Source organism: Mucilaginibacter panaciglaebae (assembly GCF_039539265.1).
Lineage (GTDB): Bacteria > Bacteroidota > Bacteroidia > Sphingobacteriales > Sphingobacteriaceae > Mucilaginibacter > Mucilaginibacter panaciglaebae.
The window spans coordinates 1-57,671 of sequence record NZ_BAABCV010000008.1 but is presented as its reverse complement, the minus strand read 5'-3'; the positions used below and the strand labels follow the sequence as shown (position 1 = coordinate 57,671).

The 57,671-nt window shown below is 42.4% G+C and carries 47 protein-coding genes, 1 tRNA gene and 2 pseudogenes (1 of these 50 running past the window's edge); 20 read left to right on the top strand and 30 right to left on the bottom strand.

Translation table 11 applies throughout. From position 1 onward, the window contains the following. Window positions 1-439, bottom strand: the start of a protein-coding gene (gene xylA, locus ABD772_RS11915; RefSeq protein WP_345104507.1) for a xylose isomerase. 890 nt of this gene lie to the left of the window's left edge; the window shows 439 of its 1,329 coding nt (coding positions 1-439); its start codon is at window positions 437-439; its stop codon lies beyond the left edge, outside the window. A gap of 195 nt (window positions 440-634) precedes the next feature. On the opposite strand from xylA, the gene ABD772_RS11910 reads away from it, so the two are divergent. Continuing rightward, on the top strand, window positions 635-1,669 hold the full coding sequence (locus ABD772_RS11910; protein ID WP_345104504.1) for a LacI family DNA-binding transcriptional regulator: 1,035 nt from the start codon (window positions 635-637) through the stop codon (window positions 1,667-1,669). A 58-nt stretch (window positions 1,670-1,727) separates the two neighbouring features. Here ABD772_RS11910 and ABD772_RS11905 read toward each other — a convergent pair whose 3' ends face one another. Together ABD772_RS11905 and ABD772_RS11900 are read right to left on the bottom strand one after the other, a co-directional pair. Then, window positions 1,728-2,798: an endo-1,4-beta-xylanase gene (locus ABD772_RS11905; protein ID WP_345104502.1), complete on the bottom strand. Its 1,071-nt coding sequence runs from the start codon at window positions 2,796-2,798 to the stop codon at window positions 1,728-1,730. Beyond that, window positions 2,795-3,802 carry a zinc-binding alcohol dehydrogenase family protein gene (locus tag ABD772_RS11900; RefSeq protein WP_345104500.1) on the bottom strand — a complete coding sequence of 336 codons (1,008 nt, stop codon included), beginning with the start codon at window positions 3,800-3,802 and terminating at the stop codon, window positions 2,795-2,797. The genes ABD772_RS11905 and ABD772_RS11900 overlap by 4 nt, the downstream gene beginning before the upstream one ends. 159 nt (window positions 3,803-3,961) lie before the next feature. On the opposite strand from ABD772_RS11900, the gene ABD772_RS11895 reads away from it, so the two are divergent. Together ABD772_RS11895 and ABD772_RS11890 are read left to right on the top strand one after the other, a co-directional pair. Further along, complete coding sequence (locus tag ABD772_RS11895) at window positions 3,962-5,329, top strand: aspartate kinase (RefSeq protein WP_345104498.1); 1,368 nt, start codon at window positions 3,962-3,964, stop codon at window positions 5,327-5,329. Window positions 5,330-6,468: 1,139 nt separating this feature from the next. After that, window positions 6,469-6,909 (top strand): toll/interleukin-1 receptor domain-containing protein, encoded by a 441-nt coding sequence (locus tag ABD772_RS11890; protein WP_345104495.1) that lies wholly within the window; start codon window positions 6,469-6,471, stop codon window positions 6,907-6,909. A gap of 558 nt (window positions 6,910-7,467) precedes the next feature. On the opposite strand, the pseudogene ABD772_RS17580 reads toward ABD772_RS11890, so the two are convergent. Both ABD772_RS17580 and ABD772_RS11885 read right to left on the bottom strand, forming a co-directional pair. Beyond that, window positions 7,468-7,602: pseudogene (locus ABD772_RS17580) on the bottom strand (phage integrase SAM-like domain-containing protein); the annotation flags it as partial. Between the two features lie 17 nt (window positions 7,603-7,619). After that, window positions 7,620-8,024, bottom strand: coding sequence for an Arm DNA-binding domain-containing protein (locus tag ABD772_RS11885; RefSeq protein WP_345104492.1), 405 nt, complete (start codon window positions 8,022-8,024; stop codon window positions 7,620-7,622). A gap of 224 nt (window positions 8,025-8,248) precedes the next feature. On the opposite strand from ABD772_RS11885, the gene ABD772_RS11880 reads away from it, so the two are divergent. Next, window positions 8,249-8,322: transfer RNA gene (locus tag ABD772_RS11880), tRNA-Ala, on the top strand. Between the two features lie 166 nt (window positions 8,323-8,488). Here ABD772_RS11880 and ABD772_RS11875 read toward each other — a convergent pair. After that, window positions 8,489-9,985, bottom strand: a complete 1,497-nt coding sequence (locus ABD772_RS11875; protein WP_345104489.1) for a PAS domain-containing sensor histidine kinase — start codon at window positions 9,983-9,985, stop codon at window positions 8,489-8,491. 296 nt (window positions 9,986-10,281) lie between these two features. Further along, window positions 10,282-10,743, bottom strand: a complete 462-nt coding sequence (locus ABD772_RS11870; protein ID WP_345104486.1) for an Lrp/AsnC family transcriptional regulator — start codon at window positions 10,741-10,743, stop codon at window positions 10,282-10,284. 152 nt (window positions 10,744-10,895) lie between these two features. Between ABD772_RS11870 and metE the strand changes: the two genes are divergently transcribed. Together metE and ABD772_RS11860 are read left to right on the top strand one after the other, a co-directional pair. Then, window positions 10,896-13,199 (top strand): 5-methyltetrahydropteroyltriglutamate--homocysteine S-methyltransferase, encoded by a 2,304-nt coding sequence (metE, locus tag ABD772_RS11865; RefSeq protein WP_345104483.1) that lies wholly within the window; start codon window positions 10,896-10,898, stop codon window positions 13,197-13,199. A gap of 110 nt (window positions 13,200-13,309) precedes the next feature. Further along, window positions 13,310-14,266 (top strand): methylenetetrahydrofolate reductase, encoded by a 957-nt coding sequence (locus tag ABD772_RS11860; RefSeq protein ID WP_345104480.1) that lies wholly within the window; start codon window positions 13,310-13,312, stop codon window positions 14,264-14,266. 141 nt (window positions 14,267-14,407) lie between these two features. Here ABD772_RS11860 and ABD772_RS11855 read toward each other — a convergent pair whose 3' ends face one another. After that, a complete protein-coding gene (locus ABD772_RS11855) occupies window positions 14,408-15,649 on the bottom strand; it encodes a sugar MFS transporter (RefSeq protein WP_345104477.1) in 1,242 nt (413 codons plus the stop codon). Between the two features lie 229 nt (window positions 15,650-15,878). Between ABD772_RS11855 and ABD772_RS11850 the strand changes: the two genes are divergently transcribed. The 4 genes and pseudogenes from ABD772_RS11850 to ABD772_RS11840 all read left to right on the top strand — a co-directional run bounded on the left by ABD772_RS11850 (window position 15,879) and on the right by ABD772_RS11840 (window position 20,878). Then, complete coding sequence (locus ABD772_RS11850; protein ID WP_345104474.1) at window positions 15,879-17,783, top strand: GxGYxYP domain-containing protein; 1,905 nt, start codon at window positions 15,879-15,881, stop codon at window positions 17,781-17,783. A gap of 4 nt (window positions 17,784-17,787) precedes the next feature. Then, window positions 17,788-19,800 (top strand): annotated as a pseudogene (locus tag ABD772_RS11845) (glycoside hydrolase family 95 protein); the annotation flags it as partial. Between the two features lie 6 nt (window positions 19,801-19,806). Then, entirely contained in the window at window positions 19,807-20,106 is a 300-nt protein-coding gene (locus ABD772_RS17575) for a glycoside hydrolase family 95-like protein (RefSeq protein WP_425562830.1), read from the top strand. 337 nt (window positions 20,107-20,443) lie between these two features. Next, window positions 20,444-20,878 (top strand): SRPBCC family protein, encoded by a 435-nt coding sequence (locus ABD772_RS11840; RefSeq protein ID WP_345104467.1) that lies wholly within the window; start codon window positions 20,444-20,446, stop codon window positions 20,876-20,878. A 281-nt stretch (window positions 20,879-21,159) separates the two neighbouring features. On the opposite strand, the gene ABD772_RS11835 is transcribed toward ABD772_RS11840, so the two are convergent. From ABD772_RS11835 to ABD772_RS11820, 4 genes are all read right to left on the bottom strand, one after another. Next, window positions 21,160-22,299, bottom strand: a complete 1,140-nt coding sequence (locus ABD772_RS11835; RefSeq protein ID WP_345104464.1) for a putative sensor domain DACNV-containing protein — start codon at window positions 22,297-22,299, stop codon at window positions 21,160-21,162. A 138-nt stretch (window positions 22,300-22,437) separates the two neighbouring features. Then, the gene (locus tag ABD772_RS11830) at window positions 22,438-23,565 is read right to left on the bottom strand and encodes a carboxypeptidase-like regulatory domain-containing protein (RefSeq protein WP_345104461.1); all 1,128 of its coding nucleotides are present in this window, start codon (window positions 23,563-23,565) and stop codon (window positions 22,438-22,440) included. A 16-nt stretch (window positions 23,566-23,581) separates the two neighbouring features. Next, entirely contained in the window at window positions 23,582-24,691 is a 1,110-nt protein-coding gene (locus tag ABD772_RS11825) for a carboxypeptidase-like regulatory domain-containing protein (protein WP_345104459.1), read from the bottom strand. Next, complete coding sequence (locus ABD772_RS11820) at window positions 24,688-25,821, bottom strand: carboxypeptidase-like regulatory domain-containing protein (protein WP_345104457.1); 1,134 nt, start codon at window positions 25,819-25,821, stop codon at window positions 24,688-24,690. The genes ABD772_RS11825 and ABD772_RS11820 overlap by 4 nt, the downstream gene beginning before the upstream one ends. Before the next feature lie 269 nt (window positions 25,822-26,090). Here ABD772_RS11820 and ABD772_RS11815 point away from each other — a divergent pair, with 269 nt between their 5' ends. Beyond that, entirely contained in the window at window positions 26,091-27,956 is a 1,866-nt protein-coding gene (locus ABD772_RS11815; protein WP_345104454.1) for a chloride channel protein, read from the top strand. Between the two features lie 37 nt (window positions 27,957-27,993). Here ABD772_RS11815 and ABD772_RS11810 read toward each other — a convergent pair whose 3' ends face one another. The 6 genes from ABD772_RS11810 to ABD772_RS11785 form a co-directional block, all read right to left on the bottom strand. Then, window positions 27,994-28,764 (bottom strand): GLPGLI family protein, encoded by a 771-nt coding sequence (locus ABD772_RS11810; RefSeq protein WP_345104451.1) that lies wholly within the window; start codon window positions 28,762-28,764, stop codon window positions 27,994-27,996. A gap of 4 nt (window positions 28,765-28,768) precedes the next feature. Then, window positions 28,769-31,555, bottom strand: coding sequence for an outer membrane beta-barrel protein (locus ABD772_RS11805; protein ID WP_345104449.1), 2,787 nt, complete (start codon window positions 31,553-31,555; stop codon window positions 28,769-28,771). 202 nt (window positions 31,556-31,757) lie between these two features. Further along, the gene (locus ABD772_RS11800) at window positions 31,758-32,438 is read right to left on the bottom strand and encodes a GIN domain-containing protein (RefSeq protein WP_345104447.1); all 681 of its coding nucleotides are present in this window, start codon (window positions 32,436-32,438) and stop codon (window positions 31,758-31,760) included. After that, on the bottom strand, window positions 32,422-32,811 hold the full coding sequence (locus tag ABD772_RS11795) for a GntR family transcriptional regulator (protein WP_345104445.1): 390 nt from the start codon (window positions 32,809-32,811) through the stop codon (window positions 32,422-32,424). Before ABD772_RS11795 ends, ABD772_RS11800 begins: the two co-directional genes overlap by 17 nt. Before the next feature lie 3 nt (window positions 32,812-32,814). Next, window positions 32,815-33,591: a hypothetical protein gene (locus ABD772_RS11790; protein WP_345104442.1), complete on the bottom strand. Its 777-nt coding sequence runs from the start codon at window positions 33,589-33,591 to the stop codon at window positions 32,815-32,817. Further along, a complete protein-coding gene (locus tag ABD772_RS11785) occupies window positions 33,575-34,423 on the bottom strand; it encodes an ABC transporter ATP-binding protein (RefSeq protein WP_345104440.1) in 849 nt (282 codons plus the stop codon). Before ABD772_RS11785 ends, ABD772_RS11790 begins: the two co-directional genes overlap by 17 nt. 217 nt (window positions 34,424-34,640) lie before the next feature. On the opposite strand from ABD772_RS11785, the gene ftcD reads away from it, so the two are divergent. The 4 genes from ftcD to ABD772_RS11765 all read left to right on the top strand — a co-directional run bounded on the left by ftcD (window position 34,641) and on the right by ABD772_RS11765 (window position 39,108). Then, entirely contained in the window at window positions 34,641-35,651 is a 1,011-nt protein-coding gene (ftcD, locus tag ABD772_RS11780; protein WP_345104438.1) for a glutamate formimidoyltransferase, read from the top strand. A 123-nt stretch (window positions 35,652-35,774) separates the two neighbouring features. After that, window positions 35,775-36,398, top strand: coding sequence for a hypothetical protein (locus tag ABD772_RS11775; RefSeq protein ID WP_345104435.1), 624 nt, complete (start codon window positions 35,775-35,777; stop codon window positions 36,396-36,398). A 185-nt stretch (window positions 36,399-36,583) separates the two neighbouring features. Then, window positions 36,584-38,467, top strand: a complete 1,884-nt coding sequence (locus ABD772_RS11770) for a DNA topoisomerase IV subunit B (protein ID WP_345104433.1) — start codon at window positions 36,584-36,586, stop codon at window positions 38,465-38,467. 155 nt (window positions 38,468-38,622) lie between these two features. After that, the gene (locus ABD772_RS11765; protein WP_345104430.1) at window positions 38,623-39,108 is read left to right on the top strand and encodes a cytidine deaminase; all 486 of its coding nucleotides are present in this window, start codon (window positions 38,623-38,625) and stop codon (window positions 39,106-39,108) included. Window positions 39,109-39,171: 63 nt separating this feature from the next. Here ABD772_RS11765 and ABD772_RS11760 read toward each other — a convergent pair whose 3' ends face one another. After that, window positions 39,172-39,594, bottom strand: coding sequence for a hypothetical protein (locus ABD772_RS11760; RefSeq protein WP_345104427.1), 423 nt, complete (start codon window positions 39,592-39,594; stop codon window positions 39,172-39,174). 136 nt (window positions 39,595-39,730) lie between these two features. Here ABD772_RS11760 and ABD772_RS11755 point away from each other — a divergent pair, with 136 nt between their 5' ends. Both ABD772_RS11755 and ABD772_RS11750 read left to right on the top strand, forming a co-directional pair. Continuing rightward, complete coding sequence (locus tag ABD772_RS11755) at window positions 39,731-40,261, top strand: YdeI/OmpD-associated family protein (protein WP_345104424.1); 531 nt, start codon at window positions 39,731-39,733, stop codon at window positions 40,259-40,261. A 159-nt stretch (window positions 40,262-40,420) separates the two neighbouring features. After that, window positions 40,421-43,225, top strand: a complete 2,805-nt coding sequence (locus ABD772_RS11750; protein WP_345104421.1) for a DNA gyrase/topoisomerase IV subunit A — start codon at window positions 40,421-40,423, stop codon at window positions 43,223-43,225. Between the two features lie 121 nt (window positions 43,226-43,346). Here the strand turns inward: ABD772_RS11750 and ABD772_RS11745 are convergent, their stop codons facing one another. The 4 genes from ABD772_RS11745 to msrA all read right to left on the bottom strand — a co-directional run bounded on the left by ABD772_RS11745 (window position 43,347) and on the right by msrA (window position 48,240). Then, a complete protein-coding gene (locus ABD772_RS11745) occupies window positions 43,347-44,213 on the bottom strand; it encodes an aldose 1-epimerase family protein (RefSeq protein ID WP_345104419.1) in 867 nt (288 codons plus the stop codon). A 154-nt stretch (window positions 44,214-44,367) separates the two neighbouring features. Further along, window positions 44,368-46,809 carry a beta-propeller fold lactonase family protein gene (locus ABD772_RS11740; protein WP_345104417.1) on the bottom strand — a complete coding sequence of 814 codons (2,442 nt, stop codon included), beginning with the start codon at window positions 46,807-46,809 and terminating at the stop codon, window positions 44,368-44,370. A gap of 90 nt (window positions 46,810-46,899) precedes the next feature. Then, the gene (locus tag ABD772_RS11735; protein WP_345104414.1) at window positions 46,900-47,688 is read right to left on the bottom strand and encodes a 5'-nucleotidase, lipoprotein e(P4) family; all 789 of its coding nucleotides are present in this window, start codon (window positions 47,686-47,688) and stop codon (window positions 46,900-46,902) included. After that, entirely contained in the window at window positions 47,689-48,240 is a 552-nt protein-coding gene (msrA, locus tag ABD772_RS11730; RefSeq protein ID WP_345104411.1) for a peptide-methionine (S)-S-oxide reductase MsrA, read from the bottom strand. A 227-nt stretch (window positions 48,241-48,467) separates the two neighbouring features. Between msrA and ABD772_RS11725 the strand changes: the two genes are divergently transcribed. Beyond that, window positions 48,468-48,866, top strand: a complete 399-nt coding sequence (locus ABD772_RS11725) for a DoxX family membrane protein (protein WP_345104408.1) — start codon at window positions 48,468-48,470, stop codon at window positions 48,864-48,866. 30 nt (window positions 48,867-48,896) lie between these two features. Here the strand turns inward: ABD772_RS11725 and ABD772_RS11720 are convergent, their stop codons facing one another. From ABD772_RS11720 to kbl, 6 genes are all read right to left on the bottom strand, one after another. Next, window positions 48,897-49,148, bottom strand: a complete 252-nt coding sequence (locus ABD772_RS11720; RefSeq protein ID WP_345104406.1) for a helix-turn-helix domain-containing protein — start codon at window positions 49,146-49,148, stop codon at window positions 48,897-48,899. A 204-nt stretch (window positions 49,149-49,352) separates the two neighbouring features. Continuing rightward, window positions 49,353-50,126 (bottom strand): hypothetical protein, encoded by a 774-nt coding sequence (locus tag ABD772_RS11715; protein WP_345104404.1) that lies wholly within the window; start codon window positions 50,124-50,126, stop codon window positions 49,353-49,355. A gap of 102 nt (window positions 50,127-50,228) precedes the next feature. Next, the gene (locus ABD772_RS11710) at window positions 50,229-50,810 is read right to left on the bottom strand and encodes a TetR/AcrR family transcriptional regulator (protein ID WP_345104401.1); all 582 of its coding nucleotides are present in this window, start codon (window positions 50,808-50,810) and stop codon (window positions 50,229-50,231) included. Window positions 50,811-50,815: 5 nt separating this feature from the next. Next, a complete protein-coding gene (locus ABD772_RS11705) occupies window positions 50,816-51,232 on the bottom strand; it encodes a Rieske (2Fe-2S) protein (protein ID WP_345104398.1) in 417 nt (138 codons plus the stop codon). A 3-nt stretch (window positions 51,233-51,235) separates the two neighbouring features. Further along, window positions 51,236-52,270 (bottom strand): phenylalanine--tRNA ligase subunit alpha, encoded by a 1,035-nt coding sequence (pheS, locus tag ABD772_RS11700; RefSeq protein WP_345104396.1) that lies wholly within the window; start codon window positions 52,268-52,270, stop codon window positions 51,236-51,238. A 154-nt stretch (window positions 52,271-52,424) separates the two neighbouring features. Further along, on the bottom strand, window positions 52,425-53,615 hold the full coding sequence (gene kbl, locus ABD772_RS11695; protein ID WP_345104393.1) for a glycine C-acetyltransferase: 1,191 nt from the start codon (window positions 53,613-53,615) through the stop codon (window positions 52,425-52,427). Window positions 53,616-53,739: 124 nt separating this feature from the next. On the opposite strand from kbl, the gene ABD772_RS11690 reads away from it, so the two are divergent. Then, entirely contained in the window at window positions 53,740-56,229 is a 2,490-nt protein-coding gene (locus ABD772_RS11690) for a DUF5686 and carboxypeptidase regulatory-like domain-containing protein (protein ID WP_345104390.1), read from the top strand. A 114-nt stretch (window positions 56,230-56,343) separates the two neighbouring features. Then, window positions 56,344-57,315, top strand: coding sequence for an oxygen-dependent tRNA uridine(34) hydroxylase TrhO (trhO, locus tag ABD772_RS11685; RefSeq protein ID WP_345104387.1), 972 nt, complete (start codon window positions 56,344-56,346; stop codon window positions 57,313-57,315). A gap of 13 nt (window positions 57,316-57,328) precedes the next feature. Here the strand turns inward: trhO and ABD772_RS11680 are convergent. Further along, on the bottom strand, window positions 57,329-57,671 hold a 343-nt coding region (locus ABD772_RS11680), incomplete at its 5' end, for an integrase core domain-containing protein (protein WP_345104385.1).

Sequence of the window (57,671 nt, the reverse complement as noted above, 5' to 3'; positions counted from 1 at the left end):
TGCCCCAAAGTAGCTTTACACCGCTTTCCGCTTGTTTTTGTTTGGCATAATCAACCAATGCAGCTAAACGGCGTTCGTTTTCAATAACATCATTGCCGTAGTCAACCACGTCTACATCGTGGAAGCAGTAAAACGGCAGGTTCATTTTAGTCAGAAACTCAAATGCGGCGTCCATTTTGTCTTTGGCCCGCTCAACGGGGTCCGATTTTTTGTTCCACTCAAAAATATGCGTTGGCTCGCCAAACGGATCGGCACCGTTACCTACAAATGAGTGCCAGTAAGCCCCTGCAAAACGCAAGTGATCTTTCATGGTTTTTCCTGCTATTACCCTGTCGGCATCATACCAACGGAAAGCCAATGGATTATCAGACTCTAAACCTTCGTATTTGATCTGGCCAATGCCTTTAAAAAATTCTGTTTCGCCTTGTATTACTTTCATAATTTAAGTTTGTGTTGTGATGATAAGCCGGGCACTATCCGATAAGAAACAGCCTGCTTCCAAATGATTTAATTATCAGGTTTAATATTTAGGTCCACCTAAGATAAGCTATTGGCCGAAATTAGATTTATTTTTTGATTTGCGCAATCGATTGCCAAATAAAATTGTAATTTTTTTAAGTATCATTACTTTAAAATGGACCTGAAGAAGAAAAGAGTAACGATTTATGATATTGCACGCGCGCTCAATTTAACCGCTTCGACAGTATCGCGTTCGCTTAATAACAACTCGCGCATTAACGAAGAAACCCGTAAACAGGTGATTGCCAAGGCGCGCGAGATGAATTATCGCGCTAATAGCCTGGCCTCAAACCTACGCAAAGGCAAATCGCAAACCATTGGTATTGTGGTGCCCCGGATAAATCAAAGCTTCTTTTCGAATGTGATTGCAGGCATAGAAAGTATCACCAACGAAAAAAATTACAACCTTATTATTTGTCAGTCTAATGAATCGCATGAAAAAGAGATCAAATGCGTCAATACGCTGATCAATCAGCATGTGGATTGCATTGTGATCTCTGTTTCTGCCGAAGGCGACGATTATACACATTTGCAAAATGTTATTGATCATCATATCCGGCTAATTCAGTTTGACCGAGTGGTTGAAGAGATCGAATCGTTGAAAGTAGTTAACAATAATGAACAAGCCTCCCGGGAGGCAGTAGAACACCTAATTAAGGCCGGATACAAAAGAATTGCTTTACTTGCCGGACCGCAGAATCTGGATATTTTCCGTGACAGAAAAGCGGGATACCTGAAGGCCTTACGAGCCAATAAAGTTCCAGTTGCTGATGAGCTCATATTGGATGCCGACAGTAACAACGAGCACGATGCTGAATTGATTCGCAGCCTCCTTACTTTACCCAACCCACCCGACGCTGTTTTCGCTTCGCGGGATGACTTTTTAGCCTTAGGGGTTTTGGAGGTCGCCAATGACCTCGGCATCAAAGTGCCTGAACAACTGGGTATCTGCGGCTACTCGAACGAGAACTTTACACGCATCACCACGCCTTCGCTTACTACTATCGACCAATATGGTGTTGATATGGGTAAAACCATCGCCCAAACTTATTTTGAGCTGGATGATAAGAATGACGAAACTGCTATCGAGATTAAAACTACCAGCATCAAACCTAAATTAATTGCAAGAGCATCATCGCAACGAAAATAATCCGGCAGATCCTTCAATATCGTTCATGACGACAATTGGTAATTACTTTAAAAGTTCCTCAAAAATTAATTACACCCTGATAAGCCTTTTTTGGTCGCAGATTTTGATCAAATAACAGCGGATAATTTTTACGCCCGCGAATGGGGAAATTATCGAGCCAGGAAGCCTTATCTGATACATTCCAGAAAGTGACGCCGCTTATGTATTGCTTGTATTCGCGAAAAACTTTAAAAGCCATCGCATACAGATCGGCTTGTTTCTGCTCGCGCTCTGGCGTAAAATCAGCATCGGTAATATCTCCATAAGGATTGGTATAAACTGATACATCCATTTCTGTAATCTGGATCTTAAGTCCTAATGAGCTGAATCTCTTAATACTGGCTATTAAAGCCTCTTGCGATGGATTATTGACCGACCAATGTGCCTGCAGGCCAACTGCATCAACCGGGATACCGGCATCAAGCATCCGCTTTAAAAGCTGGTAAACCCGCTCGCGTTTCACCGGACTTTCGGTACCGTATTCGTTATAAAACAACACAGCTTTGGGGTCGGCCTCATGAGCATATTGGAACGCTTTGAAGATATAATCTTCGCCACATATCTGGTACCATACTGAATTACGTAGCGGTTCATCACCACCATCGGCCACCGCCTCATTCACCACATCCCAGGCATAAATTTTTCCTTTGTATCGATTTACAACCGTGTAGATATGTTCTTTAAGCCGGCTTAATAAAACCTCTTTACTTACTAATTTTCCATCCTTGTCATGGATGATCCAGTCGGGCGTTTCTTTATACCAGCATAAATTGTGGCCGCGTACCCGCATGTGATGAGCCTGCGCAAAGTTCACAATAGCATCGGCATCTCTCCAGTTGTAGGTGGTCTCCTGCGGATGGATTGGCCGCATTTTCATTGCATTCTCGGGTGTTAAGCTATTGAATTGCTCTAAGATCATTTGTTGTTGCGCCGAATCTGTCAGGTTTCGTGGCGAAACTGCAACACCTATGGGGAAGTAAGCCTTGTAATAATCTTTAAGCCCTTTTTTAACCGGCGACTGTGCGTGCAGTTCCGCGTTAAAAAGCAGCAAAAAACAGGTTACAATTGTTATTGATTTTCTGATTATCATAATTCAACCATTGCTTTTACAACACCGTTAGCCGGGTCAATCCATTTGTGAAATTCTGTAGCCACGTCATCAAACTTTACACGATGCGTGATGTAATTAGCCGGATCCACCAGTTTGTTTTTCATCGCCCACAATACATGGTCAAAATCTTCTCGTGTTGCATTGCGGCTGCTCATCAAAGTCGCTTCACGTTTATGAAATTCAGGATGACTAAAGCTGATGTCGCCTTTTTGCAAACCTATCAACACATACCGTGCGCCGTGCGCCATATATTGAAATGCGTTGTTAATAGCTTTAAGGCTACCCGTGGCATCAATAACTACGGTGGGCATATCGCCACCAGTTATATCCTGCAGGCGCAACATAACATCTTCAGTCGAAGCATTTATCGCATAACTAACATTTAATCTGTCTTTGCAAAAAGCCAGTCGGCGGTCATTGATATCCAGCGCAATAACTTTAGCGCCGGCAATGCGGGCAAACTCCATGGTACCCAGCCCAATGGGGCCGGCACCAACAACCAATACAAATTCATTTTTTTGTACGGATGCACGCCTTATACCATGTGCGCCTATTGCCAGTGGCTCAACCAGCACCAGCTCATCCATGCTCAAGCCGTTTGCGGGCAGCAGTAGTCGGGTTGGCACTTCTAAATATTCGGCCATGCCACCATCAGTATGCACGCCAAGCACTTTGATGTTTGAGCAGCAATTAGGTTTGCCGTTACGGCAGGCCAGACAAGTTTGGCAATTAATATATGGGATGACGGTTACCAGGTCGCCTTTTTTAAAATCACCGTCAGATGTTACCACTTCGGCAGCCAGCTCATGCCCTAAAACGCGGGGGTAATTAAAGTAGGGTTGCGTCCCTTCAAAAGCATGCAGGTCGGTACCGCAAATGCCCATGCGTCGGATACGCAAAAGCGTATTACCTACGCCTGCTTCAGGCTTTGCCCGATCAATATAAATGAGTGTACCGGGTTCTTTGCAAACCAAAACTTTCATAACGCTTATAATTGTTGGTTTATTTAACGAGGACAAGTTAGCTGTTTTTTGTGCGATGTCAATACCCGGATACATCCTGTTCTTGGCAAGTTGATAATGATTATATACCACATGTGGTAGTTGCTTCTGGTTCTCATACAAATCCATTAAATTCGCGGCATGTTAACCGTAGAGAAGATTGGTGGCACGTCAATGAGTGCGCTGAAAGATGTTATCAATAACATTATCCTATTTAACCCTGAACAAGTTTACGGTCGCGTATATGTCGTGTCCGCATTTTCAGGTGTAACCAATATATTGCTCGAAAACAAAAAGACCAAAGCACCAGGAGTTTACAAAAAACTGGCAGACGGCGAGGATTACGGTATCGCTTTGTTAGAAGTAGCCTCGCAATTAAAAAGATTGAATGCCGAGTATAAAGATCTGGGACTCGATATAAAAAAAGCTGATGATTTTGTAGATACCGAGATTGAACAAGTTCTCCGTTACCTCGACAGCGCAACCACCATGCTGGCTTCCGGTTATTTGAATGAGGGCATCCTGCTTGCAGCACGAGAGATTTTGGCCTCAATTGGTGAAAGCCATTCTGCCTATGTGTTGGCCGCTATCCTACAAAATCAAGGCTTAAATGCATACCTGATTGACCTGGCCGGATTGCACGATAGCCGCGCCATGACCATCAACGAGCGCATAAAAGACGCTTTTAAGGACATCGATCTTAAAAGCAGTGTTTGTGTTGTCACCGGCTACGCCAAGGGCAAAGAAGGCATTATGCGCGAATTTGACCGGGGATACTCTGAAGTTACCTTCAGCAAGATTGCCGAGATACTTAAGCCGGAAGAAGCTATCATTCATAAAGAATACCACTTGTCAACTGCCGATCCGGGATTGGTAGGCGTTGAAAACGTAAAGCCTGTGGGCAACACCAACTATGATATTGCCGACCAACTGGCAGACGTGGGCATGGAGGCCATTCACCCTAAAGCATCTAAACCGTTAGAGATGGCAGGCATACACCTGCGCATTAAAAACACTTTTGAACCCGGGCACCCCGGAACTTTGATTACCAAAGACTATATATCTGATCTGAGCCGTATTGAAGTCATTACCGGTACAGATCGCCAATTAATTATTGATATTTATGATCCGCTGATGACTGGCAACGTGGGCTCAGACCTGGTTATTATGCAGTGTTTCGCAGATCACGGCGTTAGCTACACATTTAAAACGACCAGCGCCAACAGCATAAGTATAGTGATATGGGAAAATGATTTGCAAGCCGCACTCATCAACGCGTTGAAGGCAAAATTCGAGCGAGTTACCTACAAACCTATTGCCATGGTTTGCCTGTTGGGTACAAACATGGGGCAATCAAGCCTGTTGGCTAACGCTACCGCTGCATTAGCCAAAGCCGAAATACCGGTTATTGCTACGGGCATGGCCAGCGGCAGGGTAAACATACAATTTGTAGTAGATCGCGAACAATTTAAACCGGCTATTATTGCGCTGAATAAAGCAGTCGGATGATACTATTTTTTTTAAATAGGAAATGCTTTAATCATACCTAAACAGGTTGTTGGGACCAGCAATGTAGCCGATCTGTATTTAATTTATACGTCACGATGCACAGCGCTTATAGTAGCGCTGCATACTCGCGCCGGGGAGGCGATCGTATACCCGGCGGTGTTTGATATAGGCGTTGCCTGCGGCCCGCGCTATACACTCATACGCCTGCAGGCCTTAGCCACGCCGACTGCACCGGGGCTCTCGAAGTGCAGGTATCCGTTTCTATCGCTAACGCGGCCCGCGCGCTGATCCACGCGTGAATGTGTATCACTTTGGATCAAACGGATCACTTCGAAACCATATATAACTTAAAATCAATTACTTATGAAAACTAATACTTTCGTTTGGATCACTTTGGATCACTTCTCCTGACTTTTAAGTAAGTTTTGGATCACCTAAAATTAAATGTCAATGGAGATTTATGGCCGCAGACGCCCGGTCAGCAAGTTGAAAACTTACGGCGCTTTTGATCGCAGTTTCAATACTAACCAATTAGCAAACCACGCTACGAAAGAAAGATGATCTGTAAAGAACATTAAATCAATTGACTTTTAGTTCACTCTTGCTAATACCACTCTCACACCTCAGGTTCTAATTCAAGATTTTGAAGATTTTACTGTTTATAGAGGTAGTGAAAAGTCTGAATTGATGTTGAAAGGTTTTGTCCAACCTTACTTCTTATAAGGGAACGCTGCTTAAAGGATACTTTATCCAATTCAAGAAATATCAAAAATCTTTGTTTATAGAGGTTGTTGAAAAGTTGAATTGAGGTTGGTAGGTGAAATTCGTATTTTGCATTCTGTTAACATTATCAAACCTAATTAATTTTAAACAACATGGCACGGTGTACAGCACCAACTTATGGACACCGCACTGCTAGTGCAGCAGCAGCCTGCCCTGCATGCAGCGGGAGAAGCCGCTATAGCAGTTACCGTTCATACCCATCGTACGATTCATATTCATCACCTTATTCTTCATCAAGCAGCAGCTATGGTAGTCGTAGTAGTGGAAGAAGCAGTAAGCCAAGTTGGTCGCGTGCAAGTTCTCCAGTTTATTATACACCTGCTGAGGTTGTCACTCTAACGCCAGTACGTGAAAATGTGGAGAAACGAGCATCTTTACCTGACCTTCGGGATGTTTTCCTTTGCCATGCATGGGATGATCGGAAAGGGGCTGCTAAAGAATTACATGATTTGCTTGAATCAAAAGGAGTTTCTGTTTGGTTCAGTGAAAAAGACGTCGCGTTAGGTTCGTCTTTACTACGAGAGATTGACAAGGGGTTAGCGAAGTCACGGGTTGGAATTGTTTTGGTAACGCCTAATTTTCTGCGTAGGGTACAGAACGAAGGAATAGCAGAGAAAGAACTTTCGGCATTACTGGCACGAGATTTACTTGTTCCAATTGTTCATAATACAACATATGAGGCACTAAGAGAGGTAAGCCCATTACTCGGTTCACGAAGTGGACTCAGCACTAAAGAAAATACTATGTCAGACATCGCGGCTAAGTTGGGAGAGTTAGTTTCACCAGAGGTATGTTAATTCTCATTACTGCTAACTCATTCAATTCATGAATTATCAAATATCACTGTTTATAGGGGCCATGTAAATCTTGAATTAAGTTTGGACACTTATAAGAGAAGCTATATACCTTTTGATGATAAGGGTCAATGAATCAACATTCCTGTATTTGTAACTTCATATATTTTCTACATTTCTTTCCATTTATCCTCGTCCCTGTACGCTTTCACAGCTGTGCGGATTTTTACGAGCATCCATATTGGAATCGCAACATATATAGACGTATCAAGCCAGTAACCAATGAATTCGAACTTGTGATCAGGACTAAAGCTCGGTGCTTCATAAATTTTAAAAGGAAGGAATAACAATGTTATAATACATAGTGTAGAAATTAGTTTCCTATACCTAATAAAAAAAACGTGCATTGCTGTCTCCATGATCTTCAACGACATAAGGCTTGGTTAATAATTGTTCAAGATAATGAAAATCCAACTATATTAATTCAGGAAATCTCAAAAATCTTCGTTTATAGAGGCAGTATAAATCTTGATCGTTAACGGCCAGCTGCGGTTAAATACACTACCTTATATTGTAGAATATTCTAATAGTTCTAAGATATAAATACACTGTGTTGTGCTTAACGCCTCGTTTAACCTGAAAGCTATTGTATAGGGTTAAAAATTCGTAATTTATCTCTTCAAAGTAAATATCGTCTTCAGCATGAAAGCATTTTAGCGCGTTAACTGTAGATTCATAGACCCAGGCATTTCCGTTTTGTTATCTGCTTTCAGTTGTACAATCAAATCTTGCGCAAACTGATAAACAGTTTTTCTAGCTTTCACCGGTTTTTTGATTGGTACAACGGGTGCCAAAAACTCTTTTACCTTTTCGTCATCGGCTAAGAGCAATTGTGATTGTATATCCGCATAAGCCTTTTTAAGCTTGACATTTAATAGTTTGTGTTGTGAGTTGGATTTCTTAATGCACTTCGTTTCGTTGTCCCACTCGCTTTCTAAGACGTAAATTTTGCTACTTCTCGTAGTAGTCTTTCTTTTGTGACAAATCAAAAAGCATATAGGATAGCTCCCATCTGGTTTCACTTTTCTTTTGTCAAGGATCATTTTAATTGATGCCATAATCACTGTTGTTAGTGATCAGGCTTGCCGTAATTATCACATGCAGATACAGATTTTTACATGCATTTCACATGCACTTTTAAGACAACAGCGTACGTGACGTGATATACACTGGTTTGTGACTGAAAAAAGTTTAATCAAGCTTAAATATGCCTGTATAACAACGCCTTAACTATTCACTCTTGCTAATCCACAACTTTTTACTACATTTGCCATCCGCAAAAGGGGGATTAGCTCAGCTGGCTAGAGCGCTTGCATGGCATGCAAGAGGTCATCGGTTCGACTCCGATATTCTCCACCTGATAATTGGCACTTACGAAATATTGTAAGTGCCTTTTTTATTACCTTCCTACTAACCTCGAAACGATATAATTATCTATAATACGAAAGACCGATATTTATTGCTTGTCCTACGTTAAGGCACGGACATTTAATATTGCGATGCCCGACCATATAGTTGATTATTATAGAAGCATGATCGTGAATTTGGTACCGACATCGACCGCGCTTTCTACATAGATACTGCCGCCCATGGCCTCCACCTGGTTCCTGGTAATAAAAAGCCCGATCCCCTGGGCACTGTCATGTGAGTGAAACGTCTGGTACATGCCAAATACTTTATGCCCATATTTCTCCAGATCTATGCCCAGGCCATTGTCTTCGACAGTTAGGTAAACATGACCGTTTTCCATTTTAGTCTCACAATGGATCGCAGGAACGCGACCCGGATGATGGTATTTCAGCGCATTCGATAACAGGTTATGAAAAATACTTTCTAAATAAGCGGGCAGGTAATACACCGATGGACAACAGGTAAAATCTGAAGTAATGATAGCCTGAGTGGCCTGGACGGTGCTTTGCAGAACGTTGATTACATTTTTAAAAAGCGCTTCCAGATCGATCGGGGTGTTTTCATTGCTGGCATCGAAATCGATCTTAGCGATTTCATTGAGATGTTCAATAGTAGCATTTAAATTATTGCCACTCTTTTTTATCTGGGCAAAGATCTCCTGGCGCTCATCCCGACATTCCGCTTCTTCATAAAGATCGATCATAGACCGTAAATTCCCCACATACGAGCGTAAATTATGCGCGGCGATATGCGTAAAGTTTTGTAACCGGCTGTTTTGATGGCTGACACCTTTCAACATAGTCACCAACTCGTCTTCCCGGTGTTTAGTTAAATGTATATCCTGTAAGATGCCTTTAACCATTTGACATTCCCCTTGATCACTGATTATTGCTACCGCTTTTATTTTAACCCAAAGTGCGCTGTTTCGGAGTGTCCTTAACCTAACCTCCAGTTCAAAGGGCCGGCCGCTCTGCAGGCAGGCTTCAAACGCTGAATGCAGCATAGTGCGGTAGGCCGGGTCTATAAAACTTAAAAACCTATCGGCTGTGACCTCGGGGCGCTGTAATTGTAATATTTCCAGTGCTTCGTTGCTTAAAAGCAGCCTTTTACTGGCGGCATTCATTTCCCAGCCTGCTAACTTCGCCAGGCCAGCGGTGACAGTTAGTGCATTACTAACCGCCGCTGCTTGTAACAAGTGCGATCTGTAGGGATGAATGTTGATCAGGGTACCTGAAATGATAGAGCCCGCGTGTTTATACGTGCTGCTTTGAAACCATTCGTAACCGGTTTTAGTTAGAAGCCTGATATGAATTGCCTGGCCATGGGCGGTGCTGCTTTTGACAGAGGCCAGGAAAGCGTTTTTATCCTCGTGATAAAGCAGATTTTCAACAAAGTTGGAATGAGAACATTCTATTTCGTCGGGTTCGTATCCCAGGCACTTATAAAAGCCAAGCGACCAGGTCGCCTTTTTAGTAGATACATTGAAAGTCCATATACCCGCATCAGCGGCATTGATGATTTGCGCAAGATCGGATGAACTGTCGACAAAAAGAGTATTCTCAAATACATTCATGTTCACCCTACTGCTGGTGATGTCCGAGATCACCATCGGTCCTTAAGCTAATATAGTTTTCTTCAAATAACAGCCTCATTTGCATGCCACATTATCGCGAAAGAGACGTAATCATTTGTTTTTCAATTATTTTAATCGTTGCAAAACTAAATATAAGTTTTTTTAATTTAAAATTATTCTGACACTTACCCTAAAGGATTTGTTCAAAACTTTCTTTAGAAAACAGCTTTCCGGCGAAATAGTACTCGTCATTGTATATTTTTAAAACTCCAATCAAAGCCCTGCTACAAGCAGACTTTTATTTTGTTAAAGCCGTTAAGACATTCTTATATTTATATATTAATATTATAAGAGTTTTTGTTCTCGCACATTACAAATGTGCTATGCGTGCTGCCAATGCTTTTTACAGACCCAAGTTTATTAAATACAAAATCCTGGTAGTGCTTCATATTTCTGGCATACACTTTTAGCAGAAAGTCGTAGTCGCCCGAAATGTTGTAGCATTCCACAACTTCATTCAGCCGCATAATATCGGTAACAAACTCATGGCCAATGCTCTTATCATGCTGTTTAAGCCTGATATTGCAAAAAACAATCAACCCGTAATCCAGCTTTTCGGCGTCTATCAGAGCGATGTATTTTTTAATGTAACCACCGGCCTCAAGTCTTTTCACTCTTTCAAAAACCGGCGACGGTGACAGATTGACCCTGCCAGCCAGCTCTTTGGTAGTAACATTGGAGTCTTCTCCTAATAGTTTTAACAATTTTATATCAATCTCGTCCAATTCATTCATAGAATAATATTCTTTTAAGTCAGCAATCCGACCATAAACCCGGTTAAATATTCCAAAATATATCCGAATATAGATTTTTATTGCCGAAAATACAATAAAATCAGGTGTATAAATCTTTGTTTATAGATTTGCTCAGAAAAAATATCAAAGACATGCTAACGCAAAACCTCGGCTATCCACGCATTGGTGGCCAACGACAACTTAAAAAAGCCAGCGAACAATATTGGGCAGGCAAAATCGATCTGAATGAATTAAATAGCGTTGCTCATAAAATCAAGGAAGACAACTGGCAAACACAATTGGATGCCGGTATTGACCTGATCCCCTGCAATGACTTTAGTTTTTATGATCAGATGCTGGACATGAGTATGCTGCTGGGTGTTATTCCACAACGTTATCTGCCGATATCTGCAGTAAAAACCAACAGCGAAATTGACCTTTATTTCGCTATGGCCCGCGGCTACCAAAAAGACGGCCTGGATATCACTGCCATGGAAATGACCAAATGGCTTGATACCAACTACCACTATATAGTGCCTGAATTTAGAGCTAAGCAAACGTTCAGCCTATCCTCAGAAAAGGTCTTTAATGAGTACAATATGGCTAAGCAATTATTGGGCAAAAAAGCCAAGCCGGTTTTAGTCGGCCCGGTAAGCTATTTGCTGCTGGGTAAAGAAAAAGAAGAAGGTTTTGAGCGTATCGATCTAATTAAAGAGCTGGTGCCCGTGTATATCGAGATTATCAATCGCCTTAAACAAGAAGGCGCCACCTGGATACAATTAGATGAGCCTTGCCTGGCGCTTGATCTCTCCAAAACAACAAAAGAAGCTTTTGAGTTAGCTTATTGCGCCATTGCTAACCGTGTGAGTGGCGTTAAATTATTGGTGGCCACCTATTTTGAAGCGTTGTTAGATAATGCACAATTGGCTGTGAGCCTGCCGGTGTCTGCTTTGCACGTAGACCTGGTACGCGCTCCTGAACAATTAGAGGAAGTTTTAGCTTTAATACCCGATTATCTTCAGCTTTCGGTCGGCGTAGTAGATGGCCGGAATGTCTGGAAGAATGATTATGAAAAATCATTACAACTGATTAACAAGGCAGTTGAAAAATTAGGCAGCAACCGAATTATCATTACGCCATCTTGTTCACTAATTCATAGCCCGATTGACCTTGATCTTGAAACAACTATCGACCCCGAAATTAAAAACTGGATGGCTTTTGCCAAACAGAAACTTAATGAAGTAGCTGAATTAAAGCAGATAGCAGAAGGAAATCAGCAATTGCTGCTATCCAATAAAGAAGCCATTGCAAGCAGACGTTCATCGCGAAAAGCACACAAACAAGTGATAAAAGACAGAGTGGCCGCTATCACTGAAGAATATGCCACCCGAGAAAGTGCTTTTCCGGTGCGGCAGCAGTTGCATCGCGAACGTTTCAATTTGCCTGCCTTCCCTACAACTACCATAGGTTCGTTTCCGCAAACTGATGACGTCCGCCGGTTACGCGCCAGACACAAAAAAGGTGAACTAACCCTTGAACAGTATGAAAAGGCTATTGAACAGGCCACTATCGACGCCATTCGCTGGCAGGAAGAGATCGGCATTGATGTGCTGGTACATGGTGAGTTTGAGCGTAATGATATGGTGGAATATTTTGGCGAACAATTGGATGGTTTCCTGTTCACTAAAAACGGCTGGGTACAAAGCTATGGCAGCCGCTGTGTGAAACCACCAGTTATTTATGGCGATGTTAGCCGACCGGCAGACATAACCGTACGCTGGAGTAAATTTGCAGCCGCGCAAACCGATAAACCCATGAAAGGCATGTTGACCGGCCCGGTAACTATGCTGCAATGGTCGTTTGTTCGCGATGATCAGCCGCGCGAGGCGACCACTAACCAGATAGCGCTGGCTATTCGTGATGAGGTTGTAGCTTTGGAGCAGGCAGGTATAGGCATTATTCAGATCGATGAAGCTGCTATACGCGAAGGATTACCCTTACGCAAAGCCAAACGTCCGCATTACCTGGATTGGGCGGTAAAAGCATTCCGCATAACTGCAGGTGGTGTAGAGGATAAAACTCAAATTCATACGCACATGTGTTATAGCGAGTTCAATGATATCATAAAGCATATTGCTGCTATGGATGCCGATGTGATCACTATTGAGACCTCGCGTTCGCAAATGGAGCTGCTGCTTGCCTTTGCCCATTTTGAATATCCAAATGAGATTGGACCGGGTGTTTATGACATCCACTCGCCACGTGTACCAGGCGTCGATGAAATGGTATCATTATTGGCTAAAGCAGCAGATTTGTTGCCTGCGCAAAACTTGTGGGTAAACCCCGATTGCGGTTTGAAAACGCGAAAATGGCCCGAAACTAAAGCAGCATTGAAAAACATGGTAGCTGCGGCCAGGCAAGCTCGTGAGCTAATTGGTACCGAACGCATCATTTAATAATAATAACTGCGGGCAATATTGGCTGCAGTTATTATTTTTACAAAATAAATAATTGATAAGAAGAGATATTTAATTTTAAGTCTATCGCTTCTGAAACTTGAATACTTATGTTCTTAAATAAGATCAAATCCGGCGCATCCGGTATTTTAACTTATGGTATTACGCCGCCAAAATCAGAAACCACCCCTGAACGGGTTACTGAAATTGCTGCAAAAACTATTGCCAGGCTTATTCCATTAGACATCGACGCATTGGTTGTGTACGACGTACAAGACGAAGCTGCACGCACGGCAGAGGAGCGGCCATTCCCTTTTCTGAAAGCGCTGGATCCGTTTGAGTTTGCAAGCGGGTACCTCCAAGACCTGAAGATACCTAAGATCATCTACCGCCCGGCAGGTAAGTTCTCCAACGAAGAATTATCAGATTGGCTGGACGATCTGCAAAAGAATCATTTTTACCCTGTGTTTGTAGGCGTGCCCGCGCCCGACTTCCCGGTTAAAACAACTTTACCTGAGGCTTATAAGATCTGGAGCAAGCATAAAAGCGCTTCTGTAGTGGGTGCGGTGACTATTCCTGAAAGACATGAAGTACTAAGAGATGAAGATAAACGGATATTGGATAAGGTAAGTTGTGGAGTATCTTATTTTATTTCGCAATGCGTTTTTAATGTAGCTTATGCCAAACAAGTTATCGAAGACCTTAGCCATACCTGTATAAAGGAAAACGCGAAGTTTCCGACTATTATATTCACACTTACTGCCTGCGGATCGGCGAAGACACTGAGTTTTATGGAATGGTTGGGCATTCATATACCTGACGACTTGAAAGAGGAGCTTAAGAACGCCGAAAATATGCTCGAAAAGTCTGTTAACGTTTGCCTGGAAATTGCCGCCGAGCTAACGACATTTTGCGCCCAACATGCAATCCCTTTCGGGTTCAATATTGAAAGTGTAGCTATTAAAAAAGACGAAATCGAAGCATCAATCTATATGGTAAATAAAATTGGAGAGCTGCTCGATAAACAAGGTGTCCGCAAAATAAGCGCAGCTTCATCGGCTTTATAATCGACTGTAAAAAAATAAGCTATCTCCTAATACCAGTAAAACGGGTATATATATCTGGAGGCCATCAGCCGGCCACTATGAGCTTTGGGTAACCGTAAAAGGCGAAGCAAATAGCCAAACACCTTATATCATTTTAAAAACTTACGCTTTGGCTGTTTTAACTTTATAAAATTTAAATCCGAAAAGGAAGATTACTACATAACAAATAATCGGCAGGTAGTAAGCTTGAGCTACATCATGGTTTGCAATCTGACCCATAATGTATGGGAAAAATGCACCACCAACTACGCCCATTGCAATGAATGATGATGCTTGTTGCGTGTGTTTGCCTAAGTTTTTCAAGCCCAGACTAAAGATGGTTGGGAACATGATACTGAAGAAGAAGTTGATCATCAGCAAAGCGATGTATGACGGCCAGCCCAGGTGTTGAGCCACAATGATACACATCAAGATATTGCCGGCAGCAAACGTCGCCAGTAATTTGTTAGGCGCTATAACAGTCATCAATGAGGTGCCAACAATACGGCCTGCCAGCATCATCCCCATAAATAAACTCATAAAGTAGGCTGCTTTGGTGTCACTGAAGTGCATGACGTTAGTACCGTAGTTAATAAAGAATGCCCAGGTACCGCCTTGTGCAGCTACGTTAAAAAATTGCGCTACACAAGCCCATACAAAGTGGCGGTGCTGAATTAATGGTTTCCGCGGCGCTAAATCTACGTTTAATGCATCCGGATCATCAGAATGGGTTGCGGCATGCGGATCTGTTAAAGCCGGAATTTTTAAGAATACAAATGCCAGCGCTATTAGCAAAACCACCACACCTATGCATACGTACAGCGTTTTAACCGAGGTTAAGTCGGTGTTTTTTACGGTGTCGCCGCTTAGTAAGAAGAACCCACCAATAAGCGGCCCGATAATGGTACCTACTGCATTAAAGGTTTGGGCAAAATTTACGCGCAGGTCGCTTGAACGCTGGTCGCCAAGCGAAGCAGCAAATGGGTGAGCAACAGTTTCGAGCGTCGCCATACCGCAACCTACAATAAACAGGGCTATCCTGAAAAACGTGAACGATGCCGCATTAGCCGCCGGAACAAATAAAAATAAACCGGCTGCAAATAATAGTAACCCTAATATCACACCCGGTTTGTAGCCATACTTTTTCATGAATAAACCCGCAGGAATACTCATGATAAAATAAGCACCGAATACAGAGAACTGGATCAGTCCTGAATCAGCAATTGAAATATTTAATACGGTTTGGAAGTGTTTGTTCAATACGTCACTCATGGCGTGCAATACGCCCCACATTAGGAACAATGACGTGACGAAAATTAGTGTGACAACGAATTTCTTTTCGGTAAATGCTGCTTTTTGGCTCATTTGTTTAGTTGGTTAATGTTGAATTGCTGCAAGCTATTGCAGTCTGATGTATTGATAAGTACTATGAATAAGTTGTTTAATAGCTAAAATTGGTTTCGGTATTGTCAGGTTAGACAATTGTTTATTTTATAGCCAAAAAAACAAATTTTATTAATCAATTCATAATAATTACCACATTAAATAATTGTTGGCAAACGCTACATTTGCTGCACCAATTATATTACAACCAATGAAAAAGAATGTGTTTGTACTGGCGTTAGTGCTGGTTACTATCGGCTTTAATTCTGTTTTTAGCCAGACTAAAAAATTGCCACCGGTCGGTATGATAGATTTGCAGTTTACCCTGCAGTTTGAACGCGGTGATAAACGGGCTATCGATAACGCCTGGGATTATGTTCACACCATAGCTTCATTACAAGGTATCGTCAACCGTGCCACACCGCAGCTATATATCTTCCTGATCAAAAATGGCAATGCCGATATTGACCGCTACTGGTGGAACAAATACCGGGCGCCCGGTAAATGGCTTAGCAAGCGCGACACGATAGTTTATAAAAATGTAGTGGACATCATATCCGCGTATAAAAATAAAATTAAAGGTGCTGTAGTTTATGATCCCAACGTGGCGGCTACCAGTAATGTCGCTTCATCAATTGCCGGGGTTGATGATTTGATTGTGGTGCGGTATGATACCGACCCGCAAAGCTTGTACTCTCAAATTATTACCGGCGGGCCGAAAATCCCGGTGCGTGTCAGTCTGATTAATAAAGACGGTTCGTCCATGTTTACAGGTAACGGCATTATACCCGGTACTAAGCGCGCATCAAGCGGCTCTGCCAAAGATGACGCCTATCTGTGGTTCCTGGAAAAGTACATGAAAACGGGCAGGGTTAATACCAAATATGGTGCTTATTATATTGATCAGCAATGGTTAAAACAGCCGTTCCTGGTTAATCATAATCATCATACATTATCAAATCACGATTTCTTTATCAGTCGCCGTGGTTTCTTTTTCGACCTGAGCCCCTGGGCAGACGAGCCGGCTACCGATGACCCCGGCCAGGCTACAGGCACAGATGTAAATACTCTGAAAGAAATCTTGCTAACAGCTTATAAGCAAAATAAAGGCACGGACTATACTTACCTGGGTGGCTTCCCCCCTTGGGCATTTAAATATACCAAACATGCTAAAGGCAGGCATGAGGATGTGGCAACCGAGTGGGAATATTCGCGTATCATCAGCGCTTACAACGCTTTTAAAGATGCGGATGCTATTGGCTATGGTGCTTTGGCAAATGCTTCTTTCTGGCAGCACTTTCCGCTTAAAAAGGAATACAAACAAAACTGGACAACGCCTGCCCGGCTGCAAAAAAAAGGGTACCTGACCGCCGATGGCAAGATCGATTACAAGGGCCGCAACTTTCTGGTATTTTATGTGGGCGATTACGATGCGTCGTCATGGGTGTCGCAAACTACGCCTACTTTGTGGGATGACCCAAACCGGGGTAAGGTGCCTATGATGTGGTGTATCAGCCCGGTTTTGGCCGAGCGTGTGCCGATGGCGCTGGATTATCGCCGGGAGACCGCCAGCCCTAATGACTATTTCGCTGCCGCGGATAATGGGGCAGGGTATCTGATGCCGGGCATGCTGCAGGCACCACGTCCGCTTTCAGGTTTACCTGATGGATTGGATGCCTGGGTAGCGCACAACAAACCCTACTACAAACAATGGGGGCTAACCATCACCGGTTTTATTATTGACGGACAGGCGCCGGGGTTGAATCAAAAAGGTCTGGATGCTTATGCGGCGTTTAGTCCGAATGGGATCGTACCGCAGAAAGTGCCTTTGACTTTGCTGCATGGCGATATGCCGGTTATCAGGTCGGATGCGGACGTGAACCAGGACGATCCAAAAGTAGCCGCCAAAATGGTTTATGATAGGGTACATGCACGGAATGTGCCTTTTCACTGGTTCCGGAATATTTTGAAAAGCCCGTCGTGGTATGTGCAGGTAGTGGCCGAATTGAAAAAGCTGGACCCTAATATAGAACTCCTTACTGCGCCCGATTTCTTTGAACTATACCGTATCTACCTGAAACAAAACCCTGACGCGGCCCAGGGCAAAATCAAGTAATGATATGAATAAAAGGTTTAATAAATGGATGGGATATTCCGTTAGTTTTGATTGTAACCATTTATCAAGAGCAAGTATGAAGCTAACAAGCCTTAAGTTAATCATAACGGGTAGTCTGTTATTAACGGTTATTGGCAAAGCCGAGGCCCAAAAAATGTGGGACAATCGCCCTGCTAAAGCCTGGATGACGGATGCTTACCCGATAGGTAACGGACGCATTGGCGGGATGATATTTAGCGGGATTAACCAGGAACATATCCAGTTTAATGATAATACCCTCTGGAAAGGCGATGAGCACGATAGAGGCGCCTATCAGGCTTTTGGTAATTTGTTTATCGATTTTGATAATTCTGGCGGTGGCGACATCCCTGCCGATTATCGCCGCGAGCTGGACATGAGCCGCTCCGTGCATACCGCTACGTTCACCAAAGAGGGGCTTAAATACAAACGTGAATACTTTTGTAGTTTTCCGGATAAAGTGATGGTGCTGCGTTATACCACAAGTAAAAGGGGCGCTTTGTCAGGCGTAGTGCGATTAACAGATACCCGCACTAATACGGCTATCGCCAATGGTAGTAGCTTAACCTTTAGCGGCAAGCTTACCAACGGCATGCAATACCAGGCTACGGCTTTGGTAAAACTTGAAGGCGGCACCCTGAGCAAACAAACCGACGATAAAGAAGGCGATCAGTTAAAGATCAATAAAGCCGATGCGATAACAATATTGCTCAGCGCTGCTACCGATTTCAATAACAGCCGCACAACGCACTGGCGCGGTGAGGCCCCTTCCATCAAGACCGATAGCATATTAAAAGCAGCTAATGCTAAAACTTATGTCGCACTGCTGCAAAGGCATATTGCCGATTACCAGCGATTATACGGCCGTGTACATTTAAATTTGGGTACGACTTCTGCGGCTACTATGGCGTTGCCAACCCTTCAGCGACTAATCAATTATAAAAAGACATTCGATCAGGACCTGGAAGCTACTATATTTCAATATGGCAGATATCTGCTGATCAGTTCATCGCGTAAGGGCGGGCTGCCGGCTAACCTGCAAGGGCTTTGGAACGAAAGCAATAACCCACCCTGGGGTAGCGATTATCATACCAACATCAATATTCAGATGAACTATTGGCCCGCCGAGCCAACTAATTTATCAGAATGTGCTTACCCATATCTGGATCATATCAATGCAATCCGCGAGATCAGGAAGATCAATACCCAAAAAGAATATCCGGGCGTTCGTGGCTGGACCTTGCGCACCGAAAGCAACCCCATGGGCGGCGAAAGCTATTTGTGGAACCCACCCGCAAGTGCCTGGTACGCGCAGGCACTGTGGGAGCATTACGCTTTTACTAAGGACAAAACTTATCTGAAAAACTTTGCTTACCCTATTCTGAAAGAGATATCTGAGTTTTGGGATGATCATTTAAAACATCGTCCTGACGGTACCCTGGTATCGCCCATGGGCTGGTCGCCAGAGCACGGGCCGACCGAGGACGGTGTGACTTATGACCAGATGATTGTTTATGACCTGTTTACTAATTATATTGAGTCGGCAGATATTTTGGGTATTGATAAAAGCTATCGCGATCATGTCGCCGATTTGAAAGATCATCTGTTAAAACCAAAAATTGGCAGTTGGGGCCAGTTGCAAGAGTGGGAAACTGACCGTGATGATCCGAAAGATAATCATCGCCATGTATCGCACCTGTTTGGCTTGCATCCCGGCAGGCAGATCAGCACCATCAAAACGCCCGAACTGGCAAAAGCTGCTAAAGTAAGTTTACTGGCCCGGGGCGATGTCTCAACCGGATGGTCAATGGCCTGGAAGATCAATTTCTGGGCCCGGTTGCAGGATGGCGACCATGCGCATACTATTATCGAAAACTTTATAACACCTGTGGGCGGTAATGGCATAAATTACAATAATGGCGGCGGAATTTACGCTAACTTACTATGTGCGCATCCGCCGTTCCAGATCGATGGTAACTTTGGCTATACTGCCGGTGTAGCCGAAATGCTGCTGCAGAGCCAGGCTGACGAGATCCAGATTCTGCCTGCGTTGCCTAAAGCCTGGAATACCGGTAGTGTACAAGGGCTAATGGCTCGCGGCGATTTCGAAATTGCAGACATGCAATGGAAAAACGGCAGGCTTAGCAAACTGGTAGTTAAATCGCTGGCCGGAGGCGAGTGCAGGTTGCGTACGGGCAATGCGCTTAAAACTATGGCGGCAGGCGTAAAAAAATCAACTGCGGGCAGCGATTACCAATATAGGTTTAACACACAGAGAGGAAAAACCTATACTTTCACTAATTAACTTTGTAAATTCATAAGCAAAGAGGTACTGTAGTGATCCACGCGAATGTGTATCACTTTGGATCAGTTGGATCGCCTTGAAAAACTAATTATCTGAAAATGAAAGTTTTGTAAAATCAGATATTCAAAAGTGGATCAGTTTGGATCACTTTTCCTGACTTTTACGTCTTTTTTTGGATCGCAAAACCAAATTGGTGTTAACTCACAGCGAGTTGGAAGATTTTTCAAAAATAGTCCGCAGTATGCCCGCGAGAAATTCATGGGTGGATGGATCTATCTGGCTAACAAGCTTGGTGAATTTCTTAATAACTAAAACATCATCTTAAATAACATTAATCATGAGTAAAGAACCATTTGTAATTGAACAAACCTATAACTCGCCGGTGAGTAAGGTTTGGGAGGCATTGACGGATAACGAAAAACTAAAGCGATGGTATTTTCAGATGGAGGACTTCAAACCAGACGTTGGTTTTACGTTTCGCTTCAGCGGTACCGATAAGGGAGTAACCTTTTGGCATCAATGTATTGTCCAGGAGGTCATCCCGTTTAAAAAGTTGTCATACACCTGGCGGTATGACGAGTATCCCGGCGACTCGTTGGTTTCTATCGGACTTTTTGATGAAGGCGATGGAAAAACACGCCTGCGCTTAACCCACAGCGGTTTGGAAACTTTTCCTCAGGATAATCCATCATTCGCCAAAGAAAGCTTTGCCAAAGGCTGGACTTATATTACAGGTACAAGCTTGAAAGACTTTTTGGAGAAGCAGGGATAAAACAAAGGGGGCCGTCAGGCTAAGTTATAACATCCCGGGCCCCTGAAGGTTCAATGACAATATTTTGTTTATATCATCTCGACCAACGGGGAGAGATCTATACATACGCTAAGTATAGTGAGTGTCAGTGTAAGATTTTCCGCTATGCTCAAGAGGGTAGTTCCCCTACGGTCGGAAATGACCATCGACGGCCCCTTTATTATATCGTTCTGAACAAAGCGTAGAACCTGACTACTTAATTACCAAATGTGCAGACCCTTCGCTGCGGGATGATAAAATATCTACAGCAACAATATATCAATCCGATGTGCATGCACCATTTGCACGGCTTCTGACCAGGCAAAGATGGTGAACCGTCCATCCTGCGAAGCTACCAGGGCAATGGCGTTGCGCTGGTCGAAGACAAACTGTGCTGCGGCCAGATGGCGTGTGCCGCCGTTTTGGCTGGGGTGCATTTTTACCGGTGTGCCGCCCAGCACCGGTTCGGTGGTTACAATCTGGTCGACAGGTGAACTCATGCCTGAGCGGGCAATTTTAGCGCCAAAGGCCAGCAGTTCATAATTGCGGGTCATTACAGTGGCTCCGTCAACCGCTGTAAAGCCGCCTACAATATCTATGGCTCGCACCAGTGCATCGCGCCAGTCGGCCTTTTGGCGTTCACAATGGTCTTGCAACATTAGTTTGGTAATACCTTTAAACGCCGGGATTACCGGGTAGCTCATTGGTTGAACAATCGACTCTCTCCACCTTTCCGAATTTTCGGGGACTATTAGTACCAGGCCCCCGCGGCCATGCTTACGCATAGAAGTGGCCAACTCGACCATTAAATTAATAGAGCCATTAACAAATGGTGAAGCCATACCCGGTAATGAATCCAGCAAAGCCGGACAGTCTTGCATGCCTGTATTTTGCTCGTCGATTATTTTAATATCATCTCCTTTTAGCACGGCGATGTTCAGGAACTTGCCAAATCCGTCTGTACGGCTATGTTTTATAACCAGTAAACCGGGCTCAACTACTTCTAATACAAAACAGATACCGGGTATAGTAAGTGTAGTACCCCAAACGTACAATTCATCATCATCGTACCACACACCCAGGTGGATGCCGGGGCTTTCAACAGCCGGCGCCAGTTTGGTTAAGTTATGAGGCGTTAAGCGTATACGGTTGCCAAACACCAGCGGATGGCTAGCCTGTTCAGGCTTTAGTATGGCAATGGATATTTTTGGCGGATGCCCTTCTTCTTTACGCAGACTGGCCCAAAATGCAACATCAATAACCGACTCTATGATAGCCGACTGCGGCTCGTGCGCCAGGTTGTCTGTGCCGCGCTGCCTGGCATTTTCCAGGTGCCTGGCGAAATGACCTTCAAGCGAGGCGGCTACCATACGGGCAGGCAGGTAAGTTGGTTCTGATAGCATTGTTGCAGTTTTTACCTCAAAAATATCTTTAATGTTTTAAAGTAAGAGACACCGTGGGGTAAAATTTAATGAGCAGTGTTGTGGTGAGTAGTGAATAAATTATAGTTGATGCTATTCCAATTAACAATTTACCACTCACTATTTTACCGGCGGCTCGTAATCAAACGGCAGCTTATCGCCAACCCGGCGGCTGGCCATATCGCCATGAATAAAAAACGCACGGTAATTAGTGTAATTGCCTCTACGGTCAATAACAGCTTGTTTAAAAGGTAGTTTAACCATTGTCGACTCAGTGCCGTTATTATCCAGTTTAATATCTTTAAGCGTAGCCGTCTTTAAGTTAGTTTTTAAATTAGCTGCTTTTTTAGGGTCGTAAGTAACATAAAGTTGGTTTGTCCGGAGCGACTGAAAAGTCGTATCCACTTTCTTTAATATAGTGTCAAAACGTACCGGGCGAGTATCAATAGTCACCATAGGTACATCAACATCGCCGTCGGCCTTTAAAAAGCCTTTAAACAGCGGATTGGCAATAAAGCCTTCTTTTAATGCATTATTGGCGTATACCGACCGTAAAAAATGCATGAACGAACCCTTGTAGGCATCGTAGCGATTTCGGGCCCAATCTTCGCGTCTGCCTTTTGAACCTTCCATTTCGTCAAATAAAGCATCGCCGTCAAAAATAGCCGTATTGCTGTTTATGGTAAATTGAAAGTCCCGCAGTAAATAGCGTATATGGTAACCTAATCTTTTATTCTCTATCAGTATAAAATCATCAGCCTCGGCAGTTAAAATGCCTTTCTTTTTGTTGTAATTAAAACTGAGTATTTTAGGGTTAAGTATTTCGCAGCCGTCGGCAAAACGCGACGTGCCCAAAAACTGACCTTTAAATAAAACGTAGTAACTATCCCAGGCGTCGCCGGGGCCTATGGTTACCTCGCTTAGTGCTATAGGTTTGATAATAAGGGGTACATTTACGTCTATTGGTTTGTTCTCTAAAATTATGGCACGGTCAAATATTGCGTATCCCATCATTCTGACAACTAATTGATAGGAGCCGGCAGTAAGGCTATTGATCCTGAATTCGCCTTTATCGTCGGTTACGGTTTTAAACAACGAGCCGCTTATAAAAACGGTAGCGCCTTTTACCAGGTCGCCTTTTTCGTCGACTACCGTGCCTGTTACCGGAAGAAATACCTGGGCCTGAACCAGTACAGTAAAGAAGATTGCCGCCAGCGTTAGTAATAAGGATTTAGGGTTTAAGGCCATGGTAATAGCAAATATATTATTTTTTTGCCGGCGCCTGATATTCAAAAGGCAACTGGTCGCCTACGCGGTTCCTAGCCAGGTTACCTTCAATTAAAAAGTCGCGAAAATCGCGGTGCGCTCCTCGTTTGTCTATTATAGCTTTATTTGCATGTAGCGAAATGATGGTCATTGACGGCCTTACTCTGCGTACCTTAAGAATAGGCTTGGTATAGGCCATATCGCCTTTTGCTGACAGTGCCTTTCGCGGATAGTACATGAAAAGGAGCTTTTTGAATTTAAAAGCTACAAAAGACGTGTCAATAGGCTTAACCAGCGAGTCAAACCATACAGTGGGGACGTTATATTCCATATCCGCATTTCCCATACGATCCTTTGTGATTGTATTAATGGAGTAGATCCTAAACCCTTCTTCTAAAGCCCTATTCTGATAAACCGAACGCAAAAAGTGCATGAAGGAACCTTGATAGGCTTTTAGCCGATTTTTATCCCATTCCTTTTGCATTTTAGCGGTGCCTTTCATAGGTTCAAAATTAGTTTCACCGTCATAAAGGGTAACATCGATTTTTGCGTTATAACCAAAATTTTTTAAGAGATATTTAATGCGGTAGCCCAGGTTGGGGTTTTCAATTATTAAAAAATCATCGGCATCGGCTAGCAACAGACCCTTTTCTGTACTGAAGTTTATTACATGCGGATTAACAATAACGCAGTCGTTCGCATTTTTTGTTTTACCCAAAAAAGATTCTCTGAATATTTTAAAATGGGCGTCAAAATTGTCTTTGCCGCCAATATTTACCTGGTTCAATGCCGTTTGCTTTAGTTTAAGCTTAATATCCATGTTGGTGGATTTGCCCAGAACCGAAACGGGTTGCGAATAAGCGAAATAGCCAACCATGGTTACGCTTAATTGATAGCTGCCCGGTTCAATACCATTAAGCCTGAATTTACCATCATCGCCGCACGCGGTGATATTTTGCGTACCACTCAAAAAAACCGTCGCACTTTTTAAAGGCGCGCCGAACTCGTCAGTAACCTTGCCGGTAATGGTAGATTTACTTTGTGCCGATGCCTGAAAGCTCAACAGCAATAAAAAACCAAGTGATAAGGCAAAGTACAGCTGTTTCATGGTTTTGTAAATGTTATAACCGGTGGTTGATATTCAAATGGCAACTGGTCGCCCACGCGTTTATAAGTCCAGGCGCCTCTGATTAAAAAGCTGCGCAGATAACCTGAAAATACGCGGCCTGCCGCGTCAACAACAGCGCCGCCTTTTAAAGACAGGATAAGTTCAGACTCTGATGCCGTTTTTTCGGGAGCGGATATATCTTCCATTATAATGTGACTATTTGCGGCTGCTGTATGGTCTGATGCCATTAAAGCGGTCGCTTTAACCGGATCGTAGACAATACGTAAGCCTGTAAATTTGAACGATACAAAAGAGGTATTAATAGCAGTTACCAGGGTGTCAAATTTTATGGGATTAGGATTGTAATAATGCTTGCCGTTGCTTTGATACATCTGATTGGTAACAAAGCCTTCATTTAGCGTAACATTATTGAAAACGGCCCGCAAAAAATGCATCATCGATCCGTTGTATGTCTCCAGGCGATTTTTTGCCCACTCTTGCTTTTGGTATTCTGTTCCGGCCAATTCTTCAAAAATTACATCGCCGCTGTATGAAGTGCGCGCTAATGCACTATGTTCAAAAGTTTTAAGTAAATATTTAATGCGGTACCCCAATTTTTTATTTTCAATCATCAGGAAATCATCTGCATCGGCATAAAGCATGCGTTTACTTGTACTGAAATTGATGATCTCGGGATTTAAGATTTCGCATGCCCGCGCGTTGACCGTGGTGCCCAAAAACTCCTTTTTAAATATGGCGTAGTTTTTTGCCCAATTTTTATCTGACCCAATGTTAACTTCATGCAGTATTATGGGTTTAATGGTTAAGGATATGTCTAAATTTATAGACTTGCCGGTCAACATTACATCTTTGCTGACTACTGCATATCCCATCATTTTAACCAGCAGATGATAAGAGCCGGGGCCGGGCGCGTTTACTTCAAACCTTCCTATATTATCAGTAGCTGTAGCAATCTGGCTGCCGTCAATGAATACTATAGCTCCGCTTATAGGTTTTTGTTTTTCGTTTGTAACCCTGCCGCTAATAGTATACTCAGATTGCGACTTGGCACGCATCCCTGATAAAAGTAAACTTAAAGACAGCAGGCCACTTAGTAGCAGTGATCTCATAAGGCGAATCAGGTTAGTAGTAATATCGGCTTAGTTATTGTGCTATAATTAAGGCGACAATTAAAATTAAGTTTTTTAAATGCTGCTTCAAATACCGGTCGCTGACTTTTAGTGCTGTTTTGGAATTAATCAGAGTTTGATTTTAATGATTCTAAATTGAAATAATCTGTTATTATATTGTTATATTTATTATATAAGCAATACTTTTGCAAAAAATTTAAAAGCATTCTATTGACCTCCCCGGTCGTAATTGCATTCGCTCTTTAATCATGAAAAACTCAGATACACCAAGTGGCATTCCGGTTTCGCCATTACTAAACAGTTTAGAAAAAGCCGAAGGCGGCCTGGAAAAGCCCTCTATTGCTAAAAGCCGTTTATTGACTATCAGCCTTTACTGTGTGGCTGTTGCTATCGCTATAAGTTTTATAGCTAAAATATTAGTGGCGCTTATTAACCTCGTCACGAATATTTCTTTTTTCGGATCGTTTAGCTTTGCGTTTAACAGCCCGGCCAATAACCATTTAGGAGCCTGGGTAGTTGTTATCCCGGTTATAGGCGGCGTTGTTGTAGGGTTAATGGCATTGTATGGATCGAAAGCTATACGCGGGCACGGTATCCCCGAGGCTATGGAACAGATATTAGTGAATGAAAGTAACATTAAACCGGCTATTACTATATTAAAACCAATTTCATCGGCTATAGCCATAGGTACCGGCGGCCCGTTTGGTGCCGAGGGACCTATTATTGCAACAGGCGGGGCCCTGGGCTCAACACTGGGGCAGATATTTAAAGTTACCTCGAATGAGCGCAAGATCATTTTGGCGGCAGGTGCTACAGCGGGTATGGCGGCTATATTTGGTACACCTATAGCCGGTATATTCCTGGCTATTGAATTGCTGCTGTTTGAGTTTTCGCCACGGGCTATATTGCCCGTTGCCTTAGCGTGTATTACAGGTGCGGCAGGTCATCATTTTTTGTTTGAATCGGGCCCTGTATTTCCTATGCCAGATATTTCAATACCGTCAAATGAAGCGCTGTTGATTTATAGTGTTATGGGGATAGTTGTCGGTTTCCTGTCATTAGGCATTACTAAAATAGTTTACTGGATTGAAGATAAATTTGACGAACTTCCTATTCACTGGATGTGGTGCCCCGCCCTTGGTGGTTTGGCTGTAGGTGTGATTGGGTTTTTCTATCCACACACGTTAGGTGTAGGGTACGATAACATCATCGGTTTGCTGTCGGGCAGTTGGCCAATGACCCTGGTACTTACGCTTTGCATTTTCAAATTCCTGTCGTGGGCTATTGCTTTAGGTAGCGGTACATCGGGCGGTACACTGGCACCTTTAATGACTATGGGTGGTGCTGCAGGTGCCGTTATCGGTGCATTGGTGCTAAAAGTATATCCAGAAGCCGGGATAACTATTCCACTATCGGCACTAATTGGCATGTCGGCTATGTTTGCGGGCGCTTCACGTGCTTATTTAACCAGTATTGTATTTGCTTTAGAGGCCACTATGCAGTCGCACGCTTTGTTGCCATTGCTTGGCGCTTGTACCGGTGCGTATATTGTTTCTTTCTTTTTGATGAAAAACACCATCATGACTGAGAAAATTGTTCGCCGCGGTTTATCGGTACCTGATTCATTCAGTCCTGATCTGTTACAAAAGATAACTGTTTCGCAAATAGTTCATAGCACCGAAAGCCTGATCAATGCCAATACCAGTATACACGATGTGCAGGCCTGGATAAAAGCAAATCACCGGGATGAAAGCCATTTTGTAGTAGTGAACGATCAGGGCGGCTATGCGGGTACGATTCGCCTGTCAGAAATTTATGATGGCCAGGTTAAAGGCGATGAGCCCATAAAAACAATTCTGACCACTAAAGTAAATGCTGCCGTAACCGGCGAAGATGCTCTGCGCAGGGCGATAGAACACATGTCAAAAAATGATGTGGATGTATTACCGGTGGTGTCAAACACTAATAGTAAATTGGTAACCGGTGTGCTGACGTATAGAGATATTATAGACGCTTATGCTGAAAATATTGAAAAGGATGAATATGCGCATGTTAAAATATCCCTGAAACGCCGCGGAATGAAGATCATGGTGAAAGGCAGACAAGGAAATTAGATCACAGCTATTTGCAAGTATTTGAAAAACTGAAACGTCATAATGAAAAGGCTTTGAGGTAGGAGTGGCCCCATGTCCCCCAATCTTTTAACGCTTTGTTCAGCGTTTCTCTGAACAATTGATTGTTTACGGTTTTTCCTTTTTTAGGCGGTACTATTTCATTTTCGGGGATAGGGGTCTCTGTGACTTTGGTAGCAATCCAGGATACATTTTCATGCGGCAATGCTACCTGTAGAATCATTCCCGGCAAACCGGTGAACGATTCAGGCCCGCCGGTAATCAGTATTTTGTCGGTATAGAAGGCCACCACGTAGATAGAATCCATAACAATGGCATTAGCTCGGCGACAGGGGTAACCTGCAATATCGCGGGTCTCGTCGGTTATTTTCCAGTTAATTTTACGGGTTGTATCCTTCAGTAAAAAAGTTTGCTCGAATACCGCTTTTTGGGCAGTGCTCATGCCGGTGCTAAAATCGGTATAGATGGTTGAGTTTTGATTGGCCATCTCTGTGTTGAAAAAGTTATTGCGCTTTTCTTCATCTTCGAGCGGCGTAAACAGGGTTTTATTATTACCAAATTTGAGCGTGCTTTTTGCTGCTTTAAACTGAGGATTGTTCTTTTTATATTCTTCAAAAGGTTTGGCTACCCAATCCTCATTATCTTTATTGATCTCTTTGCTTATCAAGGCAAATATGTTTGATTTTTTTTCGAACTCAATAATGCCCGATGAGGTGAAATGCACCTCCTGGGCCATGCAACTGCCAATTACTATAAAAAAGCAGCAAACGGTTGTTATCAGGTTTTTCATGGGTTTATTTAGTGGTGCCGGCACTCATTCTTGAAAAATCGTACGACAGGGTTAGCAGGAAATATCTTTTGATGGTAGTATATCTTTCCTCAGTAATTATACCTCCGTTGGCATAGCGGTTATAGCCTTGATTTTGGTTCAGGATATCGTTTAAGGTACCCATTATTTTTAAGCTTTTATCTTTAAAGAAGGCTTTACTGATTGAGGCGTTTAATAAAGTACGCTTAAATTCCGGTAAAGTTGTCGTTTTAGCGGTATAGGTGTAACTTCCGTCTGTACCTAACTGCCAATTATGCGGAAGGTAGAGCCCTGCCCAACCCCGGGCATTGAAGCCACCACTATTGCTGTTATACGATGTTTGCAATGAACTTTGGGTAATGCTGTAAGTTGGGCCGGCTGATATATAAAAATCATATTTATTTTGAACATATTTATTAATGCTCAAATTGCCGCTGTAAGAACTGTTATTGCTGGTATTTAACTGGCTCACGCCGTTAACAGCGTTGGTAACCATATTATAGGTAGTCCTGCTATATAGGTTACCGTTAAAGCCAACATTCAGGCCGGCAAGTTTACGGCTATAACTAAGATATCCATTATAAGTATGTTGCGTTTTACCAACAAGGTTAAAATATTGGCTGGTGGTTTTACCAATAGCATCTGTTGAAGTATTATTTACAATAACATTAGTTGTAAAACCATAAGTTCCGTTTATATAAATGCTTTCGCCGCTTAAAACTTTATAGGAGTTGTACGATGTAGAGAAACGATTATAAAATGATGGTGTCAGATTTGGATTTCCTAAAGTTATATACAATGGATTGCTATTGTCTTTAACCGGCTGGATCTGATTTATAGTTGGTTGCTGCGTACTGCCGCTGTAGCTTGCTCTAAAGGATGTTTGTTGAGAAAACTTATACAAATAACTGGCCTGCGGAAACCAATTGATAAATTGGCGTTTCAGTTCATTGCCGGTATAAATATTAGTCTGGTCAAATGAAACATTGGCAGCTTTGGTGCCAACGTTAATTACCGTTTTGCCTTTATTATAGTTCAAAATAGCTCCCGCTTGCTGCGCGTGCTGATTTAGCTTAAAAAAATTACTCAAAGAATCGACCAATACATTATAGTCGCCATCGGGCGTACCACGACTATAGGCACGTTGGTTTGAGCTGGCTTGATCAAGTTTAAAACTGTAATTAACCACTAAAGCAATCCCTTTGGCAACAGGCTCAGTATAAGTAATATTGGTGTTCAAAACCTGCCCCTTGTTGGCTGAGGTTTTGAACTGGTCTGTCGGCTGGGTAGTGCTTAACGCACCGGCATCGTCAAAATATTCAAGGTTTGATTTTAGATAGCCGGCACCTTTACTGTCGTTAGAATTACCGGCTACCAGTAAAGATAAGGTACGTCCTTTTTTCTTTAGCTTTTTGGTGTAGAAGATACTGGCATTAAATAAGCGATTGTCGACACTGTTTATATTACTGGTATTATTCAGATTAAGCAGGCTGTTGTCGCCACGTCTGCTGGTGTCTGCACTAAGAATCTTATTCTGATTATTTGTATAATTACCAGATGCGGTTATTTTTAAATTAGCCGTAGTATCCAATTTTACTTCCAGTTTGGCGTTGAGTTCTTCAGTAAATTTTGATTTGTGCGAAACCTGCGAACTGGTACTATTGATCACGCGGTCGGGCAGGTTATTTTGGCGAATGGTACTTTGGTCGCCATCAATACTTAGTTGGCCAACTTTGTAATTGCCGTTAATAGCGTATTTGTCTTTGTCCCATTTGTTGTCGTAATGCGCCCCACCTGTGATAGCCTTAGGTAAACCCCTATCGTCATAATAAAGGTCGCCACCACCAAAACTGAAAGACATGCTACCGTCATCATTCAGTTCCATAGCGCTGTTATCACCATACCTTTGGGCGTCGTCCCAGTCAAGCCGGGTGGTACCATTGTTTGAGCCAATGCCATAAACAGATATCTTTTCCTTGTTCTGAAACTTATTATACATCAACTGGCCCTGGTAATATTTGTCCGTACCTTCCGCGGCAATTGCTTTACCAAATGAACCAGATTTTTTGCCTTCTTTTAATTTAATATTCAGTGTTTTTACGGCCTTGTCGTCGTCAATGCCGGTAAAGGTGGCCTGGTCGCTTTTTTTATCATACAGCTGCACTTTATCAACCATATCTGCACGTATGTTTTTAGTAACCAGCGTAGGGTCGTCGCCAAAAAATTCTTCGCCATCTAACAAAACCTTATCAACCGACTTGCCCTGGGCCGTGATTTTGCCATCCTTGTCCACTTGTATGCCCGGGAATTGCTTGATCAGATCTTCCACCTTATCATTGGGTTGTATCACATAAGCTTTGGCATTAAATTCGGTGGTATCGCCTTTTATTTTGATAGCTCTCACCTCGCCTTTAACAATGACGTCGCGCAACAGGCGTGAAGTTTGTGTCAAGCCTATCTTGCCGAAATTATGCTGCCGATTCTTATCCTCCAAAGTAAAGCCTTCAGTATAATCAGCATAGCCGGGATAGGACAATACCAGTATAAATTTACCGGCCATTAAATTGTTAATAGCAAATGAGCCATCGCTTTTGGCACGGGTAAATTTGCGCAGGGTTGAATCCTTTGCATTAAGCACCATGATGGTGGTATTGAGCAAAGCTTTCTTTTCGGCCGTATCAACCGCCGAACCTTTAATGGTATAGTTGCTTTGCGCGTAGGCAGACAGATTTAGCAACATTAAAAACGCAGCTAAACGTATTGTGATTTTCATTAAGATTAGGTTTGTTTAGTGCTACTAATGTATAACTAACTTTTTAGTAGAGCAAATGATTTAACATTTATTAACGAATTTTAACATTTGTAACAAGCTGATTATAAGATACAGAAGTTTTTACTTAGTTGCGGATAGATCAAACATGCTCCCCAAAAAGGAAAGCATATTTAGGTGTAAGGGTTTAGGTCGAAAATAATTATCAGTGCATCAATTGTTTTGCAGAATTACCGGATAGCGTAACCCTGGCTTTTTTTGAAAGGTTATAGTTTATTTTTCCTATACGGACATCGTCTATTGTTAATTTACTCTCGTTTTGTATGTTAAAGTTTGCCGTGTCTATTTTACTGCCGCCCACGCCTACTTCACCTTGATAGTTTAGGATATTCAATTTTTTAAGTTCGCCGGTAACGGAAACCGTGCCCGGTGCGTTACTTATTATTCGCAGTGAATCTTGCTTAAACCACCCAATAGTTGTTGTCCCCCAATTATAAATAGTTTTGGCACTTGGAGAGGTAGCTGTGCTTAAGCTATTTATGCGCGGGCATTTGATTTTGACGACGTAGTTGTGATCGTTGCCGTTATTAATATTTTTAAAATTGATTTTTAATATACGGTTTTCAACTTTAAATACCAGGTCTTTGTCTGTACCTTTATCAATCCACACTTCAAATTTTTCGCTTTGGCTTACATCCAGTTGGATGTCGTCCGCGATATAATCCTGTATGGCATCAAAATCTTTTACCGGTACAGACACCATGCCATAGTGGGGTTTTTTATAATCTCCCTTTAAATATTCGGCTTGTAGTGCGGTATCAGATAGTACTACAGACGCGATGAGTAAGACCGCTACAGCTGTGAGTAATTTATTGCTTGTTTTCATTTTGAGTATCCTTAATTTTTTTAAAATCCTGGTAATATTTTAATATCTGTTCGGGGTTTATATCCAGCAAGTAAAGGCTGTTTAAGAAGTCTGGCAGTTCCTGTTGTAAAAAGCGCTCCCGGCGTATGGTTTTTATCTGTGTGGTCGCATCAGCGGACACAAATAAGCCGAGGCCGCGCTTGTTAAAAACGATGCCTTTTTGTTGCAGATATTCGTAAGTACGCATCACCGTATTAGGGTTTACTTGTAATTCAGTCGCCAGCTCACGTACTGATGGTATTTTGGCTTCGGGCAGCCATTTACCCAGGGTGATATGTTCGCTCACATAGTCTGCAATTTGAAGGTATATGGCTTCTTTATCTTTAAAGTTCATGGCTTAAACCTGTTTTTCTTTTAACTTATAAAAGGCACTTACCAATAGTAAAAGGCCGGTCGATGCGTAAATTATCCAGCTTATTATGTAGGTGCTGTTACTTAATGTAAACGAGTAGTATTTACCTTTTATGAAAACTTGATTTTGGAAAAATAAATTGTATGAAGAAAGGTCGCCGCCGCTTACCAGCCGTAAGATGGCTTTATTTAGTATAGTGATCGCCAGACATGCCATGAAGAACAAAAAGGCAGTTTTTATAAAATGCAGTTTATTAAAGTAGACGGCGCCCCAAAAACAAGGGATTTGAAACACCATGAATGCTACTAATGCCAAAATTCCGGGCGTTTTGGTGTCAAATAGATTTAGTAGTCTATTGGGCTCGATAACAGGGTGGCTCATACTCAGCACCAGGCTGTCTACTGCAAAAAAACAGATGTTGGCAGCGACCAGAAAAATTGGAAACGTATACAGCCACGCCACTAAAAATCTTTCCAGATGAGAAACCGGCAAGGTTAGCGTCAAAATAGCTTTTTTCCTATCACTCAGCTCGGCAAAGATGGTGCTGGTAAATATACTGCCGCCCAACCAAATCAAGAATATATACATACCATATTGATAGTTTTGGGTTACTACTCCTACACCTAGAAAAGCAGGTAAGCCCAGCCCTAAAAAAACTATGCCTACCGCTGCTACTAATGATAACAGATAGGTACGGCCATGATCAATGGTATGTTTCTTAAAATACCAGCCAAAGCGGGTAAGGTTAAATGTGTTGTTCATTGCCGGTTTTGTTTAATAAGGTGATGAGGTTTAGGTTGTTATTTATTATAGCATTAAATAGCAATTCCATGTCTACTTTGGTAAAGCTGTTGTCAGTGTTTTCTGTGATTGCATTCAGTCCGCTCAAGTGTTGCTCAGCGTAAATGTAGTCAGCGCTGTTAGCCGGGATGACGCCAAAGTTTAACTTCTCACTGATCTCGTCGAGCGATTGGTTAAGTATGATATAGTTTTTATGTAGTACCAATACGGTATCGATCAGGTTATCCAGGTCGCGCACTTGATGAGTGGAGATAATGACGCAACGATCATCAGTAAGGACCGACGCTACCAGTTTGCGGAATTGTGCTTTTGAGGGAATATCCAGTCCATTGGTAGGCTCGTCCATAATTAATAGCGAAGTATTGGCTGCGATCCCGAAAGCGATGTAAGCTTTTTTTTGTTGACCCAGCGATAACTTGGTAAGTGATCTGTTGATAGGGATGTCAAAATCGGCCAGTAGCTGCTCAAATTGTTTGTGCTCAAACTTGGGATAGAAATGCCCGGTGCTTTCAGCAAATTGTTTAGCAGTAACGGGCGGTAAGTAAATATCCTCGGGTATAAAGAATAGTTCCTGTAAGAAAGATGGATTGCGTTTGACTGCAACCCCGCCATTAACTACACAAGTGCCTGACCACGGCATAGCCAAACCTGCAATATTTTTAAGCAGCGTTGATTTACCGGCGCCATTCATCCCTAGTAGACCATAAATGTGCCCCCGTTTTAGCGATAGATTTAAGCTGTCAAACAGTTTATGTTTGCCATAACCGAACGATAAATTCGTGATTTTAATCATTGTTTATGTGTATTAGTTAAATAGTACACTACAAATGTAGATCAAAAACGGATACTTCCAAATTTTTTTGAAAATATTTTTTTGTCGCCTTGATTTCAGACAGTTATGCTTATTAGGTTAGTTGAACGGTGATATTTTCCATATTTATTTTATACAAATTCGTTACAAACAAAGATTTCCGCACGTATAAATAATATTTAAATTGCAATTGTACATTATGAATCAGATTATAGAATGTGTCCCTAATTTCAGTGAAGGTGCAGACCAGGAAATTATTCAAAGTATAACCGGCGAGATTGGCTCGGTAGCAGGGGTGCAGTTATTAAATGTTGATCCGGGGCGCGATGCTAATCGTACGGTGGTAACCTTTGCCGGCGAGCCGGAAGCTGTAATTGAAGCGGCATTCCTGGCCATAAAAATGGCCGGCGAACTGATAGATATGCGCATACAAAAGGGTACTCATCCGCGTATGGGCGCTACTGACGTTTGTCCGCTTATACCGGTCAGCAACATCAGTATAGATGAGGTTGTAGTTTATGCCGGGAAATTGGCCAGCCGGGTGGGCAATGAATTGCAAATACCGGTTTACCTGTATGAAAATTCGCAGTCTGATAAAAGGCGGAGTAACCTGGCAGCCATACGTGCCGGGGAGTACGAGGGCTTTTTTAAAAAAATAAAGATTCCGAATTGGAAACCCGATTTTGGTCCGGCTGAGATGGATGCTAAACGAGGGGCCACTGTAATTGGTGCCCGCGATTTTTTAATTGCATATAATATCAACTTAAATACAGCCTCGACCAACATAGCCAATGAGATAGCTCAGGATATTAGAGAAACCGGAAAAATAATTATAGACGAAACCGGAAAAAAACGTATCCCCGGAACTTTAAAATACGTTAAAGCAATTGGCTGGTATATGGAGGAGTACAGGAAAGCCCAGGTGTCTATGAATTTGACCAATATTTCGGCAACGCCCATACATGTGGTGTTTGACGAAGTTTGTGCTAAGGCCGCAGATCACGGGACAGAAGTAACTGGTAGCGAACTGGTTGGCATGATCCCCCTAAAAGCCATGACAGACGCCGGCCGATATTTTTTGCAGAAGCAGGGAATTACCCACGTTGTAAACGAAACTAAATTGATTGATGCCGCCATTCAGGCTATGGGGTTAAATGAGCTTGCGCCTTTTGATCCGCAGAAACGCATCATTGAATATCAATTAGACTAATAGCACCAATAGTTGTATTATTTAATATTCAATTATCTGAATATTAAATTGATATTAGAATTTATTGATAAATTTAATTATAAATAATATAAAACTAAAAAACACCGTTTTTGAGTTTTGACCATGAATATTATCACTACTAAAATTAGCTGCTTATTGGTTGCTTTTTTACTGCTTCTTGCGGCCCCCGTAGCAGCACAAATAAACAAAGCCACTACAGGCCCACAATCACAGTTGAAAATTTTTGATGCTTCATTAGCCCAAATTGATGTTGCATTTACTTTTCCCGAAGGATTTAAAGAAATAAAAGCTCCGAATACTGATAGTTATCAATTTGATTATGCAATGATATTGCCCGATGCTGACTTCGAGATATGGTTCCGGGTAAATACACAAAAGGAAAACGAGAAATTATTGTCTGATAAAAATATTAAGGTTAATAACCCCGACTCATTGTTTATAAGCATAGCGCAGGATCAGATAGCGTCATTTACTTCGGAAAAAATACATTCAAAACACACATTGCCGCAATATATACTAAACAGGTACAATGCCGATGCGGGGTGCATTTATTTAATAAGTATTAATGATACACCTATAACCAAGCATTATAAATATGCCTTTATTACGGTGCTTCAAAAAAACGGATCCGGCACGGTGATGGCTATTTGTTTTACCAACGACAAAGGCCCGGAGTTTTTTAAAAACATGAACCTGGCCAGCAGCTGCCTGAAGTTTAAGGAATAGTTGTAAAGACTGGTTGTATTAATTGCTGCCTTCGTATTTAAGGTAACGGCTAATCTTCACAATCAACTCTATCGCTACACGGCGTGTGAATATGTTAACAGTTTAAATTAGAATTTGAGCGCCTAAGTTTTATTTTTGCTGGAGGGCCATTTGCTGCGCCCTGAATAAATATTTGATCAAAAAAAATGGCAGAACCAGTAAATTATAGTGAAGATAGTATCCGGTCGTTAGACTGGAAGGAGCATATACGCCTGCGCCCGGGTATGTATATTGGTAAACTGGGTGACGGGTCGGCATTTGATGACGGTATTTATGTGTTGCTGAAAGAGATAGTGGATAACTCGATCGACGAGTTTGTGATGGGTTCAGGTAAAACCATCGAAATTAATATCAGCGATCATAAAGTGAACGTTCGCGATTATGGCCGCGGCATTCCGCTGGGCAAGGTGATAGATTGCGTATCTAAAATAAATACCGGTGGTAAGTATGATAGTAAAGCCTTTCAGAAATCGGTTGGTTTGAACGGTGTAGGTACCAAGGCTGTTAACGCTTTATCTACTTCATTTATCGTACAATCATACCGCGACGGCCGCACTAAAATAGCCGAGTTTGAAAAAGGCGAACTGGTAAAAGAGGAGCCTGAAAAAGATACCACACAACGCAATGGTACGGCAATCAATTTCTTGCCTGACGATACAATTTTCAGACACTACCGTTTTATTCCGGAATTTGTAGAGAACATGATCTGGAATTATGTTTACCTGAACTCCGGGCTGACCATCAATTTCAACAATCAAAAATATTTTTCAGAGCGCGGATTGTATGATCTGTTAACTAAAAACACTGATGCAGAAACAATACGCTACCCTATCATCCACCTAAAAGGGGATGACATCGAGATAGCCATGACACACGGACAGCAATACGGCGAAGAATATTATTCGTTCGTAAATGGTCAGAATACCACGCAGGGGGGTACGCACCAGGCGGCTTTTCGTGAAGCGGTAGTTAAAACTATACGCGAGTTTTATAAAAAAGAGTTTGATGCATCTGATATCCGGGCGTCGATTGTTTCGGCTATTTCAATCAAGGTGCAGGAGCCGGTATTTGAGTCGCAAACTAAAACTAAACTGGGCTCGCTGAATATTGGTCCGGATGGGCCTTCGGTTCGTGGTTTTGTGAATGATTTCGTTAAAAAAGAACTGGACAACTATCTGCACAAAAACCCGGCAACTGCTGACGCTTTGCTGAAACGTATCATGCAATCAGAGCGCGAACGTAAAGACATTGCCGGTATTAAAAAACTGGCCAATGAGCGCGCTAAAAAAGCGTCATTGCATAACCGCAAACTTCGCGACTGCAAACTGCATTTTGACGATAATCATGAACGTAAGCAGGAAACCACTTTATTCATCACCGAGGGCGACTCGGCGAGCGGATCGATCACTAAATCGCGCGATGTGATGACGCAGGCAGTGTTCAGCCTAAAAGGTAAGCCATTAAACTGTTTTGGTTTAACCAAGAAAGTAGTTTATGAGAACGAAGAGTTTAATTTACTCCAGCATGCGCTGAACATCGAGGATGGCCTTGAGGGCTTGCGTTATAACAACATCGTAATAGCTACCGATGCCGATGTAGACGGCATGCACATCCGCTTGCTGTTGATGACTTTTTTTCTGCAGTTTTTCCCTGATATAGTGAAGGCCGGGCACGTATCTATATTGCAAACACCGTTGTTTCGCGTGCGCAATAAAAAAGAAACGATTTATTGTTATAGCGACGAAGAGCGCCGTAATGCCATTGCTAAACTAGGCGTGAAGCCAGAGATTACCCGCTTTAAAGGCTTAGGCGAGATATCGCCCGACGAGTTTGGGCTGTTTATCGGTAAAGATATGCGCCTGGATCCGGTGATTCTGAAAGATGCCAATATCAAAGGTTTGCTGGAATACTTTATGGGCAAAAACACGCCGGCAAGGCAGCAGCACATTATCGGCAACCTGCGGGTGGAGAAGGACGATGAAAGTGTAAACCCAACTATTGCCGGCGACGAAGTATTAGCGGTAGCCTAACCTTCCCCCTAAATAATAAGAGCCCTTTTGTTCAATCAGAACAAGGGGGCTTTTTACTTCCGTGATGATATGCCTGTTGTTTTTTTAAAATATATAAACCTTACTTTAAATTTCCTTATCTTGTTTCCCCTCCTTTTTTCAGAGAGGGTTAATAAATGATCAATCACGAAATTAAGATAGCTTTTCAGGAGTATTCTTCAGTTGATGAATTAGGTGTTACAGACCAGGCATTGTGTGCAGAGGCTGTAAATGCAATGGTACATTCACATTCGCCGTATTCCAAATTTAAAGTAGGCGCCGCTTTGCGATTAAAGAGCGGCAAAATTATACACGGCAGCAACCAGGAAAACGTAGCTTATCCCTCCGGGTTATGTGCCGAGCGGGTAGCGTTGTTTTATTGGGGAGCTAACCATCCGGATGATTCTATTGAAACTATGGCGGTTACTGCCTATACTGATGAATTTGAACTGCAAAAGCCGGTTACCTCATGCGGCTCATGCCTGCAGGTACTTGCCGAATGCGAAAAGATGCAAAATGAACAGGTAAAAGTTATTCTATTTGTAGGTAAGGGCCCGGTTTGGGTAGCCAACGGAATAGAAAGCTTCTTGCCATTTTTATTTTTTGAAGACCGGTTATCTTAGCCATATAAAAGAAAATGTCCGCTCACCGGCGGACATTTAACTATAAACAAAACTAAACTAAAATTAAGATTCGGCCCGGATTTTAGTGATTTGAAAATCGTCGTGATTTAAGGCAATAGTAACCAGGTTTGTACGGATATATCCCTCATAACGCATAATTAGTTTCACCACCATTTTGTTGTTGCTTTCGTCCATGATCGAAGTTGTGTAAGTGCAATTCTGATCAACGTTTTCTGATGCCTTAAGCGACTCCAATAACTGTTTTTTGTTAAGGTTAAATTCTTTATCGCCACGTAACATCGTGTATTTGACATCTTTTGCCAATATATTTTCAAGGCCATCAATTTTGCCGTGAACTACAGCATTTACGTAGATGTTCAATACATCATTTTTGGTTAAAGCAACAGCCGGATTGGTTGCAGCATTTGCTACGGTGCCCACTACTAAGAGCGTGAAGCCTAACAGGATTGATTTTAGAGCTTTCATAATATGATATTTTAAGGTTATTAATTAATTTTATATCTATAAGACACCAGCGGCTACCCAAACGTTACAAGTAAAAATTAATTTATTTGATGTTTAATTAAAATTTAACATTTGACCTATTTTTACCTGTCTCATTTTGAGAGATATTGACACTATGATTGAGTTTAGCACCATGATATTGCAGTTTGGGGAGATGGGCGAAAAAACCGGATGGCGGTACATTGAGGTAGCCGCCGATTTGGCACAGCAATTAAAGCCGGGCAATAAAAAATCATTTCGTGTAAAAGGTTTTTTGGATAGTTATCCTATCAGTGGCTTTGCGCTAATGCCTATGGGCGAAGGCAAGTTTATCATGCCTATTAAAGCGGATATCCGTAAGGCTATACATAAAGAAGCGGGTGCCATGCTTACCGTAAAACTCCAAGAGCATGCCGACTTTAAAGTTGACATCCCGACAGATTTGCAGGAGTGTTTTGATTTTGATCCGGAGGCCTCATATCAATTTAACAGTCTTGTAATGTCGCATAGAAATTATTTTATTAAGTGGATAGAAAGCGCAAAAACAGATGAGACACGAGCCATGCGTATAATAAATACCGTGAACGCCATGCTGCGTAAATGGAGTTACAATCAGATGATCCGCGAAATGAGAAAAGAGCGCGAATAAATCTTTATCTGGCAGGGTTGACCTTCTTTTCAAGTCATAGCATCAGCCTTGATTTTTTAGGTGCAAAACCTTTCGAATGTGTATAAAATCCCTGCACGTAAACATAGGCAGGTGGGCACATTTACCTATATTTACCCATCCATAAATTTTTGTTGACCAATGAGTGAAGATCTGAACGAAAGCGCTATACCTGATAATAATAACGATGAAAAGATACACAACGTTACCTCACTCGACGGGCTGTATGAAAACTGGTTCCTGGATTACGCGTCTTATGTAATCCTTGATCGTGCGGTTCCGCATATTAACGACGGTTTAAAACCCGTACAACGCCGCATATTACACTCGCTTAAAGAGATGGACGATGGACGCTTTAACAAAGCGGCTAACGTTATTGGTAATACCATGAAATATCACCCGCATGGTGATGCTTCTATAGGTGATGCCATGGTACAGATCGGGCAAAAAGATTTGTTGATAGATTGCCAGGGCAACTGGGGCGACCCGGTTACCGGCGACTCGGCAGCGGCCCCGCGTTATATTGAGGCGCGACTGTCTAAATTTGCTCTGGAGGTTGTCTTTAATCCCGATACTACGGTTTGGCAAGCCAGTTATGATGGCCGTAACAAAGAACCCATTACGCTGCCGGTTAAATTTCCATTGCTGTTAGCGCAGGGTGCCGAGGGCATTGCCGTAGGTTTGGCTACTAAGATTTTGCCGCATAACTTCGTCGAATTGTTAGATGCTTCGGTTGCGGTATTAAAAGGTGAAATACCAAACCTGATGCCCGATTTTCCGACCGGTGGTATGGCCGATGCGTCGGCTTATAATAATGGGCAGCGCGGGGGCCGAGTGCGCGTTCGGGCAAAGATCATTGAACGGGATAAAAAAACGCTGGCTATCACCGAAATACCTTTTACTACTACCACAGGTGGCTTGATTGACAGTGTTATTTCTGCTAACGACAAGGGTAAGATCAAGATCAAAAAGATAGAGGATAACACTGCGCGGAATGTTGAGATTGTTATCCACCTGGCACCCGGCATATCGCCTGATGTAACTATTGATGCGTTGTATGCTTTTACTGATTGCGAAGTATCCATATCGCCAAATACCTGTGTGATACAGGATGATAAACCCCGTTTTATAAGCGTGAATGAGATGCTTACTGAAAGTACTCATTACACCCGCGAGTTGCTGAAACAGGAATTGCAGATCAAGCTGAAAGAATTGATGGAAAAGATATTCTTCAGCTCTTTGCTCAAGATATTTATCCAGGAAGGGATGTATAAGCATTCGGATTATGAAAGCTCATCAAACTTTGAAGAGGTATTAGTAGTGCTAAACCGCTTGTTTGAGCCGTTCTTTCCGCAGTTTTATCGTGAGATCATGCCGGATGACTATAAAAAGCTCATAGATAAACCAATGAGTAGCATCACGCGTTTTGACGTTAAGAAAACGGACGAACAGATCAAGAACCTTGAAGCCGAGATCAAAACGGTAAAGCATCACCTGAAAAACCTTACCGAATACACGATCGATTGGTTCGAAAAACTAAAAGATAAATATGGTAAAGGCCGTGAGCGTAAAACCGAGTTGCGTACTTTCGATAAAGTAGAAGCATCGCAGGTAGCTTTAGCAAACGTTAAATTATATGTTAACCGCGAAGATGGCTTTATTGGTACAGGCTTACGGAAAGATGAATATGTAGGCGATTGCTCAGATATCGACGAGATCATTGTTTTCCGAGAGGACGGTAAGTGTATGATCACTAAGGTGCAGGAGAAGGTGTTTGTGGGTAAAGAGATTATTCATGTCGCCGTGTTCAAGAAAAATGATGAGCGTACCGTCTACAACATGATCTATAAGGATGGCGCAAGCGGCATCAGCTATATCAAACGTTTTGCTGTTACCGGGGTAACCCGCGATAAGGAGTATGATCTGACCAAGGGCAGCAAAGGGTCGAAAGTGCTGTATTTCTCGGCTAATCCAAATGGCGAAGCAGAAGTGGTGAACGTACAGTTGAAACCGCATCAAAAACTAAAGAAACTACAGTTTGATGAGGACTTTGCCCAACTGGCTATTAAAGGCCGCGGCTCAATGGGTAATATCATTACTAAATATCCGGTCAAAAAGATCATCCTGAAAAGCAAAGGCCTGTCAACCCTGGCCGGCCGTAAGATATGGTATGACGAGATTTTGAAACGATTGAACGTGGACGCAAGGGGTAAATACCTGGGCGAGTTTGATGGCGACGATCGTATTCTTACGGTTTTCTCGAATGGTGTTTATGAGCTTACCAGTTTCGATCTGAATAATCACTTCGATGACAAGATGGTACTGATAGAGAAATACAATCCTGAAAAAGTATACTCAATGGTGCATTACGATGGTAAATCAAAAAATTACCTGGTAAAGCGTTTTGTGTTTGAAAATACAGCTATTGGCAAACAAACCAGCATTATCAGCGACGAAAGCGGATCAAAAATGGCAGTAATTTCCGGCGCATCGCAGGTTGTAGTGAAGGTTGACCAGTTAAAAGGCGCATCAAAAATTCCAGAAACCGTTGAGCTGAACCTGGCCGATCTGATAGATGTTAAGGGTATGAAAGCCATGGGTAACCGACTTTCAGTTCATGCTGTACAAAGCGTGGTTTTAGAAGCAGAACATGATGACGAGGCCGATGTACCTGATCCTACTCCGGAAGCAGTAGCCGATACCGAAATATTAATTACTCCTGAGGAGAAAAAGATAGCTGACGAAGCGCCGACAGCAGCGGTTAACGCATCGGAAGCTATTGAAGAGGACGCGCAGGAACCAGAAATATCTCTTACAGAAGAGACAAAAGAGCCGGAGGCGCCATTGCCGGATTCTGAGCCGTTGCAACATAAAAAAGTTGATTTTGAGATCACTAATCCTGATGATATCGATATGGACGATAAAGGGCAGTTAGGCTTATTCTAAGCAAAAAAGGTATAACAGTTAATTAACTGTTATACCTTTTCAAGAAAAAACTTCAGTTAGTACGCAAAGTTGGGTACTAACCGAGGTTTTTGTTGCGTAGGCGTATGGTCGTAATTTAGTGTTACATGCTTATAAAGAAAGCACCCTCAAATACATGGCCAACCAATAATTTTTGTATCGCCTCCTTTTTACTAATGTCAACATGTTTGTCAACAGTGTCGGCGCAGCCTAGCCAAGGTTCAATGCACACAAAGTCGGCGCCTGGCTTGGCCCAGATCCCCAGGTAATTAAAATGAGGAAATTCAACTGTTAATGTCTGATCATGTTTCGTGCTTTTTATGTTTACTACTCTTGACTGCAGGTTTTTAAATACCAGCGCATCGTTGTTGAACATGTCACGGGTCAGGAATAGTTTGCCCTTGTTGGTAGCTACGGGTGCAGTTTGACCGTTGAATAAACCCTCGGGAGATAACAAATGGGTTTCCAGTTTTTCATCGACCTCAAACTCTATATAATAGTCTTCGTAATTCTCGCCTTTATTAAACGGTACGTTAAAGGCCGGGTGGCCGCCAACCGAAAAATAGATGGGTTTTTTATCCAGATTGATGAGCTTGTAAGTTACACGTAAGGCGTCGTCAACCAAATCATAATGAATTTGAAAGTCAAATTTATAAGGATATTTGGTCATCGTTTTTTCACAGTAAGGCAACGAGAACCAGGCAGACTGTTCGTCAGCCTGTAATAATAACAACTCGGATGTGCGGTTAAAACCATGGCGTGGCAGTTCATAGGTTTGGTCGTCAACCAATAATTGATTATTGATCAGCTGACCTACAATAGGAAACAAGTTTGGCGCATGCCATGGCCATACATTAGGGTCGGCTTGCCATAAGTGTTCCACCCCGGTTGTTTTGTTAAAAAATGAAGTTAATTCGCCGCCTTGATTACGGATAGCTACTCTGAAAAGATGATTCTCAATAATTGTCATGGGTATACGGTTATTAATGTCGAATATCCTGATTAATTCAGGACCGAGGCGGATAAAATTATCAATATAAAATTAAATAACGATTTATTCCTGCTCTCTATTCTCAATCATAAAAACGCGTCAGTCGACGTCCTGTTTCTATTGTTTTAAAATACTAATCATCGTCATCATCTTTCTTTTGTTCCAAAACAACAAAGGCGCTGCGTCTTGGCGCCGGCATAACCGAGTTCTCGCCTTTTATAGCTTTCCAGATCACTTCATTTAAAAGCAGGTCGGGTACTTTATCTTCATTAGCTAAATTGAAAGTGTCAGATAGCTTACTACTTTTATTTACAGCTATGTTACGCCGGTTAACATCAACTAGTGCCGGTTTTAAATCAAATGGTTTAAAGTCGGGAGTTGCAGTAAAGCAATCGTACATAGGCATTGCCGCTGCGTCATACTGGCTCATTGGCGGTAAACCTAATATCAGTTCCATCGTGCGCAATGCGCCCGAAGTTGAATACATGCCATGCGCCACGGTATTGCGTTTTACGTACGGGCCAACTACATATATCGGGGAACGGTGTGCATCAATATGGTCTGAACCATTTTGGGCATCATCTTCTAAAATAAATACTACTGATTCTTTCCAGATAGGGCTATGTGATAAATGCTCCAGTAACATACCCACGCCCTGGTCATTATCAGCAACAGCTCCGATAACCGAAACCGCACCCTTGCGTTGTCCGCTGGTATGGTCATTGCCCATGCGCACTATATTTAATTGGGGCACCTGGTTAATGTTTAGTAAAGAGTCAAAGTCATGCTCCCAAACATTTTCGCGGAAACGGTCGGTAATATTAAGATTAAAGCCCGGCATTTTTACGCAAAGATGGCCATGTAATGCTTTAATGGTAGTTTTTCCGTAAGCTGCAAATTCGCCATAGCTCCTGTAAGTAACACCTGCGCGCTTGCAGTAATCCCAAATATAACCATCGCGCGGGTCCACAGCTGTGCGAACTCCCTCACTGCCATAATCGCCACCGCGGCCGCCGTAGCTTGTAGGCCAGGTTTTTTCTATATAATCGGTAGCATAAGCAGCGGTGCTCCAGTTGTGGCCATCGGCGCTCACCTCTGCGTCTACATAAAAGTTATCGGCCAATACAAACTCATTGGCCATAGCGTGCAGGTTAGGGGTAACTTTATAACCAAACAGGCATAAAGAGGTATCGCCATTGCCTTTAGTAATATCACCTAAAACCTGATCATAAGTGCGGTTTTCTTTAATAATATAGAACACATGCTTAATGGGCGATTTATCTGCTCTACTTCGTGGGATGGGATTACCCGCAATACCCGGAGCCATTTTTTCTTTTCGGTCTGTAAACGGGGTATTTGCATAAACTTGTTTGGTAAATACTTTTAGCTGTGTTGGTGTTGGTGCATTAATAAAAGATAATGTGCCTTTAAACAAGCCACCTATATATTGTTCTTTGGTGTTGGTGGCACCCATGTGCACGCCGCTGTTGTCGGCTTTTTTGATAGGCATTGGTCCGCGTGGGTTAGCCATTGAAGTAAAGCCTTTACCGTTAGACACCAATATTTTATTGCCCAGCGTCTTGACGTTTGTTGGGTACCAACCTACCGGTATAAAGCCCCGGCTTTGGCTGCTGCCTTGTTTGCTTACATCAAAAACTGCAAGACAGTTATTGTCGGCATTGGCAATATAGAGTGTTTTTTCGTCTGATGACAAGGCCAGCCCGTTGGTGGTTGAGCCGGTTAAATGGGTTGGAAACAACGATGTTGATACCACCTCCGTTATTTTATTGTTGGCGGTATTGATAATAGAGACGGAGTTATCATTTGCATTGGCCACAAATAGACGCGTGCCTTTTTTATTTAGCAATAATTCGTTAGGGTGGCTGCCAACCGGGATTGATGTTATAGCACCGGTTGCTGTATTATAACAAGCTACTTCTCCACCGTTCCAAACGGAGATGTATAAAGTTTTTTCATCTGGCGATAGCAGGCAGCTATAAGCTTCTGCTTTTAATTTTATGGTCGATTTAACTTGCCGGGTTACCAGATCAACAATATAAAGACTGTTGTCTTCTTTGGTAACGGTATAAAGTAAAGTGTTTGCTTTGTTAACCGCGATACCGGTTGCGCAAACTTTATTTTTAGGGTAAGCAGCCGGCGCCAGTTTGATGGTATCGGCCGGAATTAATTTTTTATTCCTGATATCAAAATCTATGATCCAGTTGTCGTGACCGCCCGATGCGTATAAGTGTTTTTCGTCGCGGCTAAAGGTAAGCCCATACCACAGTTTGCCGATAACCTTTTCGTCGATTAACTTCTCATTTACCGGATCAATCAATTGTATGGATTGTGTACTCTGTCCGTTGTTGGTTACTGCCAGCATTTTGCCGGATGGGGACAACTGAATATTCAACGGCAGATCGCCTAACGGCAGTGAGGTGCCTACCGGGCTAAGTTTCCATCCGTTGGGTAATAATACCTGCCCGGTTTGTCCCACTTTACCGGGTAACTGTGCTTGAGCATTTAAGGCGGTAATTAAAGTTACCGCAAGGCCAAATAACGATTTGATTTTCATGATTTAAAAAAAGATTCAAATCAAAAATACACATTGTCTGACAGCATTGCTATAGCTTAACGCAAACTTAATATAATTGAACCGCCGCTGTTAGTTTATTTTAATCAACGTGCGGATAACAGAGTCTTTTTGGGCGCTGCTAAGCTTGTAATTATACTTAAATAGGGCATTTTCGAAATCGCCGTATGATGGGTTGGGGATAATGATGTATCTGCTGCCAAATTGCTTTTTTAACTTTTCGGTAACGGCCATGCGGTTTTCTTCGGTTGGTTTGTTGTCGTATACTACGTCAAAATCAGGCAGGTTATCGCCGCAAAGTAATACAATGTTATATCTGGCCAACACTTGTTGGCGGCGCGTTTCTTTGCTTGAAGTATTTTGTTTCAGGATGATATGCTCAGCATCGGCATAAGGCAAATGGTATAGTTTCAAATTTTTAGTAGTGCCCTGACGTTCATCTTCGTCACGGTTAGTAATATAAAACACCGCCACGCCCTTTGACGCGGCATATTTAAAAAATGATGGTGCGCCGGGTACGGTATCTGCAATGCCTTTTGCTGTCCATCGCTTCCAGGCTTTCAGATCAAACTCGCGGTTATTTATAGCTAGCATTGCGTCCAGCGGACTGTTGTCCAACAGTGTTTCGTCAATATCGGTTACAACGGCCAGCGGCTTTTTACTTTTATGTCGCAATGCGTCATCCAATCTTAACCTGGCAATATTATAAGCTTGAAAACATAAAGCTTTGTACTCAGCGGCACGTTGCTGATATAGAGACGACCAAACTTTACCCGCGTTGCCGGTAGACAAAGAGACATCTTGCGCCCGCGCCGCACAGAAATATAATAACAAGCCCGAAAGCAACAACAATTTTTTCATTTATAGTAATTCAGACTTAATCTTGTCTGTGAACTCCTTGGCAAACTTATTCAGTTTGGGCTGTATCACAAAAGCACAATACGGTTTGGTAGAATTGTCCACAAAATAATTTTGATGATAATTTTCAGCCTTATAAAATTCTGATACCGGGCTTAACTCAGTTACAATCGGCTTATCGAAAACTTGCTCATCAGTTAGACGTTTGATCATTGCGCCGGCTTTTTCTTTTTGTTCTTGTGTGTGATAAAAGATTACCGAACGGTATTGTGTACCGACGTCATTACCCTGACGATTCAGGCTGGTAGGGTCGTGGGTTTTAAAAAAGATAAGCAATATTTCGTCAAGGCTAACCTGGCCGGCATCATACTCAACCTCAACAACCTCGGCGTGCCCGGTAGTTCCGCTGCAAATTTGCTCATAAGTCGGGTTTTTAGTTTGCCCCCCCATATAGCCCGAAGTCACCGCGCTAACACCTCTAACAGTTTGAAAAATAGCTTCGGTGCACCAGAAGCACCCGCTACCAAATGTTATTTTTTGAATGTTTGTAGACATAACACAAATTTACTTCTTTGTTAAAGATTAACGCCCCGGCAATGTTTCTGAAAAGTAATTATTTGGAAACGCGAATATAAGTTTCGCCTCGTTTAACCTTTTAAACCATATATGCGTATTAGTATTATAACTTAAGAATGACAATTGGTTTTATAAAATATTTGTTTAAACATGTAAGTTTACGAAACTTATAATCAAAAACTTAGTTAATCAATAAACTCACAATTATGAAAATTGCAGCATTAATCGCCCGTATATTACTGGGTTTGATCTTCGTAGTATTCGGTTTAAATTTCTTTTTTCCTCAGGTTTTACACATGACATCGCCGCCAATGAGTAAAGAGGCGACAGCCTTTTCTATGGGTTTATGGGGCTCAGGCTATTTCTTTCAATTCTTGAAAGTGATTGAGATTTTGAGCGGTTTATTTTTATTAATTAACCGTTATACCGCTTTCTTTTTATTGGTGTTATTGCCAATCAGTGTAAATGTTTTCCTGTTCCATACCATACTGGCCCCTTCCGGCATACCTGTGGGAGCGACGATTTTAGTGTTGAATTTGTTTTTGTGCATTGCACACATCAAATATTACACCGGCGTGTTTACCGCTAAACCGAAGGTTGGTTAACTGGCGGGCACCTGCACCCGCCTTAAAAGTTCAGCTTGCTTTTTTGGCCGGGTGCATAGTTACTACGGTTACTGTTATCAGTTCGGCAGGTGAGATGCTCAATATTTCGGCAATCTGATAAAGCCGTTCTACCGACATCTTGGTTTTGCTCATCTCTATTTTGCTATACGCATTTTGAGTAATGTTTAACAAGTTTGCCATTTGCGTTTGCGAAATACGCAATTGGGTACGTCGGCTTTTGATGTTAGTGGCTACGGCTCGTAATTGGGCGTCTACATTCATTATTCAGAATATTAATTCATAAATCTAGCCATAGCGATAAGTATTTTATTGCGTTTTTGACAATGAATAAAATGAATAACTGGTTAGTACCGTATTGACATACAGCTATTAAAACCATACGGTTTATGCAAATTTACCTAAATCGATTACCAGCAAACGCTCCAGGTTTCGGAGCGTTTGCTGGTAATAGGAGGCGGCAGACTGTTATTTTTTGGTGTACGAACCGGTAAGCAGGTTAATAACATAAACCGATGTGCCTACGGTCAGTGTCGCTTGATTATTTCCATTAAAAACTAAAGTACCACTGAAGCTAAATGAGCCGGCCGGTACTGTACCAGAAATGGAGATATTAGCCGTACCGCCGGTAATTACCCTGGGTGATTTGGTTAGCGTGACATTGGTTACGCTAATATTAACTACACTGCTGCCGCTTGTTTTGTCGCCTACTTTTGAATTGAATGAACCCTGGCGGTTATAACTGCCATTAATGGTAAAATTGGTAGCAGAGTTGCTTAAGCCAGCAATAGTAATGCTTGATGTGCCCGAAGCCGATGATGACAGACGGGGGCCGTCAAAACTACCGTGGTAGGTTACGGCTGTTACTATGTTATCGGGATTGTTATTATTGCAATTTAGCGTACGTGAAAATTTGTAAAACGCATCAAAGGTCACGGAATTGTTATTGCCCGAAAAGCTTATACTGTCGGCAATAGTGGTACCGCAAGCCTGGTGTGCGGCGTTAGACGATGTAGAATTTAACGATTGTTTGCCGGCAGAACTGGTTGCCTGGGCATTGGCGCTGATGTTATCGGCCATGCTTACAAAACCAAATGAGTTTGCAGCTACAGCGCTTGCAGCCATATCTGCAGCAACATCAGTAGAAACATTGGCGTTGTTTTTAGGGCTATTGTTTTTTTTACAAGAGATTGCAAAAAGCAGAGCTACGGATACAATTAGCGTGGATTTCAGTGCTTTCATAATGTTTTAAAAGGATTGGTGTTTATATAGAACAACAAAAACTATGCTAAATGATAAGTGGGGTAGATAAGAGATACACAATCACCCCAGGCAATCAGGATATCAAATGGTGATGGCTGCCTTTACAAGGTAAGGCAATATTTCTTTTTGGAAAGAAACAAAGTTTTTGCGCACATCGGAATCACTGACCGAGGTGAAGGCAAAACTAAACACGATATTCTTGCTGCATTTAATCAGGAAGCGCATTCGCTGATGGAAGTTGTCCATTTGACGGATAGATTTCAAACGGTTAAATGAAGCCAGCAGCAACTCTTCCAGTTCGTTGCTTAAATTCTTTAAAAAGTCTTGCGAGTTAGTGCTTTCGCGAATGAAATCCCAGCCTATAAATTCATTACAAACCGTATAGCTAAGGCGGCAGGTTTTCATGATCAGGTTGCTCAGGTGAGCCTCTTCATCAATCTCTGAAGTATTGGTTGATATCAAATCATCAACACTTACACGTATATAATCCATCAACAGCGTATGCAATACGTGTTCTTTGCTGTCAAAATATTTATAGATGGTTGCCTTGGCAATTTTGGCCCGTTTGGCAATTTCGTTCACACTGGTTTTATGATACCCGAATTTGCGAAACAGCTCTTGTGCCGCACGTTTGATGCTATCTTTAATTTTTTCGGCTTCCATGTAGCTCAGTTCTGTACAAATATCTCAAAACCATTGGTAATTACAGCATAAGCTTTCAATGATTTTACAGCAGGTGCTTTAGTAGGCGTTCCATCTTCCAAAAGCCATTTGGCACCGCTACACGGATCGGTAACGGTAAGCGAAGGGTTATCTAATGTGACAGCACATTTATTCTGAGGCAAATAAGCACTGCAACGATCATAAGCGGCATAACCACCGGTTGCCCGCCGATAAATGATCAATCCCGCAACACCATAGCCGTTTATGATTACTGCGCCGCCGGTGTTATGGAGGGCGTTCAGTCGCGGGTCTGTCAAAGCCATCTGCAGGTTAACGGATACATTAGGGACATAGTCGCTTGCCTTACCACACGAAAGAAAGCTTACAACCAACGCAAATACAACCCCCAACTTTTTAGCCATACACTATATAATTTCTGTTTGGAACTGTTTCAGGAAACGTTCATCGTTCTCGCTAAATAAACGCAGGTCGCGTATTACATATTTTAGGTTGGCAATACGCTCCATGCCCATACCAAAGGCAAAGCCGGTATATTTTTTACTATCAATACCACAATTTTCCAAAACATTCGGATCAACCATGCCGCAACCTAATATCTCAACCCAGCCGCTGTATTTACACATATTACAACCGGCGCCTTTACAAATGGTACAAGACACATCCATTTCGGCAGACGGTTCAGTAAACGGGAAGTATGATGGACGGAAACGTACTTGCGTACCTTCGCCGTACAATTCCTGCACAAAGTGATACAGCGTTTGTTTCAAATCGGCAAATGATACATTCTCATCAATATATAAACCTTCAACCTGGTGAAAGAAACAATGTGCACGGGCAGAAATAGCTTCGTTACGATAAACCCGGCCCGGCATAATAGCGCGGAATGGCGGTTTGCCGTTTTCCATCATGCGCACTTGTACTGATGAAGTATGGGTACGCAAAGCGATGTCATCTTTACCGTTAGTCTTTTTAATGAAGAAAGTATCCTGCATATCGCGGGCAGGGTGCTCCTGGGGGAAATTCAGAGCCGAGAAGTTATGCCAATCATCTTCAATCTCCGGCCCCTCGGCTACATTGAAGCCCAGGCGTTTAAATATGTCGATGATCTCATTACGCACTAATGACAAAGGGTGGCGCGAGCCTACCTCGAAATTATCACCCGGCAGGGTCATATCCAGATCAGCTTTTTGCGAACCCTGATCGGCGCTGAAGTTTTCTTTCAGATCATTATACTTAGCCTCGGTTAGTTGCTTAAACTGGTTCAATACCTTACCAAAGGTGCGTTTTTCTTCGGGGCCCACTGTTTTAAATTGTTCAAACAGGTCTTTAACTATCCCTTTGGTACCTAAAAATTTAATCCTGAAAGTTTCCAACTCATCCGCATTAGCAGGCGAAAAGGCACTAATTTCGGCGGTATATTGATCTATTTTTTCTTGCATTATAGTGTATATTATTGCTTTGGGTATCTACTATAGTAAATAGGCTGCAAATTTAGTATATTTTGTCATTGCGAGGAGGAACGATGAAGCAATCGCACCCATCCGGGCTTTTTCTATTGCGATTTCCATGCTATGCTTGCCATGCCAAATGAGATTATTTTAATACGCCCAAGGCCTTACCAACCTTAGTAAACGCAGCGATAGCTTTATCCAGATGCTCTCTGTCATGCGCAGCAGAGATCTGCACACGGATGCGCGCTTTTCCCTGAGGTACTACCGGATAGTAAAAACCAATTACATAAATACCTTCTTCAAGCATTTTAGCTGCAAATTCCTGCGCCAGTTTGGCATCATATAACATCACCGGTACAATAGGGTGCACGCCTGGTTTAATGTCGAAACCTGCATCAGTCATCGCTTTGCGGAAATATTGTGTATTGCTTTCCAGTTTATCGCGTAGTTGGGTAGTTTCGCTTAACATATCCAATACAGCAATAGACGCACCGGTAATAGCAGGAGCCAGCGTATTAGAGAACAAATATGGTCTTGAGCGCTGGCGCAGCATATCGATGATCTCTTTACGGCCGGATGTAAATCCACCCGATGCCCCGCCTAAAGCTTTACCCAGGGTGCCCGTGATGATATCGATCTTACCCATTACATTATGATATTCATGCGTGCCGCGACCAGTTTTACCCATAAAGCCTGAGCAATGGCTTTCATCTATCATTACCAATGCGTTATATTTTTCGGCCAATTGGCATATTTTATCTAATTGAGCTATGGTGCCATCCATAGAGAAAGCGCCGTCGGTTACTATAATACGGTGACGCAGGCCTGCAGTTTCCTGCAGTTTGGCTTCCAGGTCGGCCATGTCATCATGTTTGTAGCGATAACGCTGTGCTTTGCATAAACGCACGCCGTCAATAATTGATGCGTGATTTAACTCGTCAGAAATAATAGCATCCTGAGCGTCAAATAAAGGCTCAAACACACCACCGTTTGCGTCAAAAGCGGCAGCATATAATATAGTATCCTCGGTGCCCAAAAACTCAGCAATTTTTTTTTCCAGTTCTTTGTGGATATCCTGGGTGCCGCAAATAAACCTAACGGACGACAATCCGTAGCCATGTGTATCCATCGCCTTTTTTGCGGCCTCAACTACCCGCTTATCGCCCGACAAGCCCAGGTAATTATTCGCACAAAAGTTTATTACTTCCTTGCCGCCCTGTACGGTTATATCCGCACCCTGCGGCGACGTGATAATGCGTTCTCTTTTATATAAGCCTGCTTCCTCGATGGCGGTAAGCTCTTGTTGTAAAGTCGGTTGTAGTGTGTTATACATATTCGGTCAATTTTTACAAAACTAAGCATTAATGGCCATTTAGCTTTTAAACTGCCGCGTTTAAAACAATAATTATGTGTTTAAGCAAACATTTATGCACTTAAAACATTATTTGATGAGCCGGATGAAAAAATGTTTACTATATACGTTATTGTTAATAAATGCCTTCACCTTTAAGGCATTAGGGCAGCAGTATATCTTATCCGGTCACGTCACTGATCAGCGAGGCGCACCTGTTTCATTCGTATCGGTGTACATTCGCAATACTACTTACGGTACTACCAGTAACGAGCAGGGCGTTTATAAATTTAATTTAAGCCCGGGCGAGTATGATGTCATCTATCGCTACGTTGGTTATAAAGAGCAAATCGATCATATCACGATATCAGACCATAGCGTGCTGCATAACGTGCAGATGGAAGACGAAGTCTTTAAACTAAAAGCGGTTAATATTGTAGATAAGCGTAACCGCGACACTGCCGCCAGCAGAATTATGCGTAGGGTGATAGCCAAGCGTGAATTTTATCTGAAAGAGGTCAATACTTTCTCATGCGCTGTATACGTCAAAGGTGTGCAAAAGCTAACCGGTGCTCCAAAAAAATTGCTGAGCAATGGCGTGTCAAAGGTACTGGATCTGGATAGTAACGGCCGTGGTATCTTTTATCAGTCTGAGTCAATATCCAATTACAATTATAAGCGCCCCAATAAAGTAAAAGAGATCACCATATCAGCGCGTGAAGCCGGTATTTCGCCAACGTTTAGTTATAATAAGGCGTCAGATCTGCAGGCCAATTTTTACAATAACTTATTTAGTGTACCGGGATTAAGCAGCCATGCTTTTGTATCGCCGGTAGCTAAAAACGCTTTTAGTTTTTACCGTTATCATCTGGAAGGTGCGACAGTGGAGAACGGTCACACCATTGACAAAATTAAACTGTCGGCCCGCGGCGATGGCGAATACAGTTTTGAGGGCTATATCTATATATTGGAAGGCGATTGGCGCATTTATAGCGTCGATGTGCATTTAACCAACAAGGTTAACCGCCTTAATTTTGTGGATACCATGAAGATCAGTCAGCAATATATCCCGGTTGAAGATAACACCTGGATGCCTGCTTCTATCCAGTATGATTATAGTGGCGACGTATTAGGTTTTAAATTTGAGGGATATTACATAGCTATTTATAATAACTATAAATTTAATGTAACCTTTCCACCCGATTTCTTTAATGGCGAAGTTATGCGTCTTGATACTGCTGCGAATTTGAAAACTGCCGATTACTGGTTTAAAAATCGCCCTATACCATTAACCGCGCAGGAGACACGGGATTACCAAAAGAAAGACAGCATACTGCGCCTGGAGAAGTCAAAACCTTATCTTGACTCTTTGCAAAAACATAAGAACCGAATATTAATTCTTCCGTACACCGTATTTGGATTTACCGCTACCAGCAGAGATAATAAGGATTCACTGTACGTTTATCCATTTAACAAGACCCTGTTTTATAATACAGTTCAAGGTTTGGGTATTAACTTAAAAGCGCGCTTGTCTCACACATCTGACGATTTTAAAACGCTCGGAATCATTCCAAATCTGCGCTACGGATTTGCGGATAAGTTATTCAGCGCCAATATTCACTCCTATTATATTTATGACCTGTTTCATGAAGGCCGTTTCTTCCTGAATTTTGGTAGCGATGTATTGGATTTAAACAACGTAGGTACGCGGTCATTATATTTTAATACACTGAGTACGTTACTCAGTAACAATAACTATGTTAAGTATTACCGGTCGGATTTTGGCGATGCAGGCTTTATGCGCGAGTTGAGTAATGGTATTTTATTCACGGTATCGTTGTCTTATGCTAATCGCACTCAACTGTTCAATACCTCGTATGCGCATATTTTTAAATCATCAACAAAGCATTATACTTCAAATAATCCGTTGGCGCCTGATACCGTGCCGGCAAACGACCGGTCGATATTGTTTCCGCAAAACCAGGCGCTGACGCTGAATGCTTCGGTTAAGTTTACATTCGATCAGCATTATATTACCAGGGCAACCGGCAAAATTTATTTACCGTCAAAATACCCAACTTTAACCGTAAACTATCGCAAGGCTATACCGGGCGTATTTGGGGCCGATGCCGGTTATGATTTTGTGTCTGCAGATGTTTCACAAAGCAGAATACGCCTCGGCTTACTGGGCTACTCATCATTCAAGCTATCAGCAGGCGATTTCCTGAATAAAAAAGCCCTGTATTTTATGGACTACAACCACTTTTTAGGTAACCAGGGTTTAACCTTCGACCCGACTTATGTGGGCAGTTTTCATTTTCTCCCGTTTTATCAGTTCAGTGCCAATAGTTTTTACTTTGAAGCGCACTATCAGCACAATTTTGCCGGCTCGCTGCTTAATCATATAGGCTTTATGCGTAAGTTAAAACTGGAAGAAGTTATAGGCGCCAACTACTTAACAGAAAAGAATGACATGAACTACTCTGAGTTATATGTCGGTCTGCAACGCTTTATATTCCGGGTTGACTATGGTATATCTTATGCTGGCAGCCACAAATATCTGCAAGGGTTCAGAATATATTATGGTATCAGGTAAGCCAAAAGCTTAAAGCGCATGTAAAAAAAGCGTTCAGCTTTGGACTTTTAGCTTTCAGCTTAAACAGTTATCTTTGTACCTCATTTAACACCGTTTGCAGCGGCATCAATGGTTATGGGACAATATAATACACTACTTTACTATTGTTATTCGACAATAGAAGACGGGGAGCAGTTTGCTGCCGATCATTTAAAATTTTGCAAATCACTTAATTTAACGGGGCGCATTATTGTAGCCAGCGAAGGCTTGAATGGCACCGTTTCTGGTGCAGCTGAAGCATGTAAGACCTATATGGATACCGTACATGCCGATCCGCGTTTTGCGTCGATAGACTTTAAGATTGATGAAGTGGATGTGCCGTCATTCGTAAAAATGCACGTCCGTTATAAAGAGGAGATCGTTCATTCTGGCCTGCGCGACCCTAATATCATCAATCCACAACTAAAAACCGGCGTACATCTGGAGCCGAAGGAATTTTTAGAGATGAAGGATGAAGAAGATGTAGTGATCCTGGATGTGCGCTCAAACTATGAGCACAACCTGGGAAGATTTAAAAATGCTATTACGCTGGACATTGAGAACTTTCGCGATTTCCCGGATAAGATCAACGAGCTGGCTCAATACAAAGACAAGAAAGTAATAACCTATTGTACCGGTGGTATTAAATGCGAAAAGGCATCGGCGCTGTTGTTGCATGAAGGGTTTAAAGATGTATACCAGTTGCACGGTGGTATTATTAAATATGGTAAAGAAGCCGGTGGCGAGGATTTTGAGGGCAAATGTTATGTATTCGATAACCGCCTGGCAGTCGAGGTGAATAGTGTTAATCCGGTTGCTATATCAACGTGCTACAACTGCGGCAAGGTTACCGAGAAGATGATCAACTGCGCTAACCCCGAGTGCAATGAGCACTTTACCCAGTGTGATGAATGCGGCACCGCCATGGAGGGTTGTTGCAGCGACGACTGTAAAGCACATCCACGTAAACGGGTTTATGACGGTACCGGCTACTATGTAAAAGTGCCTCAACCGGTAAATATGAAAGAGAAAGTAACGTTAGCTTTGAGTCGTCCTAAAATAGGTTGACAGAAATTAATGGTTAAAGATAGTCCTTGTTGGGTAAAACCGGCAAGGATTTTTTATTATGTACGATTTGAGGTGTTTGATAGTTCAATGCCAAATGTGGTCTGCGACAATTATAAAGGCTGATAGCTTCATTTATTAATAATCTTGCCTGATGAATGTCAGCCGGTTTAGTGATCAGAAATTCATTTTTAAGGATACCATTGATACGTTCAGCTAAAGCATTCTGATAACAATCATATCCATCGGTCATTGACGGCGTGATGTGATGTTTGGCCAACAACTGCTGATATTGTGCTGAGCAGTATTGCAATCCTCTGTCCGAGTGATGTATCAATGGCGCAGCGATTTGTTCTTGT

Coding starts and splice junctions, on each gene's coding strand:
- ABD772_RS11910 (WP_345104504.1), top strand. CDS start 635: ATGGACCTGAAGAAGAAAAGAGTAACGATTTATGATATTGCACGCGCG.
- ABD772_RS11905 (WP_345104502.1), bottom strand. CDS start 2,798: ATGATAATCAGAAAATCAATAACAATTGTAACCTGTTTTTTGCTGCTT.
- ABD772_RS11900 (WP_345104500.1), bottom strand. CDS start 3,802: ATGAAAGTTTTGGTTTGCAAAGAACCCGGTACACTCATTTATATTGAT.
- ABD772_RS11895 (WP_345104498.1), top strand. CDS start 3,962: ATGTTAACCGTAGAGAAGATTGGTGGCACGTCAATGAGTGCGCTGAAA.
- ABD772_RS11885 (WP_345104492.1), bottom strand. CDS start 8,024: ATGGCATCAATTAAAATGATCCTTGACAAAAGAAAAGTGAAACCAGAT.
- ABD772_RS11875 (WP_345104489.1), bottom strand. CDS start 9,985: ATGGTGATCTCGGACATCACCAGCAGTAGGGTGAACATGAATGTATTT.
- ABD772_RS11870 (WP_345104486.1), bottom strand. CDS start 10,743: ATGAATGAATTGGACGAGATTGATATAAAATTGTTAAAACTATTAGGA.
- metE (WP_345104483.1), top strand. CDS start 10,896: ATGCTAACGCAAAACCTCGGCTATCCACGCATTGGTGGCCAACGACAA.
- ABD772_RS11860 (WP_345104480.1), top strand. CDS start 13,310: ATGTTCTTAAATAAGATCAAATCCGGCGCATCCGGTATTTTAACTTAT.
- ABD772_RS11855 (WP_345104477.1), bottom strand. CDS start 15,649: ATGAGCCAAAAAGCAGCATTTACCGAAAAGAAATTCGTTGTCACACTA.
- ABD772_RS11850 (WP_345104474.1), top strand. CDS start 15,879: ATGAAAAAGAATGTGTTTGTACTGGCGTTAGTGCTGGTTACTATCGGC.
- ABD772_RS17575 (WP_425562830.1), top strand. CDS start 19,807: ATGCTGCTGCAGAGCCAGGCTGACGAGATCCAGATTCTGCCTGCGTTG.
- ABD772_RS11840 (WP_345104467.1), top strand. CDS start 20,444: ATGAGTAAAGAACCATTTGTAATTGAACAAACCTATAACTCGCCGGTG.
- ABD772_RS11835 (WP_345104464.1), bottom strand. CDS start 22,299: ATGCTATCAGAACCAACTTACCTGCCTGCCCGTATGGTAGCCGCCTCG.
- ABD772_RS11830 (WP_345104461.1), bottom strand. CDS start 23,565: ATGGCCTTAAACCCTAAATCCTTATTACTAACGCTGGCGGCAATCTTC.
- ABD772_RS11825 (WP_345104459.1), bottom strand. CDS start 24,691: ATGAAACAGCTGTACTTTGCCTTATCACTTGGTTTTTTATTGCTGTTG.
- ABD772_RS11820 (WP_345104457.1), bottom strand. CDS start 25,821: ATGAGATCACTGCTACTAAGTGGCCTGCTGTCTTTAAGTTTACTTTTA.
- ABD772_RS11815 (WP_345104454.1), top strand. CDS start 26,091: ATGAAAAACTCAGATACACCAAGTGGCATTCCGGTTTCGCCATTACTA.
- ABD772_RS11810 (WP_345104451.1), bottom strand. CDS start 28,764: ATGAAAAACCTGATAACAACCGTTTGCTGCTTTTTTATAGTAATTGGC.
- ABD772_RS11805 (WP_345104449.1), bottom strand. CDS start 31,555: ATGAAAATCACAATACGTTTAGCTGCGTTTTTAATGTTGCTAAATCTG.
- ABD772_RS11800 (WP_345104447.1), bottom strand. CDS start 32,438: ATGAAAACAAGCAATAAATTACTCACAGCTGTAGCGGTCTTACTCATC.
- ABD772_RS11795 (WP_345104445.1), bottom strand. CDS start 32,811: ATGAACTTTAAAGATAAAGAAGCCATATACCTTCAAATTGCAGACTAT.
- ABD772_RS11790 (WP_345104442.1), bottom strand. CDS start 33,591: ATGAACAACACATTTAACCTTACCCGCTTTGGCTGGTATTTTAAGAAA.
- ABD772_RS11785 (WP_345104440.1), bottom strand. CDS start 34,423: ATGATTAAAATCACGAATTTATCGTTCGGTTATGGCAAACATAAACTG.
- ftcD (WP_345104438.1), top strand. CDS start 34,641: ATGAATCAGATTATAGAATGTGTCCCTAATTTCAGTGAAGGTGCAGAC.
- ABD772_RS11775 (WP_345104435.1), top strand. CDS start 35,775: ATGAATATTATCACTACTAAAATTAGCTGCTTATTGGTTGCTTTTTTA.
- ABD772_RS11770 (WP_345104433.1), top strand. CDS start 36,584: ATGGCAGAACCAGTAAATTATAGTGAAGATAGTATCCGGTCGTTAGAC.
- ABD772_RS11765 (WP_345104430.1), top strand. CDS start 38,623: ATGATCAATCACGAAATTAAGATAGCTTTTCAGGAGTATTCTTCAGTT.
- ABD772_RS11760 (WP_345104427.1), bottom strand. CDS start 39,594: ATGAAAGCTCTAAAATCAATCCTGTTAGGCTTCACGCTCTTAGTAGTG.
- ABD772_RS11750 (WP_345104421.1), top strand. CDS start 40,421: ATGAGTGAAGATCTGAACGAAAGCGCTATACCTGATAATAATAACGAT.
- ABD772_RS11745 (WP_345104419.1), bottom strand. CDS start 44,213: ATGACAATTATTGAGAATCATCTTTTCAGAGTAGCTATCCGTAATCAA.
- ABD772_RS11740 (WP_345104417.1), bottom strand. CDS start 46,809: ATGAAAATCAAATCGTTATTTGGCCTTGCGGTAACTTTAATTACCGCC.
- ABD772_RS11735 (WP_345104414.1), bottom strand. CDS start 47,688: ATGAAAAAATTGTTGTTGCTTTCGGGCTTGTTATTATATTTCTGTGCG.
- msrA (WP_345104411.1), bottom strand. CDS start 48,240: ATGTCTACAAACATTCAAAAAATAACATTTGGTAGCGGGTGCTTCTGG.
- ABD772_RS11725 (WP_345104408.1), top strand. CDS start 48,468: ATGAAAATTGCAGCATTAATCGCCCGTATATTACTGGGTTTGATCTTC.
- ABD772_RS11720 (WP_345104406.1), bottom strand. CDS start 49,148: ATGAATGTAGACGCCCAATTACGAGCCGTAGCCACTAACATCAAAAGC.
- ABD772_RS11715 (WP_345104404.1), bottom strand. CDS start 50,126: ATGAAAGCACTGAAATCCACGCTAATTGTATCCGTAGCTCTGCTTTTT.
- ABD772_RS11710 (WP_345104401.1), bottom strand. CDS start 50,810: ATGGAAGCCGAAAAAATTAAAGATAGCATCAAACGTGCGGCACAAGAG.
- ABD772_RS11705 (WP_345104398.1), bottom strand. CDS start 51,232: ATGGCTAAAAAGTTGGGGGTTGTATTTGCGTTGGTTGTAAGCTTTCTT.
- pheS (WP_345104396.1), bottom strand. CDS start 52,270: ATGCAAGAAAAAATAGATCAATATACCGCCGAAATTAGTGCCTTTTCG.
- kbl (WP_345104393.1), bottom strand. CDS start 53,615: ATGTATAACACACTACAACCGACTTTACAACAAGAGCTTACCGCCATC.
- ABD772_RS11690 (WP_345104390.1), top strand. CDS start 53,740: ATGAAAAAATGTTTACTATATACGTTATTGTTAATAAATGCCTTCACC.
- trhO (WP_345104387.1), top strand. CDS start 56,344: ATGGGACAATATAATACACTACTTTACTATTGTTATTCGACAATAGAA.